Genomic DNA, 57,671 nt, shown 5'->3' with positions numbered 1-57,671 from the left:
CTAGTAAGTTTAGCGAGTTGTAACTCCAAAAAAGAAGAAAAAGAAGTAGCAGAAACATATACTGTTACTAATCCTATCAGAATTGATACTTCCTTTACAAAAGAATATGTTTCCCAAATTCGTTCGGTTAAAAACATCGAAATCAGAGCGCTAGAAAAAGGGTTTCTACAAAAAATTTATGTTGACGAAGGTCAGTTTGTTAAAGAAGGTCAATTGTTATTCAAAATTATGCCTACGATGTATGATGCAGAATATCAAAAATCGAAAGCCGAAGTAAAGGCAGCAGAAATTGAATTGCAAAATACAAAATCACTTTCTGATAAAAATGTAGTCTCTAAAAATGAATATGCAGTTGCTCAAGCAAGATTAGAACAAGCAAGAGCCGAAATGGCGATGGCAAAATTCCACCTTTCTGCTACTGAGATCAGAGCACCATTTTCAGGAACTATTGATAGGATTCCTAAAAAATTAGGAAGTCTTATTGACGAAGGCGATTTATTAACTAGCCTTTCAGATAACAGTCAAATGTTTGCTTATTTCAATGTATCGGAACCTGAATATTTAGACTATCAAACGGATATTAAAAACCGTGCTGATAACAAAGTAGGTCTATTACTAGCAAATGGTGTTCCTTTAAAATACAAAGGTAATGTAGAGGTTGTAGAAAGTGAATTTGATAGTGAAACAGGAAACATTGCTTTTAGATCCAGATTCCCTAATCCTGATAAATTACTGAAAAATGGAGAAACGGGTAAAGTTTTAATGACTGTTCCGCTAAAAAATGCCATAGTAATTCCACAAAAAGCGACTTATGAAATACAAGACAAAAAATATGTTTTTGTAGTAGATAAAAATAGTGTAGTGCACTCTCAGGAAATTAAAATTAAAGGAGAAATACCAGATTTATACGTAATAGAAAGTGGTATAACTGCTAATGATAAGGTTTTATTGGAAGGTGTTCAAAAAGTAAAAGAGAATGATAAAATTCAATATAAAGCAATCAATGCTAATGATGTGATTACACATTTGAGATTAAAAGCGGAATAAGTTAATCATATAAAAAACTACGAAAATGTTTAATAAATTTATTCAAAGACCCGTTTTGTCGATAGTAATATCGCTAATAATTGTCTTTTTAGGGGTGTTATCGGTGATGAATTTACCTATTACCCAATTCCCTTCTATTTCGCCGCCAATGGTGAATGTTACAGCAGATTATCCAGGTTCTAATGGAGAATTGATGATCAAATCAGTTGTTATTCCTTTAGAAAGAGCGTTAAATGGTGTTCCTGGAATGAAATACATGACTTCTGATGCTGGAAATGATGGTGAAGCAAGTATTCAAGTCGTATTCAATTTAGGTACTGATCCTAACCAAGCGGCTATTAACGTTCAAAACCGTGTGGCCTCGGTGGTTAATAAACTACCTCCATTAGTGGTGAGAGAGGGTGTGAAAATTACTCGTGAGGTTCCAAGTATGTTGATGTATGTAAACCTTTTTAGTACCGACAAAGGGACTGATCAAAAGTTTTTGTACAATTATGCTGACATCAATGTTTTATCTGAATTAAAAAGGGTAAACGGTGTTGGATCTGGAGATATTTTAGGAACTCGTGAATATGCGATGCGTATTTGGTTGAAACCCGATCGTATGCTAGCTTATAAAATTTCTGCCGATGAGGTAATGGAAGCTTTGTCTAGTCAAAGTTTAGAAGCGTCACCAGGTAAAACAGGAGAAGCCTCAGGAAAACGTTCGCAAGCATTTGAATATGTATTGAAATATTCAGGTCGATTTACAGACGAAAAACAATATGGAAATATAATATTACGATCTAATGCTAATGGCGAAATATTAAGATTGAAAGATGTTGCAAATATTGAGTTTGGAAGTTCGATGTATGATATTTATTCGAATCTAAATGGAAAACCATCTGCAGCAATTGTATTAAAACAATCCTTTGGTAGTAATGCAAATCAGGTTATCGAAGATGTAAAAGCCAAATTAGAAACCATCAAGAAAAAATTTCCAAAAGGAATGGATTATGAAATTTCGTATGATGTTTCTAAATTCTTAGATGCCTCGATCGATAAAGTAATTCATACCTTAATCGAAGCTTTCATTTTAGTAGGATTAGTAGTGTTTCTATTCTTGGGAGATTGGCGTTCTACAATAATTCCGGCAATTGCGGTGCCAGTATCGCTGGTGGGAACTTTTATGTTCATGCAATTATTCGATATTTCACTTAATTTAATTACGTTGTTTGCTTTGGTCTTAGCTATTGGAGTCGTCGTCGATGATGCCATTGTGGTTATTGAAGCCGTTCACGCTAAGATGGAAGAAGAACATCTGGGGCCATTAAAAGCGACTAAAAAAGCAATGCATGAGATCGCTGGAGCTATTGTGGCTATTACTTTCTTGATGGCAGCAGTATTTATTCCAGTTGCATTTATGTCTGGTCCCGTAGGTGTGTTTTATAGACAATTTTCTATTACGATGGCGACAGCAATTATTCTTTCGGGAATCGTAGCCTTGACATTGACACCTGCACTTTGTGCGATGATGTTAAAAAACAATCACGGTAAACCTAAAAAGAAAACGCCTATAAACAGATTTATAGATGGTTTTAATAACCTATTTAACCTTACTCAAGGTAAATATCAAAATTTACTTGGGAAAATTATAAATAGAAGAGCGATTACTTTTATTGCACTTGTAGGATTTTGTGCAGGAACTTGGTTTATTAGTAGTACGGTTCCTTCTGGGTTTATTCCAAATGAGGATCAGGGGATGTTTTACGCCATTATTCAAACACCTCCGGGATCTTCATTGGAACGAACCAATGATATTTCAGTAAAACTGCAAAAAATTGCAGAAGGCGTTGAAGGAGTAAAATCGGTTTCTTCCTTAGCAGGGTATGAAATTTTGACTGAAGGTACTGGATCTAATGCAGGAACTTGTTTGATTAATCTTAAGGACTGGGACGATAGAAAGCATTCTGTTGTGGAGATTATGGCAGAGTTAGAAGAAAAATCTAAGGACATTCCAGGAGCAAATATCGAGTTTTTCCAACCACCTGCCGTACCAGGATATGGAGCTGCCGGAGGATTTGAGCTTCGTTTATTAGATAAAACGGGTTCAGGTGATTACAAAAAAATGGAGGCAATTAATAATGACTTTGTAAAAGAATTAAACAAACGTCCTGAATTATCTAATGTTTTTAGTTTCTATAGTGCTAGTTTTCCTCAGTATATGATGAAAGTGGATAATGACTTAGCACAACAAAAAGGAATATCTATTGAGAATGCCATGAATACCTTATCTACTTTAGTGGGAAGTAATTACGAGATTAGTTTTATTAAATATGGAATTAATTACAAAGTAATCGTTCAAGCATCTCCAGAATACCGTGCATTGCCAGAGGATATTTTGAAACTCTATGTTAAAAATAACCGAGATGAAATGGTACCTTATTCTGCTTTTATGAAGTTAGAAAAAGTATATGGATTATCGGAGATTACAAGACATAATATGTACACTTCTACAGAGATTAGTGGCTCTGCTGCTGCAGGATATAGTAGTGGTACTGCGATTAAAGTCATTCAAGAAGTTGCCGCTGCAAAATTACCAAGAGGATATGATATTGATTGGGCCGGTATTTCTGCTGATGAGGTGTCACAAGGAAATCAGGCCATTTGGGTATTCCTTATCTGTTTAGGATTTGTGTATTTGGTTTTAGCAGCACAATACGAAAGTTTTATTCTGCCTTTATCTGTAATTCTATCGTTACCAGCGGGTATATTTGGAGCTTTTCTTTTATTAAAATTAACTGGACTTGAAAACAATATCTACGCTCAAGTAGCGATGGTAATGTTGATCGGGTTGCTGGGTAAAAATGCCGTTTTGATTGTGGAATTTGCCATTCAGCGACATGCCGCAGGGAAATCAGTGTTAGAAGCTGCAATGGAAGGTGCAAAAGCAAGGTTTCGCCCTATTTTGATGACTTCATTTGCTTTTATCGCAGGTTTACTACCATTAGTTTTTGCTAGTGGACCAGGTAAAATTGGAAATAGAACTATTGGAACGGCCGCAGCAGGCGGGATGCTTATTGGTACTATTTGCGGAGTATTTGTAATTCCGGGATTGTATTACATCTTTGGTCGAATAGCCGAAAAATACAAGTTGGTTAAAAATGAAGAAGAAAATCCATTAACTGAAGAAATTGATAACAATGAAGTTCATAAATAAAAATAGTATTGCAATAGCTATCTGTATAACTATAGTTGGCTGTAAGGCACCATCAGTTGTAGAAAGCGCTTCTAAAGTAGCTGTTCCAAATGCGTTTGTAACTAGTACAGATACCACTACTATTGCAAGTATGCAGTGGAGAAATTTCTTTACTAATAAGAACCTACAAAGCTTGATAGATACCGCTCTTCAAAACAATCAAGAGTTGCAGATTACGTTGCAGGAAATTGAAATAGCTAAAAATGAAGCTCGAATTAGAAAAGGATTTTTATTACCAACAGTAGGTCTTAAAGCAGGTGCAGGAGTAGAAAAAGTGGGTCGTTACACGAGTCAGGGTGCTGGGGATGCTTCTACGGAAATTGCACCAGGAAAAGAATTTCCAGATCCACTGACGGATTTTACTATAGGGGCTTACGCCAATTGGGAAGTAGATATCTGGCATAAACTGCATACTGCAAAAAAAGCTGCAGTTACGCGCTATTTAGCAACGGTAGAAGGTAAAAACTTTGTACTGACTAACCTTGTTGCTGAAGTGGCTAATTCGTACTATGAATTACAGGCCTTGGATAACCAACTCCTAATTGTAAAACAAAATATTGCGCTTCAAAAGAATGCGTTAGAGATTGTGAAATTGCAAAAAGAAGCGGCAAGAGGAACTGAATTAGCAGTACAGAAATTTCAAGCAGAGGTACTGAAGTCGCAAAGTATGGAATTTGATATTAATCAAAATATCAAGGAGACAGAGAATAAAATCAATTTTCTCCTGGGTCGTTTTCCTCAGGAAATTCCAAGAGACAGAACCGCTATTTTAAGTGTCGTTCCTGAATCTATTCAAGCAGGGATTCCTTCACAGTTGCTAACGAATCGTCCAGACATTAAACAGGCCGAATTAGAGTTGGCTGCAGCCAAATTAGATGTGAAAGTTGCGAGAGCAGAGTTTTTTCCTTCTTTTGGGATTTCAGCAGGAGTAGGGTATAATGCCTTCAAAACCTCTTTCTTGTTTAAATCACCTGCTTCATTATTGTACTCTTTGGCGGGTGAATTAGCAGCTCCATTAATTAATAGAAATGCTTTAAAAGCCGAGTTTAGTAGTGCTAATGCCAGACAGATTCAGGCGATGTATAACTATGAGCGTGTTATTTTGAATGCTTATTTAGAAGTGTCAAACCAACTTTCGAAAATTGATAACCTAGAAAAAAGTTATGATCTAAAATCTAAACAAGTGGCTGCTTTAGACAAATCTATTGATGTTTCAAATGACTTGTTTAAGTCGGCTAGAGTAGATTATTTAGAAGTTTTACTGACACAACGTGATGCATTAGAAACAAAATTGGAATTAATAGAAACTAAAAAAGACCAATTGAATGCCGTTGTTAATGTATATAAAGATCTTGGAGGCGGTTGGAGATAACCAATAATTTAATTTAGAATCAGAGTCGGGAATTTTTTCCGGCTCTTTTTTTTTGCCCAAAAACCTTATTCAACGATAATATCGTACTTGGTTAATAAGCCTTTTAAGCCTTCTATAGAAAATTGAGCTTTTTTAAGTTTTGTCTTGGTGGGATCGATTGAATAGTTGTAGCTTGTTCTAAAGTCGGCTTTGTCGGCAATTGCTTTATCAAATTCAGAACGGTATAAATCACAGTTGCTAAATAGGACTTCGGTTAAGTTAGTACTCATAAAGTCAACTGCAACAAGGCTAGTATTTGTGAATGTTGTCCCTTTCATTTTTAAGGTGTAAAATTTGGAGAAATCCAAAATACAATCCTTAAAATGAACTTCAAAAATGAATTTATCACACATTGCAAAGTTTACATCGGTCATTTTACATGTATTAAAAAAGACCGTTCTAAAGGCAACATGATTTATCTTTGAACTATTGAAATTGCAAGAATTAAAGTGACAGTCGATAAAAGTGACAGCAATAAAATTACATTGGGAGAAATCACAATTGGTAAATGTGCAAGATTCAAATTCCTTGAAATTGACTTGTTCTTCACCATAAGTGATGTCTTTGTATTGTAAGTCAAGGCTGTATTCAGACATTTTTTAAGGTATAAAGGAAATAAAATGAAAATAAAATTATCTTTTTGTGGATTAACTACATTTTTAATCTAATGCCTGCAAACTTACTATATCCATTGCTAATTCTCTAATTTAGTTTGGAAGGATTGGAGTTGTTTTGCGTAAGGGGGGATGATACTGATAAAATCAATATTGAATTATAAAAAAAATACTCTCACGAATTATGTAAATGATTAGTTAACCAAATGTAAATATTTTTTAAGAGCTATAGTGGAAAAGGAATAATTTAGATGGATAAAAAAACCGCCTCAAAAATGGTATGGAGACGGTTTCTTGGAATTATTCAGAGAAGTTTAATTAGAATTAAAAGTAAGTCACAGCTCAAATTTCATCTAATTAGTTTCACTATTTTTCGTGTGATATTTTAGGGTTATCTTTAATCCATTCGTTCATTCCAGCGGCGTAGTTTGCTATTTTTGTATATCCTTCTTTTGCTAAAATAGAATATGCAATTGCAGATCGGTCTCCACCTTGACAATGAATGACTACTTGTTTATCTTTAGGAATTAAATTTAGATGGTCATAAATAGTTCCTACAAATACATTTTGCGCTTCTTTTATGTGAGCAGTATTAAATTCTGAAGCACCTCTCACATCAATTATAACGCTATCGTCCATAACTTCTTTAAATTTGTGAAGGTCAATATTTTTTGCTGTTTCTAATTTTCCACCATAATCAGTCCATGATTTTGTTCCTACGACATACCCCATAACATTGTCTAAACCAATTCTCATTAGTTTACGAGTAAGATCATCTACTTGGCTTTCATTTTCAACTACTAAAATAAATTTTTCATCATAATCTACGAACCAACCTGCCCAGGTTGCAAATGAGTTATTTCCTTGAATATTTAAAGTTTGAGGAATAAATCCTGCTGCAAAGGCGAGTTTATTTCTAGCGTCAATTACTTTTACTCCTTTTTCGATAGCTGTTTTCAATTCTGATGCAGCTAGTAATTTTTGTGTTGGAACTTCAGTTAATAGCGGTCTGTCAACTTTGTTCAACTTTTTCATCATGGCAAAATACTTAGGAGGCTCGGGTTGGTCTTCTAATAAATATTTTACAAATCCATCCCTATCATTAGCATATTGTAGCGCCCAGTTTCTTATTTTTTCGTAACCCACAGTAGTACTTGGCACAGAACCTAATGCTTTACCGCAAGCGGAACCAGCGCCGTGGCCTGGCCAAACTTGGATATAATCCCCTAGCTCTGAAAATAACTGAATGGACTTATACATTTGTAAGGCACCAGCATTAGCAGTACCATCTATATTAGCGGCTTTTTCTAATAGATCTGGGCGACCAACATCACCAACAAAGACAAAGTCACCTGTAAACAGCATTACTGGCTTTGTTGTTGCTGGAATGTCTGTAAGTAGGAAACTGATGCTTTCAGGAGTGTGTCCTGGAGTATGTATAACTTCTAATGTTAAATTACCTAATTTTAGTATATCACCCTGTTTTAAACCATTATGGGGAAACTCATATTGCCAGTCTTCACCTCCTTCTGCAGAAAGAAATAGTTCAGCGCCTGTTACTTTTGCTAACTCTCTTGAACCTGCAAGAAAATCAGCGTGTATGTGAGTTTCCAGTACATGCGTTATTTGCATGTTATTTTCTTTTGCTATTTCTATATAAGTATCTACATCTCTTTTTGCATCAATAACTGCTGCTACGCCTGATTTTTGACATCCAATGAAGTAACTTCCTTGAGATAAACTCTTGTCGTATATGTGTTTAAAATACATTTTTTTATTTTTAAGTTATTAATTGAGTGTAATTTACAAAAAAACCACCCTATTAAAGAATGGTTTTTAAGTTTTTTAAAATAGGAGATTTAAATAGATTTTTTGGCTAAGTACCAATCCACCATTTCTAAATTACTCTTTTTTCTTTCGGCTAATTCTTCTACTGTTTTTGGAGCAGAAACAATCACTTTTTCACCAGGTTGCCAGTCAAGAGGCATAGCTACACTATACTCGTCTGATGTTTGTAGAGCGAGTAGAGAACGTTTAGTCTCTGCCCTATTTCTACCTACATTTAAAGGGTAATACATGATTAAACGTACTTTTCCTTTAGGATCCATTATGAAAACGGCTCTTACTGCAGCTGTTTCACTTTCTCCTGGTTGAAGCATTCCGTATTCTTTTGAAACCTTCATACTAATATCTGCAACTATTGGAAATTCAAATAAAACACCTGTTTTTTCATTTACGGCATTTACCCAAGCGATGTGAGAGTGAATGCTGTCAATACTTAGACCCATTAATTTTGTATTGTGTTTTGCAAAGAAATCTTTTTCTAAAGCAAACCCACTCATTTCTGTAGTACAAACTGGAGTAAAATCAGCTGGATGTGAAAAAAAACATAACCCAACTTCCTTTATTATATTCTGAAAATTTTATTTTTCCTGTAGTGGTTACCGCTTCAAAATCTGGAGCCATATCACCAATTCTTGGCATTCAAATTATTTGTTCGTCCATTGTTTTATATGTTTAGATGATTATTTTATAGCTCGAAGTTAGTATAGATTCAATAAATTTTATGTGACAAGAGTTATGTCGTATTAATTAAATTCATCGTAATTTTATAATTAATAGTTTTTAGCTATAAATATCTTAATGTAAGCTATTAATATAAAAAGCCTCTTGTGATAAATGTTACACTTCTTTTGGCTATTAATAAATAGTTTTACAAAAACTTAAAAACGCATCATGAAAAAAATCGTTATACTTTTTTCGGTAGTGCTACTTTTTTCTTGTAATAAAAAGAAGCATTCGTATCAAGATATTGATAAAACACCAAGTTTTGCTTACCAACCGCAGCAAGCCAAAGATTTAATGGAAAAACATTGTTATACCTGTCATAGTCCCACTGCAGATGAGGTAGAAGGTAGGGTCGCGCCGCCATTTGTTGCTATTAAAGCACGATATATTGATAAGGAAGGATACAACAAAGCCGAATTTATAAAAGCAGTTTCTGAATTTGTAGCAAATCCTACAGATGATAATGCGTTACTATATGGAGCGGTCAGAAAATTTGGCGTAATGCCAAAACAAGCTTTCCCTGATAGCGCTACCGTAAAAATTGCCGCATTTATGTATGATTATAAAGTGGAAGCGCCAGTATGGTTCAAGGAGCATTGGCAAGGTCACGGAAATAACGATTGGGAACAATCAGGTAAAGAGTTTTTTGCTGTTGCAAAAGAAAAGACTTTTGCAGATATAGGTTTAGAATACGCATTCGGAACCCAAAAGGTTTTAGGTAAAAATCTAATGGGAACCATCCAAAAGAAAGGAACGATTGAAGCAATGGCTTTTTGTAATATTCAGGCCATTCCATTAACAGACAGTATGTCCGTTAAATACAATGCAACAATCAAACGTGTTTCTGATAAAAATAGAAATCCAAATAATAAAGCAAATGCCGAAGAATTGATTTATATCGCGCAATTCAAGAAAGATTTAGCGGCTAATAAAGAGCCTAAACCAGTTATAGTAGAGAAAGGCGATAAAGTACATTTTTACTACCCAATACCAACTAATGCCATGTGTTTGCAATGTCATGGTACGTCTGAAAATATAAAACCAGAGGTACAAATGAAAATAAAAGGATTGTATCCACATGATTTGGCAACGGGTTATAGTGAGAATGAAGTAAGAGGAATGTGGAGTATTGTATTCGATAAAAAATAAGTCATGGAAGAGTTAAGAATAAAAGAGGTTTGCCCAACAAGCACATTAGAATTAATAAAACGCAATTATCTATTGCTCGATGTTCGTGAAGAAAAGGAGTTTAATCAGTTCTCATTTGATGTTCCACGCGTATTGCACATACCAATGAGTCAAATGGCTTTAAGGATGAACGAAATCCCAAAATCCGAGAAAGTAATTGTAGCGTCTTTAAATGGAGAGCGAAGTTTGCAGGTGGTACATTTGTTGCGTGATTATGGTTTTGACAATTTGTTGAACATGAAAAAAGGACTTTCAAAATGGGTTCAGAAAGGATATCCAATTAAAGGTGAAACCACGATTGAAGAAAAATCGTGTTGTGGAGGTGAATCAAAATGTAAATAAAATGACGAAAAAACAATATATTTTTACGGGAGTTGGAGTAGTAGTGGGCTTAATTGCTGGTTACGCCTATTATCATTTTGTAGGCTGTGCATCAGGTACCTGTGCCATTACCTCAAAGCCGATAAATAGTACTTTATATGGTGGTTTAATGGGTGGTTTGTTATTTAATATGTTTGTAACTTCACCAAAAAAGAAAGATACATTATGAGTAATTTTTGGAATGAACGATATGCTGAAAACGAGTATGCTTACGGAATTCAGCCCAATCAATTTTTTGTAGAATCGATTTCTAAATTGCCTGAAAACGGAAAAATATTATTTCCTGCCGAAGGAGAAGGTCGAAATGCCGCTTTTGCAGCAAAAAACGGATTTGAAGTTTTTGCTTTTGATACAAGTATCGAGGGTAAAAAGAAGGCGGATAAGTTAGCTAATGATAACGGTGTAAAAATTGATTATCGCGTTGGAATACTAGAAGAATTAGATTTTGAACCAGCTTCTTTTGATGGAGTTGTCTTTATTTATTCTCATTTTCCAAAGGCTATTAGAGCAACAATTCACCATCAAATTGAACGATTACTAAAACCGAATGGGGTTGTAATTTTTGAGGCATTTAGTAAGGAACAATTAGAATATCCTTCTGGCGGACCAAAGGATATTGAAATGTTGTTTTCGGAAGAGGAGATAAAAGAGGAATTTAAAAACATAGCATTTGATTTCTTAAAAACAGAAATTATCGAATTAAGTGAAGGCCCTTTTCACCAAGGGAAGGGATCCGTTATTCGATTTATAGGTAAGAAAAAATGATAAAATCGTGGAAAGATTATTTATTTGTAAGCATACAATTCCTATTATTTGGATTGTATGCTTTTGATTTTTTACCACATTTTGAACTTCCCCAACCAGTAAAATATATTGGATTAGTGGTGGCCATCATAGGTTTTCTTATTTCAGCACTTTCGGTTTTGCAACTCAACAAAAATCTAACTGTTTTTCCAACACCCAAAACAGATTCTGAGTTGATCACTTTTGGAATGTACAAACTCAGTCGACATCCTATTTATACAGGACTCATCTTGTTTACGTTTGGATATGCCTTTTATAAAGTTTCATTTTTAAAATTAGTTATTGCTCTAATTTTATTGCTTTTATTTTACTTTAAAACAAATTATGAAGAACAACAATTACTTAAAAAATTTTCTGATTACAAGGAGTATAAGAAAAAAGTAAACCGATTTTTCCCTAAAATCAAAAAGCCTCAAGAATAACTTGAGGCTTTTTTGAGTTTTAAAATTTATAGTTTACAAATAGCGTAAAGTTTCGACCAGGTTCCGTAATAGGAACTCTTCCAAAACCGGCTACATTGTTGAAAGCAAAGGTTAAATGGTTGTTGTAATATTGATCAAACACATTTAAAAGCCCCATTCCAATGGATACTGATTTTATAGGTTTGTAACCAATGTTTAAATCCATCACTTCATATCCTGCGGTAGCAATTTCATCATAGCTGGTTGAAATTTTGTTTTGTTTTGCTGTCAAAGTGTACAATGCTTTGGCCCAGAACTTCTTGTATTCATAACTCAATTTTAATCGCGTTACTAATGGCGGAGTTAGAGGTAAACTTTCATTAAAATCTTTGTTTTCTGTATAGGTGTACGAAACCTCTGTTCCAAAATTAAAATTCTCATGGAATGTAATGTTTCCGTAAGCTTCAAAACCAGTTTTTAATGCTTTGTCAATATTTCTAAAAACTTTTGGGTGAATTGGTGGTGAAGTCGAGTTGTATTTTCGAGTTAAAGAGGCATCTACAACGCCTAAAATATAGTTTTCATAAATAGAATAAAATACTGAAGTTCCATATTGAACTGAATTAAAGAAACCTTTTAAGTTTGTTTTTCCATCAAAGCTTAATTCAAACTGATTGTTTACTTCCGGTTTTAAATTTGGATTTCCTACATATTCATAAGCATCTCTTCCAATGTTAAAGAAGGCGATAAAACGTTCTTCAATATTAGCTGCTCTAGTGCCTCGACCAAAAGAAGCTTCTATTTTATAATTGGGATTAAAAAGGTATTGATACGAAACCGTACCACTATACAATGTTTCGTTTCTTTTTTCAAAATCTGGATACAAAGCAGCATAAGTAGCATCTAAATCATTCGCATCAGAAGTAATAAAATCCAAACGGGAACCAATAGTCAACCATGATTTCTCTGAAGCTTTAATTTTAGTTTCTGCAAAATAACCAAAATCATTGGAGTAACTGTCTTGCCAAACTTTATCATAATAAGCTAAAGGTGTTGCAAGCGTAGTTCCCATCATATTAACTTTGACTAAACGATCTCTGCCACCTTCTCTAGATAAATTGACCATATCGATTCCAGTAAACAAATTGACTTTCGAGCCTAAACTCCATTCTGTTTCAATTTTCCCACCATATGTTAAAGCATTTACTTTTGACACGGCTTCTGAATTTGCAAAAGAAGCTCTTCGTGAATTGGTCATAATATGATCTACATACGAGTAGTAAACCTTAGAAGTTAATCCTTTAAAATAGGTGTTGTTTGTCTCTAATTTGTAATCTAAATTAGCCATGGTACTATTATCTTCATCCGTATCCATAGGCAAACCTGCATGAAGTACATCACGACCAAAATTTTGACGTAAAGTAGCTTGCAAACGTTGGTTATCTGAAATTTGATAACCCGTTTTTAATCCATAACTAATACTTCTAAACGAGGACGGAATTTCGTTTTGATTTCCATCTTCATAGTTCCCATAATCGCGATAACTGAAGTTTCCAGAAAAGTCAAACTTTTTAATTTTACTGTCTAAAGTAAACATGTTAACCATAGAATTTCCATTGCTTTCATAACCAGAAGAAAGACTTCCGCTAAGGAGCTTAGTGTTGTTAGCTGGAGATTTTGAAACTAAATTAATAAGTCCTGCAAAAGTGTTTCCATAACGAACCGAAAATGGGCCTTTTATGATTTCGATTTTAGTAATTTCTTCTGGATTAACCAAGGTAGTTACAGGATCCATTCGGTTGGGGCAGGCATGAAACGCTTTAGTTCCACCATCTATTTGAACATTTAACTGTTCGTATTGAGAAGCTCTAAAAGCGGGGTCGACAGCATAATTTCCTCTTTTGATGAGATGAAAACCATTGATATCTTCAAATAATTCACCAGAATTTTTAGGCTGCACTACTTTTTCTGAGAAATCCTGTTTAACAATAACCTGGGCAGGGTTTTTTATGGACGAACCCGTAACAAGTACTTCATTTAAAAGGGTCACTTTGGTCGTGTCTATTTTTTTTGTTGCTTCTTGAGCATAACCGTTTAGCGTGCCTAATATAGTTAAGGCACAAATAATTTTTTTCATTTTGATAATTTTGATTAAACATTCTAGCTATTAAGCTGTTGCGATGTTAAACCAAATTTTGAGGAGGATGTTCTGAAGGATAATTTATTTTAACCTGAAAGAAGTCTTTTTTAGAATAGATCTTTTTCTTTTGTGAAGGAATTAGATAAGAAATAGGGTGTTGAACGAAGTCGTTAAAAAATAAAACGTCACGATCTGCAAATGATTTTTTTGAAGAATCCTGATTGTCCTGTTCTTTATTTATCTTTTTCAAATGACATTTACCGTTGCATTTTAATTCTGGTTTTGCTTTGTTTTGGCAAAACTGCTCCGTAAAACTTTCATTAAAAAAAGAATATTCAAATTGTAAAATAGTCGTTTTCAAATTAAAACATACAATGCTAATTATGATTAAAAAGATAAAACTATTTTGAATTGATTTATTCATTCCTATTGAAAGTTATGCGATTTTCAAGTTTGTTTTGCTCCCTAATAAGAGCAGTATGAAAAGAGTAGTTATTTTTAAAATTGGATCTTTTTTTATTGAAACAATACGCTGTTTTGCTAACAAAATCCAAATATTTAATATACTACAAAGGTATTTATTAAGGAGCAGTTGTACAGTGACATATGTTACATTGTAGTTCTATAATTTCGTTTTTTCGACGAATTGGAGACTAATTTTTTAGATATTTTTTCTTAAAACCGTCTGGTGTATAATTTTCATATTTTTTAAAAAAGCGTCCAAAATAAGAGTTGTCTACAAAACCTAATTCGTATGCTATTTCAGATGCTGTCTTTTTTTCGTGAATGAGCAATCGTTTGGCTTCAATAAGAATGCGATTTCGTATTAAATCACCGGCAGAACTGTTGGTTACCTCGTTGCAAACAGCATTGAGATAATTAGGCCGAACATGCATAAGCGAAGCATAGTCTTTTACAAAATGCTTCTCTTTGTAATATTTGTCAATTAACTCTTCGAAGTGGTGGATAAGCTGTAGTGATTGACTAAATTCTGCATTTTTGGTATTAGGTTCAAATAATCGATTAAGATCTATCAACATGATATTGAGTAAAGAACGTAAGCATTTTTCTAAATTGTTTTGTTTTCCATTAAACTCTTTTAGCATCCAAAGTGCAATGGACTTAATATGATTAAAATTTTCTTCTGAAACTTTTATATAAGGTTGCTTGTGGCGATACGTTAAGAATGAAAATTCACTCAGTTGATAATTTTGATACCTCAAGGCAAAAAAATCACTTTCGAATACCAAAACAAAGCCTTCAATTTTGCTATAGTCTAGCCATTGATGAATTTGACCCGTATGCAAACATGTTATTGATAAGGGCTCAATGTCACATTCGACGAAATCGATTAATTGTGAACCCTGATTTTTTTCATTTAGCAAAATCATATAATAATTATGCCGATGTGGAACATTTAGTTTTTGCATGAATTTTAAAAAATCAGCAGTAGTATAAATAGCAAATCTCGACTCATTTTGAGCAACTTCATTACAACTGATGTTTTTTATTTCGCACATATTATTTTTACCCTAAAGAAGTTATTGTAAAATAGATTGCCCAAGCTACAAAAGCAATGATACCAGAGATTAACCAGGAAGGAACACTTTTAGGCGTTTCACTACCATCAATTAAAAATTGTTTTTGATTTCCTTTTCCATACGCATTAATCATTAATGGTAAAACGCCATCAACCTCGTCATTGTCTTTTAATCCTTCGACAGCAATAGCAGGACCATTCCTAACTTTAAAGGGAATAATTCTTACGCCTTCTTTTCCTGCTGGGTCTTTACTAACTATTTTTAATTGGTGAAATCCATCTTTTAATTTACGAGTATCTAATTCAAAATTTACAGGTGCATCAAATTCTCCTATTGGTTGAAGATCATCATCAACAAATATAATCACTTTACTTTTATGGTCCATATTATTCAAAGTTTATAATGGTTCTTTTTATATGATCATCATTGTTTTCTTTTGGTTTTATTAGGTATTTCAACGCATAAAACAGTGTTATTACAACAAATGCAACCATGCCCCAAACAATTACATAATCTAAATTACTTTCTGGACCAGCTCCATGCGCAATTCCTCTCAAAATTTTAGGCTGTTGTTTCTCGCACATGGGACAGGCGTATGTTGCCACCGAAAATGCGGCAAGTAGTACTGTGTATATTGACTTTTTCATCTTCTTTTTATTTATTGTTGAGGTGCACTTAACTTAGCGAGATCCATTAATTTCTTAACTTGTTCTGGTGTTACTTTTTTGGCAGTATTTCCCCAACTGGTTTTTTCATGGTTCATGATTGCGGCAATTTCTTCGGCAGATAGGTTCGCGTTTGTTCCTACGGCAGGCATTTCACCGTATTGTTCTTGTGCATTGTAGCCATTCATAATAATTCCAACCATAATTTCGGGGTTGTCATCCAAAACAATTTTACTGCCTTTCAAAGGAGGAAATGCACCCGGAAGTCCTTCACCATTTTGTTGATGGCATGCCATACAATTTGCACCATATAAATCGGTTCCGTTTAATTCTGCTGGGGCACCACCGGCTGCAGCAGTTGCTTCTGCTTTTTCTATTTTGTATAAAAAGGCAGGGTCTGGAGTTCCGTCAGGTAATTTAACTTGTCTTAAACTTTTTAAATAAGCTACTAGATTTAAAGCGTCTTGTGTAGCCACGACAACTCCTTTTTGACCGTGAAGGAACTCTTGAGGAACATTGACTTTGATGTCCCCTTTTTCTACTTTATCTTTAATTTCAAATAACCACGGATAAGGCGCCATTATTGATTGAGGCATTACTGTTCTGGGATTGTATAAATGGACTAGATGCCAATCTTGGCTGGGTTGTCTGTCTCCAATATTTGTTAAGTCGGGTCCTGTTCTTTCGGTTCCCATTAAAGTACCTGAATTTTGCCAAATGCTTTTTCTGGTGCTATAAGCATAATCTGAGGCGATTCCTGGGCGACTTCCCCAAGTTTTATCCATGTCTACATTACGTACTTGTTGCGTGTGACAACCTACACAGCCGTTACTTATATAAATCTGTCTTCCTGCTTCTTCCTGCTCCGTAAGTGGTACACTACCATATAGAGGAGCGCTATTTTCTTCATTATACAATGATGGAAATACGGCTACAAAAAGAGTTAATGTGCCAAATAGGGCAGTAGCTAACGTAAAAAGTTTTTTATGATCGTGAAATATACTCATCGTATTTATATTTTAGGTTCAACTGAATTAGCTTCCAAATTTTGATTGATTATTTCGAATGCTTTTTCTTTAACATCTACATCAGTAGAAGGGCGCATCATTTTGTACATATTGTAAGCTAAAACGATATGAGACAACCACATTAAAGTTCCTCCAATTGCTCTCCATAACCAATACGGTCCCATTAATACTACACTATCAATAAACGGTTTTCCTTCGGCCCACATAATTCCTTTTAAAGTACCTCCAATCATTAACGGAATAGTATAAAATTGTAATCCTATTAATGCCAACCAAAAATGAGCACCAACTCCCAATTGTGGTGGTTCTTTTCCTGTAAGGCGAGGTACAATGGCATAAATACTACCAAAAAGTAAAAAAGTAATAATTCCGTACATCGTAATATGCGAGTGTGCAATAGTAAAATCAGTAAAGTGCCAGATTAAATTAGTAGAACGAAAAGCTTCGGCAGTTCCTTGAAAAGAGCCAGTGAAATAGTAAATGATTCCAACAAAGAAGAAAGGCAATGAATAACTATTACTAATCTTACTCCATGAACCTCTCATAGTCATCAGATAATTAATTGTTCCAGAAGTAACTGGAATTAACATCCCTACACTTCCTACAATGGCAACGGTTTGTAACCACCATGGTAAGGCGCTAAAAACAAAGTGATGTGTCCCAATAACGGTGTAAAATAAAATTTGTGACCAAAACGCTAATACTCCTAAACTATAGGAATAAATAGGTTTGTTCAATTGTTGCGGCAATAAATAGTAAAGTACTCCTAACATGGAGAACATAAACCACATTCCCACCGCTTGGTGCATATAATATCCTTGCACGATTGTTTCACCAATTCCGTCTTGTCCCATTGGGATATAAGCAATTGTTGCAACAATCAAAATGAAAATATAAGACGCTACGATAAACCAGTTAGAAATGTATATTTCGAGTGTGGTACGCTTTGCAATTGTTTTAATGAAGTTGATTACTGTAAGTAATAATCCGTAGGCCCAAACAGCCATGATAGGCCAAATTATTTCACGATATTCACCACCACCATTATTGATTCCGGCCATAATCGAAATAGCTCCTACAAGCATAGCTGCATTTACAGCAATAAGTGCTTTCCATCCATTTTTAATACTATTTAATGGTGCATTACTAACCATAGGAACGATATAATAACCCAATCCCATAATTCCGATTGTGGACCATGCCCAAAAAACTAGATTTGTATGCACGGCACGAAGTCTACCAATACTCAACCAACTGTAATTATCAGCGTCTGGAACGATAAATTTTATACCTACGTACTCTCCAACACTACTACCAACGAAGAGCCAAAAAACCGCAGTTCCTAGAAACCATAAAATTAACCGAGTCAATTCGGGGTCAATTTTAGGGCGTTTTACGGGTGGCCTTTTAGAAGCAAAAAAACGATAGTTCGTTTCAGAACTAATATTTTTTAATAAGCCTTTTGAATCATTTGGAGTCTCGATACCAGAAAGTTCATTTGGCGTAATATTGTATTCTAATTTATGCTTGATTTCATCCAAAATCGCATCGCTTGGAATATTTTCTGTTTCAGAAATATAGGCTGCAAACTCTTTAGCTTCGTTGATTTTTTGATTGTTGACGTAATTTTTGAAACCGGTATTTACTTTTGCAGCCAAATAGACCAAAGCCAAAAACAACGGAATAAAAATCAAGACTAAAGTAATGATTACTCCTGGTTGAGAAAAAAGATCTTCTCTATTTGCAGGAGCAGTTTGAGCAGACATTATTTGTGGTACTAAAGATATAAAACCCACAACTACGATTGAAATGCGGTTGTTGTTCTGACTTCTTTTTTTCTTTAAAACTTCAATTTCTGACGAATTCAAATTATTCATATATTTTTTGAATTTATCTTTCTTAACCTCATTTTTATCTTCCAAAAATTGGTTTGTATTTCCCGCCAGTTTTAATATTAAAAAAAATACTAATGCAACAGCAACAATTACTAATCCTACTAATAAGCCAATAAAACCTATAGATTTATTAGGAAAAAAACTAACACCCTCGTCTGTTTGTGCAAAGGTTAATAATGGCTGAAAAAAAAGTAGTATGGTGAGAGTAACTAACTTTACTTTGGAATAAAGCTTTTTAGTTTGGAATTTCATAATGATCCTTATTTAAAATGATTATGCAAATTTGTAACTAAAAGGCAATGTAGTAATGGTGATAAAAGAAGTAATGATGGTACTTTTTACTTAATGTAAAAAAACATGAGAAATATCATTTTTCAAAAAAAAAAAATATATGTCACATTTTCAGTTTTATGGACTGTGATGTAAAAGACTTTAATAATAATACGAAGCTTTTTGTTTTAGTATTTTGGGTTTAAGAAACCTTTTATTTGTTCAGTTTGACAAATGGCGGTAGTCATTTTAGTTTTGTGATTTCAAACGAACTTAATTTCTTTTCTTTTCTGTTTTTGGGAATAAGTTGCTATTTACCTTATCTCAAACAAGTTTGATTTGTTTTACGGGTATTGCTTTTTACCGTTTCCAAACTCTGAAATTGGTGTTTTGTATCAGTCAAGAATTTAGAGTAATCCTATTGGGCTGCTGTAAAAGTAAAATGATTCATATTCAATAGATCGTTAGTGATTTCTAATTGTTCAAAAATAAGTAATCCAATTGTTTTTTGTACAACATGGATTCCTAGCTCTTAATCACGAGCAACATACCTCTGATTTTCCTCTAATTTCGATTCCTTCACCCAATGTATTAATTTTTATTTTGGATTTAACTCTAATTTATTCTTCGTGTGGATACCGAATCATAAGCTGCGTTGATTATTTTATTTCCCAATTTACGTCACCCAAATCCAGTTCGCCATTCATGTCAACCGTTAACCAGGACATACCCGGAAAGGCTTCTTTTAAGGTTATCGAAAAACCAGAAAGGGTGGAATGTTCCATATTTTTTTGTCCCTCGTTACTTAGTTTATTCATCAATTTTTCATGCTGATCATCAGTCAACATAATTCGTAGTTCTTTCATAATCTGTCTTTAATCTGTTGGTTATTTATTTAGCATCATTTTTTTTTCGCTGCAAAGCAAGATATTGATAATAGCAAGTAATGCCACCGTGAAAAAAAACAGTTTTATTTCAAAAATTCTAATTGACGGAAGAATTCAGTTACTTCTATTTCTAAAATACGCACTGGAATTGGATGTCCCATTTGGTTGTGGATTGAAATTTTTATATCTGTATTAGAGAGTCTGTTTTCAGCAAGCCATTTTAGATTATCGTTGGCTTTGATGACGTCATCTTGTCCTCCTAATGCAAAATGCAAAAGTGATGAGGTATTTACAGGATCTATTGCCGGAATATTTTGGGGAACGGGTCGATGTGGTAAAGCCGGATTAAAAAGTAGGGCAGGGCGGTTAATTGTATTAGCGAAATAGTAGCCCATAAAACCGCCCATACTGCTACCAAGAACCACATCAAAGGTATGCGTCTCACTCATTTTTATAAGTATATCAAAAACATTTGGGTTGTTATGGTAATCAAGATCAGGTGCAATGACGGCTCCAAAACGTTCTAAAATGGATCGTTTTGCTAGACTAAGTTTGCTTTCGAGTCCGTGTAAATATAAAATAGTCATAGTTTATGTGAATTAGAATTATTGTATGTTTTGATTTTGAAATTATGTTTAATTTATTCAAAAGGGGCAACGTATTATTTATTTTGTAAAAATAAGCGGATACAACGACAAATTACGACGTTATGTTTTTAATTGTTGAAAGTACTGACGAAGTTAGGGATCAGTACCTATCGCTCTTGGGTAAATTCTTGTTGAGCACTAGAAAGATATACTTTTTGTTTCAGGTGATAGTAAAAATAATAAAAATAAAAAAATGAATTATTTTATCTCGTGAAAGTCCCATCGCTTGGAACGGATTATCCGCATTTGCTTCACTGTGTGATATTAAGGTGATTGTTTGTATGATTTTAACGCGTACTGATAGTACTACTTAAATTGAGTTGACAGCCTGACGTTAAAACAGCAACATCCCATTTAAATAGTTAAGGTGTTGATGATTGCATAATACCATTCAAAATCATAAAAATTAAGAAGTGGTTTTTTAGTAAGTTACTATTATTTTGCTACATTCGGGGAATGAAATTTAACAGTTTTTATTCCCCTTTTTATATCCTTGTTTTTTGTGTATTTATGCTATCGTGCACTAAAAACAAAAGTGTACCATCACAGCAAGACGAAGCGACTATAGATACTATAAACAGCTTTTTAGAACTGAGTAAATCAGACTCTATTTCAACAGAAAAAAAAATGGCTTACATAGATAAGTCTTATCAGCTGGCTAAAAAGGTAAATATAGATTCTGTTATCTTTAAGACTATGAATAGAAAAGGGGAGTTGCTGAACCAGTACAACCCAGACATTGCTCTTCCTTTTTTAAAAGAATTTGAGCAAGTAGCGACGCAAAAAAAAGACACTCTTTATATGGGGCATTCTTTTCTTAATCTTGCGGATTACTATTCTGCTAAGCAACAAGATAGTATTGCTTTCAGTTATTTCAATAAGTCCAAAATACAATTCGAATATAAAAAAGACAGCAGTCTCGTTGTTTATTCCTTGTTGATGATGTCTAGTATTTTAAAAAATAAAGACGATTATTACGATATGGAAGCTGTGAATACAGAAGTATTAAGTTTTATTAACCAAACGAACAGAAATTACAATTTTAGCTGTGCATACAATAATCTGGGGATTTCTTTAAAAGAAACTTATGATTATAAAAAATCTTTAGGTTATTATAAAAAAGCAAGACAATATGCTGAGGATGAGTCTACCAGAATAATTATTGATAATAATATCGCATCTGTGTTTATTTTAGATAAAGAATATCAAAAAGCGATTATATTATTATCAAAATTGGAACAGGCAAAAAGCGAAGTAGTTAGTGAAAAAATCAAATCTAAAATATTAAATAATTTAGGTTTGGCTTACTTTAAAGTCAATGATTCCAGAGCAGTTGGTTATTTTCTTAAAGCATTAGCGATTAGAGAAGATCAAAACGATGAATACGGTTTAATTGGAAGTTACATTCAATTAGCAAACTATTACAAGTCAAAAGAGGACAATTTACTGGCTAAACAATACGCGCTAAAAGCGTATAAAAATGCATCAAAAATGAAGAGTATCGATGAACGACTCGATGCGCTTCAAATATTAGTTAATAGCAGTTCCGAAAATGAATCGAGAGCTTTTTCAACGGTTCATTTTAGATTAAATGACAGTATTTCTGAAGTGCGACAAAGAAACAAGAATCAGTTTGCTAATATCAGATACGATTTTAGCAACCAAAAAGAGCAAAACCAAAAACTATCCACTCAAAAGGCAGAAACTACGCTACTATTGGAAAAAGAGAAAAATAGTACACTTTTAATGTATTTTGTAATATTGTTTTTACTAGGGATTACTGCTTTAATCATTAATTTTTTAAATAATAAAAGCAAAAAAGAAAAGGTCAGAGTGTCTTATGATACCGAGACTCGAATTTCCAAAAAACTTCACGATGAGTTGGCAAATGACGTGTATCATGCCATGACTTTTGCAGAAACGCAGGATTTAACGACTAAAAACAACAAAGAAACGCTACTTAAGGGTCTGGATAATATCTATTCTAGAACGCGAAATATTTCTAAAGAAAATAGTGCGATTCATACGGGAACTGATTTTGTACCAAGTCTGAGGGATATGATGTCCAATTACAGTAATGATGAGGTGAATATAATAGTCAACGGTATAGATGTATTGCAGAATACAATTTTAGAAACGAACAAGAAGATTACAGTTTATCGTATCCTTCAGGAATTGCTGGTTAATATGAAGAAGCACAGCCAATGCAGTTTAGTCGTGATTACTTTCAAAAAGATGGAGAAGAATATCATGATAGAATACGCAGATAATGGTATTGGAGTACAAATAGAGCAAATAAACTTAAAGAGTGGACTACTGAACGTAGAAAACCGAATAAATGCCATAGGAGGAACGCTTACTTTTGACAATGCGATTCAAAAAGGATTTAAAGTTAGAATTGAGTTTGCTGTTTAGAAGGTTTTGTGTTGATGATTTTGCGGATTGGTTCCGGTGGTACCGATTATGGAGCTTTCTTTTCGGGGCTAAAAAGCTACTGCTCCCTGTGAAGCAATTCAATTGTTTTTGCGTCTTGTACACCATGGAAGTATTTAACCAAAACCTGATTAAATACATGGTTCGTATTAGCCAATAAACTGAATAATGTCATACAAGACTTCAGTTTTAGGTCATCTGGTTTTCCAAAGATTTCTTCTGGCGTTTTACCCTTAATTTTCAATATTTCCTTAGAAATTCCGATGTGTTTGTCAATATCAAATTGACCAAAATCAAGATATTTATGATACTTGATGAGGTCCTTCTAGACAAATTCAGAGCGTTTTTTTACATTTAAAATTCTGTACAAACGTTTCCAGCTATATTTGATTTTGAAAAATAAAGGATGTATCCATTTCATAGTGCTGTTTTTTAAAAAATTATATATTACAGGAAGAATGGTTATCATTACTGTTCCCTATTTATAAATCCACATAAGAACTGGTTTAGAACTTGATTTTAGTACTGGGTCAATTATCTTGAAGCTATTATTAGAAATTGTCGGACAACCCCAACTTTGAGGTGTTCCATTTGGATAAACTTCTTCATTAGAAACAGCATTCCATGAGTGAAACACTATAAAGCGTTTAAAAGCATTGCTGTTTGTTGGTTCTAATCCATGCAAAACATATTTTATCTTCACACCCCAACTACTGTACCCTCTCTCTCCAATTTTATATTTTCCAAGAGAAGTGCAATGACTACCATTAGTGTTACTAAATTTTGGTTTATCTTTTGAAGCGTCATTACCCCAAGAATTATCGCAACATCCATGACTAACTAAAAAACTATTTTTGATTTTTTTGTTTTTAAAATCCCAAACGAAAAACCTTTTAATTCCAGAGTGTAAGCTCATGTCAATTAATATACAGAAATCTGTATTGAAGTTTTGAGTATTACAAAAGGCAAGAGCCTGTTCTGCTTTGGTTCTTGTTAATTCAATATCTATTTGAGGCTTTTCAGGGCCGCTTGTACATCCAAATAAGAATGTAGAAAATAGAAATATGATAGTCTGCAGATGTATCATTTTAAAACGGTTATATAAATTAATTACTACTATTATTCTTGTAATTCGACTGAATTGTCATTCTTGTTTTTTTGTCTATATGCTACAATAACTTTGAAAATACAAATACGGGGTCTTCACCACTCCAATAACCTGTAAAATGACCATACGCAATCTTTGGTCAAATCATAATGGTCGAAGCAGTCATTTTCAATTTCTCGTGGATAGAGCATGTAAGTTAGTAAATCTTCGGCATAAAGTATTCAAACCTAAATTTATATAAATGAACGATGGTTTAATGGGATTTCACGATACCCATTTTTAGTGATATTGTGGTATTGGATTTAATGAGGTAGTGGTATAGAAAATGACGTGTTGGAAGTATGTGCCATTTTTGATTTTTTTTAGGTATATCTTATTTTAATTTCCTGATAAAAAGAGGAGCTCCTTGAGTAAAATCCATAAAAAAAACACACCAACATCTACTGCGCTTTTGGTACCTTAACTAGAGGACAAGAAATACCAGAATAATTGTGATAGCCCAGTTGACGAGTTATTAATTTTAAAAAAAAAAGAATTACAAGACCCCCTAGTTTCCTTTTATTCGGTTTGCTATTTTTATAAGCAATCGCTTTCCGTCCCTTTTGCTTTTTGGAACTTCAATTGCTTTTAATTCAGATTCTGTTGCAATAAATTTATAGCTAAATGCAAATTGAGGGTTTTCAGGGTTATCATTTAACAGTCCGAAGCGTAAATCATTGAAGTATAAAAATTTATTTTTTTGAGAGATGATATACCATCCTTCACTAGCTTTCTTTAGTTTTTTAAAATCTGAATTCCCATTTAACTTCGATTCTAAAGCTTTGTTCTTGTTGTAAGCAGTAAAAGTAATCGGTTGGCTATCAAATAGGGAATAGTCGGCCAATAAATAACTATCTGGTTTCGCTACGTTAGCATTCCATAAAATGGTATTGAAAGCGGTGGGTTTAACAATAATCTCAGAATATTGGATTCCTTGTCTATTTAATGCTTTTTCAAATTGGCTTAAAGCATACAGTTTTATAAAACAAGATAAAAGCAGATAGAAACTACTAATGAATAGGCCTTTGGTTATGTATTTTTTGCGAAGTACAGTATCTTTTGTTTTCCATACCATTATCAAAGCAATGACAAGCGGAATAGTGTAGAGTGGATCTACTACAAAGATAGTTTTTAGTGCAAACCGATAGTCTAAAGGCCATAAAATTTGTGTTCCCCAAGAGGTAAACATATCTAATAATACATGAGTTAACAAACACCAAAAAGCCATATTTGAGGCTTGGAGGAAATTAATCTTGTTTTTTTCTATTTTTGAAATAATCCACCCTAAAATAGGAGAGAGGAATAAAAAGAGGAAAAGCGAATGACTGATACCTCGGTGAATAAGGACTGCATTTACAGGATCTAAAAATAGACCAACTACAACATCTAAGTCGGGGATTGTACCTAAAATAGAACCGTATAAAAATGTTTTGTTTTTAAGTTTTTTGCCAGCACATATTTCAGCGACGGCAATTCCTAAAGCTATTTGAGTAAAAGAGTCCATAAAACAAAAGTAAATCAAAAATTATCGATGTGATGTGATTGTAGCTTTGCAATTTTCGGTAAAACGCATAAAAAAACCCCAACATCTGTTGGGGTTTTGTGACCTTGACTGGATTCAAACCAGTAACCTCTTGAGCCGTAATCAAGTGCGCTATTCAGTTGCGCCACAAGGCCTTTTTGTTTGCAAACCTTTATTTTCATAAACGTTGTGACAACGTGTTTGCGGGTGCAAATATAAGGATAAATGTGTAAATTGCAAGTGTAATTTAATATAAAAATAAAAAAAAATGCAATTAGTAAATTATATACGTGATATTCAGGGATTTCCAAAAGAAGGAATTTTGTTTAAAGACATTACTCCCTTGTTAATTAATCCAAAAGCGAGAAAAGAATGCCTGGAAATTTTGGTTTCATCGCTAAAAGATAAAAAAATAGACAAAGTCATCGGGGTAGAGAGTCGTGGCTTTTTCTTTGGGATGCTAATCGCCCAAGAATTGAACGTGGGCTTCGTTCCTGTACGAAAACCTAATAAGTTACCTTATAACACTATTTCGGCTTCTTACGAACTAGAATATGGTTCGGATACTTTAGAGATTCATACTGATGCTATCTGTAAAGGCGATAGAGTGCTTATTCATGACGATGTTCTCGCTACAGGAGGTACGGCCAAAGCAGTTTGCGAATTGGTGGAGCAATTAGGCGGTGAAATCGTTCAGTTTAATTTCTTGATGGAGCTTAGTTTCCTCAACGGAAGGGACCAAATTAAAGGATATGATATTTTTGCGGCAATAACGTATTAACCTAAAGCTCGAGTAGTAACATAGTAGCGGTAACCAATGATTGCCATTTGCCATTTTTTGGCTTTGGCTAAATCCATTCGCTGTTTGCTGAAACTCGGTAACAGTATTTTATTGATTTGAGCTAAGATTTTGAACATAAGTTTTTTATTTGGTGTAAAGGTATAAAAAAAGACGGTCTAGCGTCAGACCGTCTTTTTTACATTTATTGAGTTACTATTTTTCTTTTTTAGTGGTTACTTTAATTATTTTTTCACCGGTGCTGGTTTTATCTACATCCATTCTTTCAATTATGCCTGGATCTATTTTGTCTAATTCCGCCTTGTCAGATTTTATGCCATCGATATAAATTTCAGTTTCATAGGGAATTCCGTTTTTTTGCTTGGCAATTATTTTAATAGTTCTAGTTGTTTTATTAGTTTGCAGGTTATTGATGTTTTTGGGATCAATTTTTTCTAAGTTTAATTCGGTCATATTAACTCCGCCTATCATCAATTGTGAGCTATCAGAAATATTATTATAATTTTTAGTAATTATTTTAATTTTTTGTTCCGTTCCATTTTTACTGACGTCCATACTTTCATTTAAATTAGGATCCAATTCATCTAACTCTTTTTTACTCCTTTTTTTGCCATCAATATAAACTTTAGTTTCGTCTGGAATACCCTTAGATTTTTTAGTAGTAGTCTCCTTTTTTTGTCCAGTAGTGATTTCTATGGCGCCATTTTTTCCCTCTGAACCATATTTTTCTATAGCTTCTTTGGATTCTAGAATAACTTGGGATAAAATATCTTCTTTAATAGGGATTTTGATAATTTCACTATCTGTTTGCTTAGTACCATTTATTATTATTAAATAGTTGGAACCATCCTTATTAAAATTGTTAATGCTCCAAAAGTCAGTGTCTTTTTCAACAGCAAGTTTACCTTCTTTTGCTTGCAAAAGATCAAAGTGATTCTTTAAATGAGCATTGTCTTTTACATTAGCCCTAAAACCAAAACTTAATTTATTTTCAGCATCTTTTTCTACAAAAATAGCAAAGGGTTTAATTGGGGTATTTCCTTTTACGGAGTGTACCTTTTTAATACCATCGTTGTTCTCTAAAACAACTTTAATGGCGATGATTTCGTTGTTTTTATCTAATTTTATGTTGGAAAATTTTAAATCAAGATCAAATGTTTTTTTGAAAAAATCTTTTTCTGCATTTAGTTCTTTTTCACTAGATGTAGAAGTGACGTTCAGTGCTAACTTTGTTATACCACTTTTGATTGTAAATTCACTTTCCTTTTCCTGAGCGATAACTTTAATTTGGAATAACATTACAAAGGCAATTAATGCAGGAACTACAATTGCATATTTCCAGGAATTTCTTTTGTTCGATTGGATTTTGTTCAACATAACGATTCGTTTTTTGATTAATGATTGATAAAAATGATTAGTGATGGCAAGGCAATTCTCTTGCGTTGTTATTTTTAAAAGCGTGATTTGATAGGCTTTTTTATCTACTATTTTTTTAGAAGCTGCGCTGTCTGCAATGAATTCTAGATTTTGCAATATTGCTTTTTTGTAAAGCCAAACGATTGGATTAAACCAAAAAACAATACAAAAAACACGCGAAATCAATACGTCTATGGTGTGATGCTGTTCACTGTGTACTTTTTCATGTTCTATAATACTCTCAAGTTCAGTAGGACTGTATAAAGCTGAATTGTAAACAATAGTACTAAAGAAAGAAAAGGGCGCCATATTTTCTTTGACGTCAATAAATTTAAAGTCCCCTTGTTTGTGAACTACTTTCCCTTTTAATACAATTCTTAAACTATAAAAATCAAAACCAAATTTGGCCAATAAACCTATAACTGCCGCGCAATAGATGCCCATTAAAGTCAAAGCTAAATACTCTTCAGTATGATCCTCTTCTACAGTTGTAGATATAGGAATGTTGGACCAGTCTATCGTACTTGGCGTTGTTTCTACCATAATTGTTTGTGTAAAAACCAATAAAGGCAAAAGCACTGCGGTAAGTAGGCCAACTAAAAGAAACCAACGGTTACTAGTGAAAAAAGTTTCTTTTCGCAACATAAAATAATAGGCTAGGAAAAATAACGCAACTAATCCACTGGATTTGATAAGATAAATATAGAGTGTTTCCATAATTTAATTTTTTAATGAAAGTGCTTTGCTACAAATCATTTTCTGCTTTTGGATTTTCAATCATAGCTAAAATTTCGCGTAATTCGGCAGCAGAAATTTTCTCTTCTTTTGCAAAAAAGGACACCATGTTTTTGTAGGAGCTATTAAAATAATTATCAATTGCAGTAGTCATAAAACGTTTTCTATAGTCCTCAATACTTACTATAGGATAGTATTGATGCGTATTTCCAAAGGCATTATGAGCAACATATCCTTTCTCCTCTAAGTTCCGTACGATGGTCGAAAGCGTGTTGTAATGTGGTTGATCTTCAATAATTTCAGCCATTACTTCCTTTACAAAAGCTTTTTCTAACTTCCATAAAATGTGCATGATCTCCTCTTCTTTGTTTGTTAACTTTTGCATAGCTTATTTTTTATTTGGGCGTTTCCCTACGGGTCAGGCTATTCGGCTGTATCTCGTTGTCCCTAAAGGTCAGGACTACGAGGATGTCGCCTACTATCCTTAACGCAATTCAAACTTACAACTATTTTTGTAGTTATTAAACTATAAATGCAGTTGTTTAACTATTTTTTAAGTTAAAGGAGGTTTTGGACGCAAAAAATTACCTTTCTAAGAATAAAAAAAGGGAAAAAAGAAAAGGAAGTGGAGGTAGATATTTAGGCGAGGCTATTTTCGGTTTTCAGTAACTTTTGTAACCAGATACAGCAAAGAGTAGCTGATATACCTAGGGTTCCCATAAACATCCAATTGCTTTGATAACCCAATCGGGCAATTATTTCAAGTCCCGCTTTTGAACTTACAATATGAGCTAAACTAAAACTCATGGTATACAATGCCATATAACGTCCTTCATGGCCTTTTGGTGCTCTGCTTAACGCAAATGCATTTGAAAACGGAAAAGCTAGTATTTCACCAATAGAAATAAAAATCATACTAATGATTAAAATTCCAGCCCAAACATTGATTAATAAGGTATAGAAGCTGAGGGACATTAAAAGCGAACCCCAAAGAATTACTTTTAGTTTTTCCACTTTTTTTCTTTCAAAATAACTGACAATGGGCATTTCCAGCGCAAAAATCAACAGTCCGTTTAACGTCATTAATAACCCAGTTTGAAACTCGCTTAAACCAAACATCTCACTGTGATAAAGGGGTAGAGTGGTAAAAAGCTGGAAGAAAATCATCGCAGTTACAAAACTAACGTAAAGGAATAACCAGAATATTTTATCTTTAAATACTGAGGCTGCCTCTAGTATAGTAGCATGTGGGTCTTGTTGTGATACTTTTTTCCTTTCCTTTACCAGTATAGCAAAAATCAAAATTGCTACAATGCAAGAGCTTCCATCGACCCAAAAAAGTCCTTGATAGCCCATTCCCATAATTATTAATCCCCCTAAAGCTGGTCCGGCGGCAAAACCAAGATTCACGGCTAAACGAACTAAGGTTAAGGAACGGGTTCTGTTTTCGGGTTTTGCATAAGCACCCAGTGATACAAACATCGCAGGTCTGAACATATCAGCCAAAGTCATAATACTAAACATCCCTAAGCAAAGCCCCCAAAAAGTGGTGATATATTGTAGAATGAAAAAGAAAACACCACTACTGAATAAGCTAAAAACCATTACTTTGTAGAAACCTATTTTGTCAGAAAGTTTACCACCTAACCAGGAACCTAACATAGATCCCATTCCAAAAGCGACCATAATCCATCCCACTTCACCATAAGAAAATTGTAAATCTTCCTTTAAATATTTAGACAAGAAAGGAAGTACCATAGTTCCCGCTCTGTTTATAAACGTGATAATGGTAAGAATCCAAATCTCTCTTGAAAATCCTTTGAAGTTGTTAATGTAGCGACTAAAAGCGGTTTTGAACATTTTAATTGGTTGTAGACAGCAAAGATAAAAAACTTTGTAAGTTTAAGTCTTTGTGCCTTTGTAACTTTTAAACTATTTTTGCTAAAATGAAAAAGATGAAAAATAGTTTATTAGTGCTTTTTTTAGTGCAGTTAAGTTTTGGTTTTGCTCAAGAAAAATTTAAAATCAGTTCTGCAGAGAAATTTCAAAAAGAAATTAATGGGGAATATGCAGCAGCTAAGACAAGTCCTTTAACTAAAGGAGATTTAGCAAGTTTCAAGACCTTAGATTTTTATCCAATAAACGAAAAATATTTTGTTGTAGCCAAGTTTACTAGAACAGCTAAGGAGAAACCATTTGAGATGAAAACGTCAACAGACAGAAAACCAGTCTATGTGAAATATGGAGAAGTAGAATTTACCCTTGACGGAAAAGCTTTGAAACTTAATGTGTACCGTAATATTGAACTTTCCAAACAGAAAAAATACAAAGATTATTTGTTTTTGCCTTTTTCAGACCTTACTTCTGGAAACGAAAGCTACATAGGAGGGAAGTATATTGATTTAAAAATACCTAAAGACAACACGATTGCTATTGATTTCAATACGTCGTATAATCCCTATTGTGCTTACAATCATATCTATTCTTGTCCTAAGGTTCCATTAGAAAATGATTTGAATGTCGAAATAAAAGCGGGCGTTAAAAAATTCCATGATTAATGAAATTCTTTAATTTCCATACTCATAAATGCACTAATCAAGCTGATGTACTTGAATTAGTGAATCAATATCCACAGGAGTTCGACGCTTCGATTCCGTTTTATTCTATTGGGATTCACCCTTGGTATATTGTGGAGGATCGTGTAGAAGCAGATTTAGAAATTATAGAAAGTAAACTACAAGAAACGAATTGTCTTGCCATTGGAGAATGCGGATTAGACAAAAGAATAGAAATACCATTGGAGTTGCAACAAATGGTTTTTGAGAAGCAATTGCTTTTGGCACAAAAATACAATAAACCTATTGTTATTCATTGTGTAGCAGCTTTTCAAGAAGTAATTGATACTAAAAAGAGACTTAATATTTCAGTTCCAATGATTATTCATGGCTATTCTAAAAAGCAACAATTGGCTAAACAACTAGTAGATAATGGATTTTATATTTCGTTTGGAAAATATTTATTAAGGAATCCAGAATTGGAATCGGTTTTTACGAGTATTCCAAATAATCGATTTTTTTTAGAAACGGATACTGTTGAAGAAAATATAGATGTCGTATATACTCTTGCGGCTAAGTATAAGGGCGTAAATTTGGAGAAAATCCAAAAACAAATAAGCAGTAATTTTCAAGCCGTTTTTAAAACGGACTTGATTTAAAATAGCAAATATTCAAAAGGAGAAGTTTCTTAGAACTTTTAAACAAAAAAAACAGCAATGGCAGAGTGGACAGAAAGAGCGGAGCTTTTATTTAAAAAAGAAGGATTAGATAAACTACAAAATGCTAATGTATTAGTTGTAGGTCTTGGTGGTGTAGGATCTTTTGCAGCTGAGTTTTTGGCTAGAGCAGGAGTGGGCACCATGACAATCGTAGATGGAGATGTAGTTGATATTACTAATATAAACAGGCAATTACCAGCACTGCATTCTACCGTAGGAGAGGCAAAGATTAAAATTGTAGGAGATCGTTTGATGGATATTAATCCAGAATTGAAATTGACACGTGTACAAGAATTTCTTTCGCCAGAACGCGCATTTGAAATTGTGAGCGAAGAATTTGATTATGTTTTAGATTGTATCGACAGTATAACTCCTAAATTGAATTTAATCATTGCAGCCAAAAGAAAAAGAGTAAAGATTATAAGTAGTATGGGTGCTGGAGGAAAAATGGAAGCTTCCAAAGTGAAAGTGTCTGATATCAGTACAACTGTAAACTGTTTTTTGGCAAAAACAATTCGCAGGCGTTTAAAAGAAGTCAAAATTGATAAATTAAAAGTGGTTTTTTCATCTGAAATTCAAGATGACGCCAGTTTAAAAATGACTGATGGTTCTAATTTTAAAAGATCTTTTTATGGAACTAATAGCTATATGCCTGGATTATTTGGACTATACGCTGCTGAAACCGTGATTCGCTATTTATTAAAAAAAGAGTAATCACTATTTATTCTCATTTTCCAAACCTCTAACTCAAACAAATGATACAAACCGTAATTTTTGATATGGATGGCGTAATTGTAGATACCGAACCGGTACATCGTTATGCTTATTTTCAGCAGTTTAACGAATTAAATATTAATGTCACTGAAGAGCAATTTACTTCATTTACGGGAAATTCGACTCGTAATGTTTTTCAAAAAATAAAAGCCATTTTTAATTTAGAACACGATGTTGAAGATTTGATTCAAAGAAAAAGAGCTATTTTCAATGATGCTTTCGACAATAAAGAAGATTTAGAATTATTGGAAGGAGTAGAAAAGCTAATCATGGATTTTCATGCTAAAGGAATGCAGTTAATTTTAGCTTCATCTGCTTCAAAAGTAACTATTGAGCGTGTTTTTGGGCGCTTTAAGTTGCATAACTACTTCACTCATATTGTGAGCGGCGAGGACTTTCCAAAATCGAAGCCAGATCCAGCAATATTTGTGCATGCCGCTTCTTTATCTATCGCTCCAAAAGACAATTGTATAATTATAGAAGACAGTAATAGCGGTGTAAAAGCGGCTAAAGCGGCCGGAATATATTGCATAGGATACAATAGCATTCATTCTAAAATGCAAGATTTATCTGAAGCAGATGTGATAATAAATCATTTTTCGGAATTAGATTTCGAAAAAGTTGCATCTATTCAATCCAAATTAGGGAATAATTAACATATAACACTATCTGAATTTGTAATTTTGAAAATCACAAACAATCACCATCTTATGAAAAAAATACTAATTGCTTTAGCTATCATTATCACTCAATTTACACTTGAGGCACAAATTAAAACACCACAGGCAAGTCCGAAGACAACTATTGATCAAGTTGTAGGTCTTACTGATGTAGAAATTGTTTATTCGAGACCATCTGCACGAGGTAGAGCGGTTTTTGGTAACTTGGTTCCCTTTGGTGAGCTATGGAGAACAGGAGCTAATGAAAACACTACAATATCGTTTAGTGATGACGTGATCATCGATGGTAAAACATTGAAGAAAGGAAAATATGCTCTATATACTATTCCAAATATTCAAAGTTGGGAAGTTATTTTTTATACTGCGACAGACAATTGGGGGACTCCAAAAGAATTTAACGAAGCTAATGTAGCCTTGCGTACCGTTGTAAAAGAAGAAGCTGTACCAAAAGCAGTGGAGAGTTTTACAATTGGAATAAATGGGTTAGATACAAATTTCGCTTACTTAGAAATGTATTGGGAAAATTCTCGTGTTTCTTTAAAATTTGAAGTACCTAGTCAAAAAAATGCAATTGCTAGTATAGAAAAAGTATTGGCTGGTCCTGCAGCTGGAGATTATTTTTCAGCCGCTCAGTATTTTTATCAATCTAACGGAGATATTAACACTGCGAGAACCTATATTGATAAAGCATTAGAATTAAGTGCCGATAAACCATTTTATTTTTTACGTCAACGATCATTGATTCTGGCAAAACAAGGAGATAAAAAAGGAGCTATTGAAACTGCAAAACTATCTCTTAAAGCAGCGGAAGCAGCTGGTAATAATGATTATGTTAAGATGAATAAAGATAGTATTTCTGAATGGAGTAAATAAAAAAACGTCTTATTTATTATAAAAAATCCCGTCTCGACAAGTACTGTCAGACGGGATTTTTCATTGGTATTAAATTAGAATTCAAACGATACACTTTAATATTTTGCTTTAGATTCTACAAATTAATTAGTGAAATTTATGGCGAAATTTTAATGGTACATAGGTTTAATTTTCTACTAGGAATAACACTTTTAGTTTAAAAAAATAAGTAAAAATATATTTTAACTATTACAGAATTAGTGAAAATTCATAACTAAATAATTATTAGTTCATCTAGGCGATAGTCATAAAATATTATGCTTTTTCTTTTCTGAAAACAGACAGTTGAAGTATGGAAGACAGCACGATCGTAAGCATTGCCCCAATGAAGTTTAGCCATAAATAACCCAGCTTGGCTTCGCCGGCAGGGAAAACAAAAATGGCATAGTAGTATATAAAGAAAATGGTGATTTGGCTGACCAGGGCACTGTAAAAGATGGCTTTGGCTTTGACGAATTTGATGTAAAATCCGACTAAGAAAATTCCCAGTACCGTTCCGTAGAAAATTGAACCGACGATGTTGACCAGTTGGATCAGGTTTTCGAATAGGGTACCGACACTGGCAAAAAGAATGGCTACAACGCCCCAAAACAAGGTAAAAAACTTTGTCGCGTTGAGATAGTGCTTTTCTGATTTCTCCTCCTTCAGGTTACGTTTGTAAATGTCGATGGCTGTCGTGGAGGCTAAAGCGTTAAGACCGGAAGCCGTTGAAGACATCGCTGCCGATATAATCACGGCCAGCAAGAGTCCGATAAGTCCTTTGGGCAGGTAATTTAAAATAAAATGGAAAAAGACGTAATCTTTATCATTCGTTTCGCTGCTGCTATCCGCTTTTAGAATGATTTCTTTAGCACGGTCTCTCAATTCTTTTTCTTTTGCCGACAGCCCAACCAATTCCTTTCGCAGAATCGGATTATCGTAATCTTGGTTGAGCTGATCGATATACAGCAGGTTTATTACTTTTTTATCTTCGGAGAGGGCATCCAACTTCTTTTCTAAAGCATGATATTCATCTTTATATTGCGAATTATCGACAGTAACTTTATTGTTAGGATTAAAGTTTAAAGGTACGGGATTGAATTGAAAAAAAACAAAAACCATAACTCCAGTCAACAAGATAAAAAATTGCATAGGTACTTTTAAAAGCCCATTCATAATTAAACCCATTTGGCTTTCACGAACCGATCTGCCGGACAGATAGCGACCCACTTGTGACTGGTCCGTCCCGAAATAGGCGAGTGCCAGAAAGAAACCGCCCGTTATCCCACTCCAAATGGTGTATTTTTCTTCCGGATCAATGGAAAAATTGACGATATTCATTTTGTCGTTTGCCCCAGCAATATGCAAAGCATTGCTAAATGTCATTTCGTTGGGCAGAAAGTGAAGGATGAGAAAAAAAGTGATCAACATTCCTGACATAATCACGAACATTTGCTGTTTTTGGGTCACGTTTACCGCTTTTGTCCCCCCTGAAAAGGTATAGATGATAACCAGAACTCCTATGGCAATGGTCATATAATTAAGATTCCATCCTAATATGGCCGATAAGATGATTGCGGGGGCATAAATGGTAATGCCGGTACCCAAACCTCTCTGGAACAAGAACAGAATGGCGGCGAGGGAACGCGTTTTCAAATCAAATCTTTTCTCCAGGTATTCATAGGCCGTAAAGACTTTGTATTTATGATAAATGGGGATAAAGGTCAGACAGATGACCACCATGGCAATAGGTAAACCAAAGTAAAACTGCACAAAACCCATTCCGTCATGATAAGCCTGTCCAGGTGTCGACAGAAAGGTTATCGCACTGGCTTGCGTCGCCATAACCGATAGGCCCACAGTATACCAGGGCGTTTCGTTGCCGCCGAGAATATATTCTTCCACATTTTTACTTCCCTTGGTTTTCCAGGCGCCATAAACCACAATAAAAAGTAAGGTGCCTATAAGTACAATCCAATCGAATAATTGCATAGTTTAAGAGTATAATTTCATTATTAGATAAAAAACTAAAATATAAATAGCATTTGCTATAAGTACCATTGTATAATCCTTTTTCCAAGGTTTTGTTTTTTTTGGTTCCATATTTATTTCTTTAGTTTTTTAAGTTTTGTGAAGAAACTGTGATTGGCGCTTTCAACGAAATCATATTCGACAAAAGGCGATAAGCTCCTGATACTCCTTCTGGCAATTCTCTAAAAAAACTTAATCCGGTATAAATATAGTATCCTTTTCCATAAGGCGCAACTAGCAAGGCTCCATTTGTTGGACTTTCTCCTTTGTCATTAGAAGACAAAATAGGAGTGAAGGTGTTGTCAAATTCGTTAGGATAATATAAACCTTGTTCTTGAGTCCAACCTTCAAAATCTTTAGTGGTGATTTTATTGGGATAATTTAAAATAGGATGGTTAGGGGCTAGAAATCGGACTTCGGCATTTTCTTCGGTTACTCTGTCACGGGATATTTTTAATGGGTAAGGTGCAATATCAGCAGGAAGTGACCCGTCAGGTGTATTGTATTGAACAATCATTGTTTTGCCGGATTTTACAAAATCAAGAAGGATTTTTTGTTTGTTTTCTAATGAAGGAAGCACATTATAAGCGCGAATTCCCGTGATAACAACATCAAATGACTCTAGTTTTGCTGGCGTGATTTCATCAGGATTTAATAAGGTCACTTTATACCCCATCTGCATAAGTCCTTCAGGAACCTCGTCGCCGGCACCCATAATGTAACCAATTTTTTGATTGTTTATTTTAAGGTCTAACTTAATAAATTTTGCTTCCGCAGGTTTCAATATCTGCTGCTTGGTTATATGAGGGTAATCTATTATGACCTGATCTTTATCATATCTTTTAGTATCTACTATAACAACACTTTTAGCAATAGCTTCATCAGGCTTTGCTGGCGGAGTTACTTCAAAGTAAAACACTTGTTCCGTTCCTTTTTTATCTAAGGAGAAGGGAATAGATTCTGGCGAAACTGACCAATTTCCTGGTAATTCTAATTGCAAATTTCCTTTTATGTTATCTTTTCCTGCTTTAACACTTACGGCAATTGGTTTTTTATTTCCATTGTTAAAGAACGAAACATGATCCAGGATACTTGTAGTAACTTCGGGTACAATATCAAGATAATTATACATTTCACCTTTTACATTGTCATTGTATTTGTAAACGACAGCGCGTTCAAATGGAATTTTTATTCCATTAATTTGAACATTAAAGATCACCTTTACTTCTCTGATTATATCTGGAATACCTATGTTTTTCTGGTCAGCAACTGTGTACATACCGACAGTTCCTTTTTCTTTTAACCAATAGGGTTGCGTGTATTCTATTGTTGTTGGTAGTTGAAAATCAAGCGTTATGTTTTCATCACTATTGTTTTTTAAAGGTGTATTGAATACCGTATTTTTCTGGTTAGGCAAGGTGGTTACGCTTAGTAATTGCATATCAATGCTGCTTCTGTTTATGGCTTCGAGCTTTAGTTTCACAACACTACCAGGAGTAGCTTCCTGATTCAAGGATACAGCTTCAAGGTATAAACCAGAACAAGCCGCAATTATTTGTTCGATCTCGCCCATTTTTAATGCTTTCCAATGATTGTCATTCAATGACTGAATCATTAAATAAGCTTTGGTCAAATCAGAAATACTTGCTGAGGGATTTGAAAAATCGTATTTTGAAGCTATTTCTCCAAGTAATTCTCCAATGGGTTTTCCACCAGAAACGCGATTCCAGCTAGTATCAACTCCTTCAAAAATATCGGTGCTGTTGTTTAATTTCTCTCCATTGATAAGTTCTAAATATTCTGATTCTTCACCTCGAACTCCTGTACTTCCAAAACCTTGTGATTGATGGCTACTTCTGCTTAAGGCTGCGATTTCTTGGTTTGATTTTCCTAGGTTGGGATAATAAACTCCGGTTTTGATGGTAGTTAAATTACTTTTGTCAGCGGCATCAAACTTTTCTTGGCTACCATAAAACCACCACGAAGCATTGAAAAACTGACGTTTGGGTTTCCAAGTCTGCACTAATTTTAATTGTTCAGGGAAAACGGTCGTGTCATTGGTTAAATTAAAACTTTGGGTGCTTAATATTGCTGAAGCTGTATGATGTCCGTGCGTTGTACCTGCAGTACGATGGTCGAATCGGTTTATGATAACATCAGGCTGAAATTTACGTATGGCCCAAACTACATCAGAAAGAACTTTTTCTTTATCCCAAATTTCAAGTGTTTCATCAGGGTTTTTGGAAAAACCAAAATCATTGGCACGGGAAAAAAACTGCTCACCACCATCTATTTTTCTAGCTTCAAGTAGTTCCTGCGTTCTAATGACTCCTAATAATTCCCTTAATTGAGGCCCTATTAAATTTTGGCCTCCGTCACCACGCGTCAAAGACAAATATCCCGTTCTTGCTTTCACATCATTTGATAAATAAGAAATTAACCGTGTATTTTCATCATCAGGATGTGCTGCAATATAGAGTACAGATCCCAAGAAATTTAATTTCTCAATTTGGTTGAAAATTTCAACTGAATTTGGTTTTTGTGGCTGTTGGGCTGATAGAATTTGGAAACAAAAAAGAAGAATTAAAATATATTGAATTTTATTTTTGAGCATTTTTTTATAATTTAATTTGCAATTAGACCAAATGTAGTAATTATATTTTTTTTTAAAAGATTTCTTATTTTCTTTGTTTGAATAGGTAGCAGTAGATTTGTAAAAAAAAAAGAGAACACTGTTATAGTGTTCCCTTTTTTTAAGCGGTGTTAATCGTTAGGATTAACGTTTTCCATGGCTGTTTTTTTCATGACTTTTCTTATTGCTGTTGCTTCTACGATTATCATACTTTTTATGATTATCAGAATTTTTGTGGCTTCCAGAATACCTGCGGTCATTTGATGATCTACGGTTAACAGCGTATCTATGATTACCTGACCTTGTATGGCTTCTTTTAGCGTCTCTATGATTGTCATATCTTTGCCCAATTGTTCTTTGACGTTGACTTCTATAGTGTGGGCTATATCTTTGTCTGTGATTGTTGTAGTGCGCATAAGGTCTCTGACCGTGATAGCCGTTTAAGACTACTTTATACCCACTGTATAAATCATAGTTTCTATATTGTCTGGGTAAGTATCGTGATCTTACCCATCTTCCGTTTCCAAAATAAACAAATAAGGAAGATCTAACGTCATAATAAGCTTGAACATCTGGCAAATAATAATATTCTGCTGCTGCATATCCTGAAGGTCCCCAGGCAGGAGCTGTACCTATATTTAAATTTACTGAAACTTGTGCTTGAATTGAACTGGATACGAGTAGAATTATTCCAACGGCTAATAGTTTTAATGTTTTCATCTTTTCTGTTTTTTTTTCTATTTATATTTAATATTGTACTGGCTAGCACAGTACTTTTATCGTAAAACCAACAACTGTGCCAAGATGATTTTATTAACATAGGTTTAAATTTTAATGTAGGTGCAAAAAAAAAGAGAAACGCAAACTGCGTTTCTCTTTTTTATAACTATGAAAGTGAAATTAATGTTTTCCCTTTCCATGGCCTTTGTCTCCATGACCATTGTTTCCATGGTCCTTATTTCCTTTACCGCGATTATGTTCATTATCGTTGTAATTTTTATGGTTGTCTTCTCTATGCCCAATTGTTTTTTGGTAACGACCTTTATATCCTTTATAATATTTTGCTTTGTGTTTTTTATAATAGGTATAAGGAGTTCTACCATGGTAATCGTTTAATACCACTTTATATCCACTATATAAATCATAGTTTCTATATTGTGTAGGTAGATATCGTGATCGTACCCAATTACCATTTCCATAATATATAAATTGAGACTGTCTAATGTCGTAATAAGCTTGCACATCTGGTAGGTAGTAATATTCTGTTTCCGCATATCCTGAAGGTCCCCATGAAGGAGGACTACCAATATTTATATTCACAGAAACTTGTGCACTTGCTGATCCTGCTATTAAAAGAACTATTCCCAGAGCAAGTAATTTAAATTTTTTCATTTTGATATATTTATTTTGTGGTATTAGTACTTTAATACACGATAGTTGTAGCCAACTATTGTGCCATACTATTTTTGTTAACATTCATTTATGTCTATTCAAAAAAAAAGAAACGTAGTTTACGTTTCTTTTTTTCTAACCTTAATGGTGATTTTTTATAATAATAAAATCAATAAAAGAATAATAATAATAATTGCTCCTACAGAAAAATAAACACCTTGTCCAGATCTTTTTAATTCTTTTTTGATTTCACGAACTTCTTTTCGTAATTCTTTTTTCTCTGAAGATTTTAAAGAACTTTTATCCATTTCTTTGATTTCGTCTAAACGATTAAGCATGGTTTGTACTTCAGCAGGAACTTCTTTTGCAACAGGGTTTTTTTCAGCCGCTACTAATGTAGAGGGAACAGCGCATAATGATAATACCATTATCATTAAATAGAAACTTAATTTTTTCATCTTGGTTAGGTTTTAATTTGAGTTGATTATTTTTACAAAGGTAATGACAATTTGTTAATTGGAATTGTATAATTAATCACTATTTTTACAAAATTCACAGTTTTATTAAGGAATTCTCAGCTGTAAGGTTGCGTATTTTTCTACTTTTAAATGTGTATTAGATTTTATTATTTGTACTCAACTGTTTTGGGTTTTGCTAATTCAAAATTCTGTAACCCTATATCTGATGTTTGAAAAGCATTAGTTGTAAATACATTATCTCCTTGGAAAGGGATTGTAGGGTAATAGGAAAGTGATAATTGGAAGGAACGAAAGACTAAGTAATCATTATTGATGATTACACCAATACCAATTTTTGAGTATGCTTTACTTGTTGTTGTTCCACCCACTTTATTTCCTAGTAAGGCGATGGAATAATTAAAATAGGGATTCATTCTAAATCCTCCAAAATCTTTTGGTGCATAGGCTTGCGTTTGCAAAGTCATTAACATTTTACGGGTACCATATATTGCGCTATTGAAGCCTTGAATTCCATAATTTTCATTAATCGTCAATCGGTCACCTACTGAATTCTGACGATTATTTCCAATGATTATTTGCGGCTTGATAAATTGCCTTAATTTCCAATATCCCATTGTCAACAGTTTTGTAAAATAGTTGGCTTGAAAAGAAAAAGTAGTCTGCTCTGTTTTTGAATTACTAAAGAAAGTTCCTGCTTCAAAATTAGTGCTTAAAAATCCCCATTTATGGTATTTTCCAAAAGATACCTGAGCTCCTAAATAGGGCCTCCATTTGGAATTTTTATATTGATAGCCGTATGTTAGGCCGTAAATCCTTCCAGTGGGAACGTCTTCAGTTATTCCATTTCTAAAAATATATTGATCTTTAACAAACTGACGGGTGTTAATCCCTATTCCGGATAAAATCAATTGTTCTCCCGAAAAGAAATTAGCAGGATCATATTCGATGCTTGGGCTTTCAAGATAACTGATGTTTAAAAATCGTGCTGATAAAATTAGATTTGTACTTTGATCAATGACTGTAGTTCCTTTAAGAATTTGAAATGCTTTTCCTATCCAAAAATCATGGGAACTAAATTTAAAATTTTGTGTTACATAGCTTAAATCTGCTCCTTGTAAAGTATCTTTTCTAAATTGCTGATCTAAATAAATGCCGCCAGCCCATTTTGCCAAAGGAGAATAGAAAGGGCGTTCCACGTCTATACTTTTAGCATAATAGTTGTCCAGATCATTTTTGTATTTAAATTGTGTTTTAACAAAGGTATTCCTGAGGTTAGGTACGGTGTAAGCTAAATTATTACCGTTTTTTCCATCACTGGTTCGATGCGTGTATATGTAGTCCAACTGATGACCGATACCAAAAAAATTTCTTTCATTAATACCTAATGATGTTTTATTGCCTGAAACTGCAATTTTTGGGACGGTACTCCAAGAATCTAACACCCGAATAGATATATCCACAGAATCAGACTGCACAGTAGCTTCTTCTACAGTGATAGTGACTCTGTTTACAAATTTTTGCAACCTTATGATACGCTCGGATTCTTTTATTAATAAAGCATCATAGGGTGTGTTTTTTTTGAAAAGCAATAGGTTTTTTATGGCTATTTTTTTGCTTTTAAGATGTATTCTGTTTCCTGTTCTTTCGGCCCAATTATGAGGGTTTACAGTGGTGTCAAGGTCAGAATGTCCAAAAGGATCTAAGGTTACGATATTGATTTTTCGGATTATTTTACCTTCAACAGACCGTTTTTTTTGAGGTCGCTTAATCACTTGTTTCTTCTTTTTTGAATTGATGGGTTCAAAAATTACTGAGTGTAAAAATCTAGTAAATTTATTTTTTTTGGAATACGTTTGTAGGCTTTGGTACACGTCAGTACTGTCTTTTTCCGTTTTTTTAATTTGCGAAAAAGAAATTTGACAGCAAAAAAACATCAAAATAAGCAGTACTATTTTTTGTTGTGATTGCATTTAAAAATATTTACAATAAGAATTAAAGCGCAACATGTTTTTTGTTTTACTATAACGCACTTCTACGGTGTTTTATTGTCGAAAAGGAATGGAACTAGTATTCGATTTTTTAATCAGTATTCGATTCCGTTATTGTTTCTGAAATGTCATCATCAGAAATTGTAATTTGTCCGTGATTTTTGTTCGATTCTTTTTCTGAAGTCACTGGTTTTTTATTTCTCCAGATAAATGTTTTGGGTAAATTATCTCCCATCAGGTACCCCCATGGTTCTAAAGATTCTATTCGATCAAATATTATTTTGAGTATGGCTAGTAATGGAATTGCTAAAAACATACCTGCAATACCTGCAATACCGCCACCAATGATAATTCCCACAATGGAAACGAATGCATTTATCTCAACCTTGGTATTGATAATCATCGGAACAAGGATATTATTATCAATGATTTGTACAACTACATTTACAACGATTACACCTACCATAACTGATAATTCAGGTGTTCCTGTTAATGACGATAATATAGTAACTGCACCAGCAATTAAAATACCTATGTAGGGAATTAGGTTTAGAATTCCTGTTATAATTCCCAGTAGAATGAAATATTCTACTCCTATGAAATAAAGACCAATACTAGTTAGAACTGATACTACTACCATTTCGATAATTAAGCCAACAATATAGCTGTTTATAGCTACTTTTATTTGTGACAATATTTCTTGTAACTTTTGATGGTGTTGCTTTTTGACCAATTTTGCAAAAAATAAAATAAAATGTGTTCTGTATAAAAGAATCAAGAAAGTGTATATAGGTATTAAAGTCATATCAACTATAGTATCAGTAACAGATATCAAAGTTGTCCCAATTGTTTCCGTGCCTTTTTTTACAGAATCCTGTGTTACATTAGCAATATATTTTTTTTGCTCCCATACACTTACATGAAAATAGGTACGTATGAAGCTTTGAATGTCTGTAATAAAAAGGTTGATATTCTTTTTTATGCGGGCAAAATCACTGGCAATGTCACTAACTTGGTACGAAATGAATGCAAGGATTGCAATTATGACTAATACAAAAAAGAGGACTGTTAAAGATACGGCAAGTACATGGGGGATTCGGATTTTATCACTCAAGAAATGAACTATAGGCAATAGTAAAACAGCAAACAAAAAAGCCATTAATATGGGGATTATGACTCCTTTTCCAATGAAGAAAATATACGTAATACTTATTAAACTAATTAATGAAAAGGCTAGCCTAATGTAAAAGGGGTATTTGATAGTATTGCTCATATTTCTGGGATTGAAATTCTAATGTAAAGTATTAATTCTTTAAGAAACAAATATGAAAATTTTACTATAATTTTAGGTTATAGTTTTTTTATTATTTGTTATATAATTGCTACTTGTAGCCCTTAACTTTAGAATATATCTACTCAATAAAGTCTTTATCATCAAAATGATGTTTCATTATGGAAATACCTTTTTGGAAAAGTAAGTTATTTGGGTAAATAATCATTTCGCCTTCTTTCGTTTTTAAAGAAACATGGAATGCTTTTATATCTTCAATTTCAGCGACGATGGGGAAATCTTTATCATGGATTCTGATTACATCTCCTATTTTAAAGGGAAAGTTAAAAAACAGAATAATACCTGAAGTAATATTACTCAAAATAGACCATTGAGCAAACATCGCTACACCAACCACCGTGGTGATGGAGGAAATAGCAATGATAATATCTTTAGGTTGAACTCCCCAGATTAGTATCAAAGCAATTATTGCCAGAATATTGACCAGTATATGCAGGTATTTTACAACTAAATTAGTGCGATGCTCTATAATATGGGTCATCTTTGCAAAACGTCTGACTAGTTTTGAAATGATTATTCGCAAGGTAAAAACAAGTAGTATTAGAATCCCACTCGCAACTATTTCTTTGGTAAAATCGTTAAAAAAAGACATGTTTTTCTGTTTTAAGCTAAGTTACTTAAATATTCGTAAACCTTGTCTACAGGCATTCCCATCACATTAGCATAAGAACCTTCAATTTTTGATACACCTATGAAACCAATCCATTCCTGTATTCCGTAAGCTCCGGCTTTATCAAAAGGTTTAAAATTCTCAATGTAATAATTAATTGCATCATCACTGAGTTCGTTGAAAGTAACTTTTGTTACCTCGTATAGTAGCTCTGTCTTTGAATTAGTTTTAAAACAAACAGATGTAATTACTTCGTGAGTAGCGTTAGACAGTGACTTTAAAATAGCAAAAGCATCCTCTTTGTCGGTTGGTTTCCCTAAAGCTTTGTTGTTATGCCAAACAATGGTATCGCTTGTAACAAGTATTTCATTTTCCTGCAATCCACCTTCAAAAGCACTGGCTTTTAAGTTGGCCAAATAATTTGTTATTTCTTCTCTTTTTAGATGTGGTGGATATATTTCTTCGATTTCTTTTAATCGAATTTCAAAATCCAATTCTAGGTCTTTAAAGAATTGCTGTCTCCTGGGAGAACCAGATGCCAGAATCAATTTGTATTGTTTTAATTTATCTTTAAGCATTGTATTTTATATTTAAGGTGATGATCACTATAGATAGAATTCCGAAAAATAAAATCCATTTTAGTAGGGTACTCAAGGTATGAAATTCTTCTTTAGTTTTAGCTGTCCAAATTTTGATAGTAAAGAAAATAAGGGGGGCTAAAACAAATAAAAGGCCATAAAGTGTGGCAATAAATAAATCGTTAGCCACGAGATACGTTTTAGTATAAACGAAGAGCGTGATTATTGATAGCACGGCTAATACAAAAACTACTTTTGTTGTTTTTTCTATTCCTAGAACTATGGCTAGGGTTTTCATTCCTTGGTTGTTGTCTCCTTGTATGTCTTCTAAATCCTTGACTATTTCCCGAATAAAATTAATTATAAATGCAAATAAGGCGTAATCTAAAAGTATAGAAAACAAGTTGGCCATTGCAAGCTGATTCGCTGCGTCAATCGCAGGATATAAGTCAAAAACACCAATAATCACAACGCTAAAGGCTACTAGTAGCGCTACAATAATATTGCCTAATATCATCATTTGCTTTAAACTCGTTGCGTAGATGTAAAGGCTGGCAGCGATCAAAATAAAAATAGTTGCAAAGGAGGGCTTAACAATTACGTTAGACAAATAAAAACCTATTGCAACTCCACTGATATTAAGCGCGGCGTAAATGTTATAGGCTCTAGATTCAGAAATACTTTTACCAATGATGACCTGATGCGGTTTATTATCTAGATCTGTATCCTGATCAAAAATGTTATTGATAACATAACCGGCTGCCGCGATTAAAACGGTACTTAGTACCAATAATCCATATTGCCAATCGCTTAATGCCAGAGGTATATTTTGCAATTTCAAAAAACCGTACCTAAAGAGCAATTGCATAAAAGCAAGCATCAATAAGTTTTGGTATCTAATGATTTTCAGGTATTTCATACTTGATTTACGGTCTTTTAGAAAGTTTTGGAATTTGGAACTTCAATTTTGGTTGTTTCTATTAATCAAGTTTCCCGTCAAAATAAGACATCCATTTTCCTTGTACCTTCATAACCTGCTCGATAACATCACGAGCAGCTCCTTTACCACCATTTATATGTGAAATGTAAGTACAAATTGTTTTTATTTCTGGAGTAGCGTCCTGCGGGCATGTTGGTAAACCTACTAATTTCATCACATGATAATCAGGAATGTCATCTCCCATATATAAAACTTGCTCTGGATTGATATTATACAATTCAGTATATTCTTTAAACGTTTCTACTTTGTCTGGTGTACCCAAATGGATATCTGTAACTCCCAGATTGCGCAATCGTACGCGAACTCCTTCATTACTTCCACCCGAAATAACACAAACATTATAGCCGCTTTCTACAGCCGCTTTCATGGCATAGCCGTCACGGATATTCATTGTTCTAAGAATTTCTCCTTCAGTGGTTACAAATACTGAGCTGTCTGTAAGTACGCCATCAACATCAAAAATAAAAGTGGTGATGTCATTCATTAATTCCTTATAATTTTTTGCCATGATCTTGTATAGATTGTGTTATGATTTTATAAATGGTTGTTTGATTTTCGTCAGATAAAAATAATTGATGTGCTTCAATTGTCTTTAAATCATTTCGTTTTGCCGGCCCAGTCTGAGCATCTTTAGGCGAAATGGTCATTATTTTTTGTGCTGTTTCCAGAATTAAAGGTTTTAAAATATCGAAAGGAACTTGATTCTCCAGACAAATTTCATTTCCAATGGTGTATAAATGATTCGTAAAGTTATTTACGAAAACTGCCGCTACGTGTAATGCCTTGCGTTGTTCAGAGTTGATAGCAAATACTTTATTAGAAATTACTTTTGCTACCTTCTCCAATAATCGAAAATCAGTTGAGTTCTCACTTTCTAAGCAAATAGGGATTGCCTTGAAATCTACTGCCTTGTTTTTGGTAAAAGTTTGGAGCGGGTAGAAGACCCCTCTTCGGTTGTTGTCGTTTATAACATTTAAACCTACGCTACCAGAGGTGTGTACCACCAATCGGTTTTTAAAAGCTAATTGTGCAGCAACAGCTCCAATGGCATCATCTGAGACCGCAATGATGTATAGATCGGCCTCTAATAAATTAGCTATATCTGTTGTGATGAGACTAGCGTCTAATACGTTTGCTAGTGTGTTCGCTTTTCTAGAAAACACTTGAACTAATTCAATTTCATCTCCTGTATTCTTGGAGTTTTGAAAAGCAGCAATTAAATGTTGTGCTACATTTCCCGAGCCTATAATAATAACTTTAACCATGTGACAAAATTAGGAAAAAAAATGAAGTAGTATGGTAAATAAAGGCAGAGAAGATTTTAAGCATAAAGTCTTGTAATGCATTATGAAAGGGCATATAAATGTGCATAGTTTTAAAACGGCAAAGAAAATAGTGGGTGTTTAACTGTAAGTTGTATTGTTCTATGAAGGTTTTTTTACTGAAGAAAATGCTACGCTAGCGTTGGGTGTAAATCAGCGTATTCTTTTAAAAGTGGAGCGGTTCGGGTCAACAAAGGCTTCATTATTTCGTCCGTTCGTAATTGCTCGGGTGTTGACTTTGCAAGCCCAAAGAATCCTTAGCTGTTAGAGACCGTTTATATACAGCCTTTATTAAATTCCTCCCAATCAAATTCAATATTTTTAGGGTATTTTATCTTTAATTCAGATTCTATTTTACTTTGCATTTCCTCAAATTCAAACCCGTATATTTTATTAAAGTTGTTATAGCCTTCTACCCAAAGTTTAGATAATTTTTCAAAACCGTAATTATCAATTAAATATTTGACAAGAAAAGCACTTTGTGTATATGTAATCATATCGTTAGCAGAATAAAAATCATTCGCTATTGTATTCATAGGAATCAGTTTTTTACTCTGAATAAAGTATTTATATATTTCTTCCAAACTATATTTACTACAAGTTCCACCTGCATATGTTGCTAAACCTTCGTTCATCCAATGTGAACTTTCTGCTGTATCGCCCCATTTATCCATACTTATCATATGCATCATTTCATGTTTAATTGGAGAATTTTTATTTTTATGTATCATAAATACGATATCTCTTTCAAAAACAGCTAAACCTTGTGCGCCATATCCTGAGTACTTAAGCATTTCTTTTCTTGACGCCAAAAACTCTATTTCAATAATCTTTTTATACTCTTTTTCATTGATTAATTCCAAGTCTTCTTTTATGGATTTTTGGGATAGTGCTATATCAGATTTTCTCTCTTTAATTGGAACGTTAGAATCGAAAAAATAAGTTATATTTTCAATAGTTTTGTGTTCTCTAATAACCTTTTTCCATTCTCTATTTTGTCCATTTATATTGTAAGAGAGGATTAAAATTAGTGATATCGAAAATATTTTTTTCATTTATTTTAGTATTTGATTTACCGTCCTTTTGTTTATCGTCTTCGGATAAATAGTTGCTTACTTGTATACTATTACCATAAAACTACTTCATTACAACCAAAAAGGTTGGCTTTATACCATAAAGTAACTTTTTGTCATTTTGCTAATCTATAAAAAAAATAGTACAAATATGTTTAATTGTAAAAACAAGATGTCACTTTTAGTCGGTTTTGCGTGAGGGGTAGAAGCTGGCTACCGCAGTAGCGCGGATGACCCGACAGCTTCCCGAAAAAGGGCGTATCTAGACAAAGTGAAATAGCCCTTTTTTTGGGACGGTGGCACGCCCAGATACCCTTGTGTATTTTACTATATCTTAATTTATTTATTTCAACAATTCGGGATTGCTGAGGATCAATTCTATTTTCTTTATGATTACAGTAATTTGATTCATTTGTGTTTCTATATTTCTAAAAAACAGACTAATATCTCTGTTAACCCAGCTTTCAGAAATAACTCTTGCGCCCAAACTAATTCTTAAAACAGCACTTTCAATATCAGTGGTATATTTTACATTAACGGCTTGTCCTATATGGCACTTTTGGGCAGCAAGCCTAATAATTTCTAGTGGAGAATCTTCAAACTGATCAGATATATCTGAATTTAGTAATGTATAGAGCTTTTTTACATTATCAACCGATAAGACTTTATTGTCTTTAAGGATAAAGAAAGGGAAAATGGTACGGATATTTCTTATTCCAAATTCTTGACTATTATAACTATTCGCTTTTGTTTCATCACCATAAATGGGTTCTAAAAAAGTGGCTTCTTTTATTGAATCGTCAATAAAATTACAGAACATCTCAATACCCATATTCCTATATAAAACGGGTGTTTTATAGTATCGGTCCATTTCAACTATGGCAGCGTTCCAGCGCATATAAGAACCATAGTTATATCCATCAGATAACTCATTTGAACAAGACCAAGAAGTTGGCCAATCAGAATGATTATAATACTGGGTTAAACCTTTTGGCAACTTATTTTTTGCAGAATGAATTGACTTGCTAACATTTTCGGGTAGAAGTAATGCCCCTGAGTAAGGAGGCCCAGTAAAGTATTTACTTCCTGTCACAGTAACAATATATCCTTTATTTAAATAATTTTGTATGTCTTTAGGGTCTAATCTAAGTTGAGAACCGTCTACAATGATCTGCATTGATAGGGCATCGATTGTATTCAATTTTTGAATTAATGCGTCAGTAGGCGATTGATATCCTAATTTCGATTGATCCATAGTATGCAGTACTACGTGTCTGCCTAATTCATTGGTTTTAGAAATAGCATTATAGACCTCCTCGTCTAATTGACTGGATGATTTTAATGCGCCATTTTCATCTCTGAAAGTAATTTTAATTAAATCAACATCTCTAAATCCTTCAATTTTATCACCTTTCTTAATAGGGTAATTTAAAGCGGTTGTGTTTTCAAAATGACATCCTTTTAATGCCGCAGGTATACCGCTACCAGTTTCATCAGAAGCTACTAAAATATGCGTAATGTCTTTTTCGGACATAATTTGAGTTATCGCTGCTATTTGAAGTGAAGAATCAGTTCCTGAGGGCGAAAAAATTATTTCACATTCCTCATTTAATTTAAATATTTTTCTAAGGTTATTTTTTAGTAGTTCAGAAAACTCGGTAGTCGTATTTTTAAAACCATTTGTCAGACTGTTTCTAATTAAAATACTTCTAACTTTATCTGTTTTATCAAACGCAAAATTAGAGACACTTGTTCCTGTAGATGAGGCAAAAGTAAAGGCATCTGGTCTAGGAAATGGTCGGCAACCATATTTATTTAATAAATCAATTTCGTCAATATTCAATCTAAGATCACCACCAGACATTAATAAATACTCTGTTGGTTTTGCCAGATTTTCAACAATGGGCTTCCATGATTCTTTAAATACTTTGTTAGTAGTATTCAAGCCATGAAAAGGTTGAAGTTTTTCATATTTTAATAATGATTCTGTATTTAAAACATTATTATTTTTAATCAAATCAATTAACAAATAATCAAGATTTTCTAATTTTTCTTTATCATTTTTAGGTAACAATTGGTAAAATATACGGGTCACTTCAAGCGCTGCGATATCACATAAAACAGTATCCTGTTTTTCATTATTCAAAGCTTTATACCACAGTTGCCATTCAATACCATATCTTAAATAAACTAAAGCTAAAACAGGTTTACTCAATAATATCGAACCAATTATAATCGATTTGTTTGGTACAATTTTAAATATATTAGGCTCAGTAGTAGAGGTAATAATATTTATGTTGTTTATTTTGGGTACTGTATTAAATCTTTTTAAGACGCGAACTAGATAATTCACATTTTCTTTTTCAAATATACTGCTTCTTTTATATTGATTTTCAATAAGTATATTATTTGTCATAGGTGTTTTAATTTATAACGTTCATGAGAATGAAGTTCTTTACTAGGAATGTTTTCGTTATCATTTGAACCTCCAAATATAGTGTTTGTTCTAATATTAAACTTTGCAAAGAACGGCTTTATATTAATTTAGAGAACTTCAACTTAAGATATCCACGGTTTTTATATGAATAGTATTGTTTTTAATTTCTAAAAGTTGAAATGTAAAATACTGATAATCAATAATTGTATTTAGTTTTTTTAGTAAACAGGACATTTTCTTTAAGACTCATTAAAGGTTTTGCCATTAAATGGTAGTTATTTATTTTATGAAAGTAATATCGCATTGTTTTGTGTAAAAATATTACTAAAGCACTTACTTCCTTCTGTAAAGTGCTCAATAACTTTACGATACTTTACAAATGGCAGGTTATTGGATGACTAGAGTAAAATAAAAAAAGTCGTTGTGTAAAACATCGTAATTTTTCTATTGTACGACTTTATAAAAACAGGATTGTAAATAGCCCTAAATCTAAAAACCATACATCATTGTTAGTTGATTTTACGTGAGGGATAGAAGCTGACTACCGCAGTTGTCTCTCCTGAAGCGTCTGGACTGATAGTTTTCCGAAAAAGAGCGTATCTAGACAAAGTGGAGTAGTCCTATTTTAGGGATTTTAAACCCTTAATTTTGGATTAAATTAACAACTGTGGGAAGATAGAAGTCAACAATTTTAAGTACTTTTGTCGCACTTTTATAAAAACGTAATTCCTTACAAATGGATAAAAAAATATTTTCATTTTTGTTTTCTACACGATTAATGGCACTTCTTTTCCTCTCTTTCGCAATAGCAATGGGAGTAGGAACTTTCATCGAAAGTAAATACAACACGGATACAGCTCGCATTTTAATTTATAATTCTTGGTGGTTTGAAGCGATAATGGTTTTTTTTATGATCAATTTCATAGGGAATATTAAGCGTTACCAACTATTAAAAAAGGAAAAATGGGCTACTTTATTACTTCATTTGTCATTTATTTTTATTCTTTTGGGCGCATTTGTAACTCGTTATATTAGTTATGAAGGGATGATGCCAATACGTGAAGGCGCTGCTGAAAATCAGTTTTATTCAGACAAAACATTCCTAACCGTTTTTATCGATGGGGAATACAAAGGGGAAATGAAACGTAGGGTTTTTGAAAAGCCATTATTACTTTCGCCGGTTACTAATAACAATTTTTCAATCTCTGATAAGTTTGCAGACACTTCATTTGAAGTAGAATATGAAAATTTTATCATGGGTGCCAAGGAATATGTAAAAGCCGATCCTAGCGGAGTTTTATATTTCAAGCTTGTGGAAGCAGGGGATGGCGGACGTGAAGAACATTTTCTAAAAGAAGGAGAAGTTCAAAATATTCATAACGTTTTATTTGCTTTAAATAAACCTACTGAGGGTGCGATTAACATCAATACGACTGGGAAAGAATATACAATACAAACACCATTTGAAGGGAACTTCATGAGAATGGCCGATAAATTAGAAGGTGCGGTAACTAAAGATATTGTACAGCCTTTAATGATGCGTTCATTATACAGTATAGGAGAAAAAAGATTTGTTTTTCCAGATTCTGCTGTAAAAGGTGTAATTGCTTATGAATCTAGTAATGATTTTAAGGCAAAAAATCATACCGATGCTTTGGTACTAAAAGTAAAAGCAGAGGGACAGGAAAAAGAAGTGACTGTTGTGGGTTCTAAGGGTAGAGTAGGAGATTTTCAAACGGTAAAAATTGGAAATTTAGATTATACTTTTTTCTACGGTAGTAAAGCTTACGTTTTGCCTTTCAAGATAAAACTGAATGATTTTATCGCTACAAAATACCCAGGAACAGAAAAAAGTTACTCTTCTTTTGAAAGTAAAGTGACAGTTCAGGATTCTACAGAGGTATTTGATGCTAGGATTTTTATGAATAATGTTTTGGATTACAAAGGATATCGTTTCTTTCAATCTTCATTTGATCCAGATGAAAAGGGAACAGTCTTATCTGTAAATCACGATTTTTGGGGAACAGCGATTACGTACGCCGGTTATTTTATGTTATTTTTTGCAATGATGTCTATTATGTTTACAAAACACTCTCGCTTTGCTGATTTGAAACGAAAATTAGATGCGGTTAAAAATAAAAAATCAAAATTGATTACTATTTTAGTTTTAATGATAAGTATGAGCGGTTTTGCTCAGACGCACAATCACGAGCATGATGAGAATGGGGACCATGCTGATCACATTGAAAATGGGAATCACACCAGAGTTGCACCTACTGAAAAACAGTTGGATTCCTTACTGAACAAGTTCAAAGTGAAAGAAGAGCATGCTGCAAAATTTGGAAGACTTATTATTCAGGATGCAGGAGGAAGAATGAAACCAATCAATACCTTCTCATCTGAATTATTGAGGAAAGTGAGTCATGCTAATGAGTACAAAGGGATGAATTCTGATCAGGTATTTTTATCCATGTCTCAATATGCACAATTCTGGATTGAAATTCCATTAATTTATCTAAGAAGCGGAAATGATAGTATTCGAAAATTAATAGGAGTAGACGTAAAAGCGGAAACGGCTCCATTTATTGCGTTTTTTGATGAAAAAGGGAATTATAAATTATCACCTTATTTAGACGACGCTTATAAAGCAGCTAATCCGAATCAGTTTGAAAAAGACTTTATTGAAACAGATAAGAAAGTAAACTTAATGGAATCAGCGTTAAGTGGAAGAATTTTAAAGATTTTTCCAATTCCTAATGACGCTAATAATAAATGGGTTTCATCTTTAGAATTAGGTGAAGCAGGATTAAAAGGAATGGATTCTACCTATACAAAAAGTGTTTTGCCGTTGTATTTTGGATCATTAAATAATGCTTCTCAAACTGGGGATTATAAAAACGCCGATGATTTAGTAGAAAGTATCAATGGTTTCCAAAAGAAATTCGGAGCCAAAGTAAGACCTAGTGAAGACAAAATTTCAATGGAGATTTTGTACAACAAGTATGATTTACTTCAAAAATTACCTTTCGCTTACGTTTTTGCATCTATTTTGATGTTGATTTTTACTATTGTGCAAATTTTTAAAGAAACGAAATTATTGCGTGTTTTAGTAAATTCGATGCATGTATTAATTGCGGTATTGTTTGCGTTACATACATTTACATTAATAGCACGTTGGTATATATCTGGACATGCCCCATGGAGTAATGCGTATGAAGCCATTGTTTATGTGGCTTGGGCAACGATGTTTTTCGGTTTAGCGTTTGATATCAAATCGAAGTTAACTGTAGCTTCGGCTGCGTTTGTAACGGCTATGATTTTATCTGCGGCTTATATGAATTGGATTGACCCTGAGATTGCTAATTTACAACCGGTTCTAAATTCGTATTGGTTAATGATCCACGTTGCTGTAATTGTAGCGAGTTATGGACCGTTTGCATTGGGGATGATCTTAGGTTTTGTTTCTTTATTGTTGATCTTTTTTACCAATGAAAAAAATAAGGCCAAAATGGATTTAAATATTCAAGAGATTACCTATATCAACGAAATGGCGTTGACGATAGGACTTATTATGTTAACCATTGGGAATTTCCTTGGAGGGCAATGGGCTAATGAAAGTTGGGGACGTTACTGGGGATGGGATCCAAAAGAGACTTGGGCATTGATTAGTATTATGGTCTATGCATTTGTGATTCACGCTCGATTTGTTCCTGCTTTAAGAGGAAAGTGGATTTTTAATCTAATGAGTATGTTTGCTTTTGTGTCTATTTTGTTCACTTATTATGGTGTAAATTTCCACTTGGTAGGATTACACTCGTATGCCAGTGGAGAAGCACATTCATTAAGTTGGATATGGTATTCTTTAGGAACAATATCTTTTATAGGTGCTATTACGTATCCAAAATATAAAAAGTATTATAAGAAATAAGAGTAATTAGTTTATTTCAAAAAATAGTAAAGGTTCAACTGAAAAGTTGGGCCTTTTTTTATTCTTTTAAGCTGTCTATATATTCTTTTGGTGATTGTCCACTAACATATTTAAAACTGGTGAAGAATGGATTGTAAGAGGCAAATCCAACTTCTTTTGCCAGCGATTCTAATGTATTTGCTTCTAAGTAACCAGATTGAATAAGATCTATAGAATGACGTATTCTAACCGTTTTTTTATAATCTGAAAAAGGAATTTTAGAATGATATTTAAAGATGTAATTTAGATGACTAGTTGGAATTTTTATTTTTTTTGCAAGATCAGATATTGAAAATTTAAAGTCTCTAAATGATTCAGGGTTTAAGGCTTTTTGTTCTATTTTATTTATATATTCAAGGATGTTTTTGTCAATCTGAGGTTTTAGTATGCTATCCTGAATATTATTTGATTCTTTTTTAGAATCTATATTCCAAATGTTATCTAGCTCTAATTTGTATGTTTGCTCTTTTTTTAGGATATCATTTAGCACATCATAACCATATAGAATTTCAGGAGAAATTAAGGCTTTAAGGAATAGGAACATCCAAAAAAGGCTTGATATCCAAATAAGCTTTTCGTCAGAAACCGTATTTTCATCAAAGAATTTCAAATAAATTGATATTAAAACCCGTATGATACTTAATGTAGATAAAGTTAGTAGATAGAAAGTCCAATTTTTAATTAATCTATTTTGTTTATTTAGAACGCTACGTTTATTTTTTTTTAACCAAAACTCTTTAACCAGCATAATATAGCCTAAGTACCAATACGTAAAAGCGTATATGGAGAAAAGTGCAATTAAATTTAATTTCCAATTTATTGAAAGGAAATTACCAGTAGTATTGATTGTTACAATTATTAAAAAGTATATAATCGGTATAATAAAATGTTTGAAATCTTGGAGTGCAAAATATTTTCTTTCCAAGATTAAGTTTTTAAAATACAAATATATGCATGGAATTAGTATTATAAAAAAACGGTTGTAATTGATAATTAAATCATTTAAATTTTTAAAATGAATTGAACAATTTAGTCCATGTATTATGTAACGGATAGAAACGAGAGTGAAAATGATAATTAAATAGATATTAATCATTTTATTCGTTTTATATTTTGTCAAAACAAGTAAGACGGTTAAAAATCCTAATAAACCAATTATTATTAGAAGAAAGTGTAGAAACATAAAAAAGATGATTTTTGTGCAATATATAGAAAAATATGTAAGGTGATCGTATTTGATTAGATTATACTACATAAATAGATCATTAAAATCAGTAAGTTCTACAACATGAATCTTTCCCTTTTAAGCAGCTTAGTAGAATTGTTAATTTTAATGGTTAGGCTAAAATAGAGATGTTTTTTTATAAAAAAAAAAGAATATAAATTAAAAATATTAAAAGAATGATGAATATGTAAATACTGGTTTAGTTGGTGCTATCAATTTAATTTAACCGGGACTTTTTGAAGTTAGTCTTTCAAAAAACACGGTTTATTGTTTTAGTATCGCATTTTGATTCGATGAAATAGTTACTAAAAACCTAAAAACAGTTACTTATTTATTACATAAAGTATGATAAATCAGAAAAGTAAAGATCATATTTTTTAATTTATCGATAAAAGAATACATTTACCCGACGAAGTGCACGAAATGGGTACTTTATTTGTTAAATAAATAATTATATGAAGTATTTACTTTTATTTTTTAGTATCACTTTTCATGGTCAAGTATTACATCACCATATGCTTTCTTCTCAAGGAATGTCAACAAAAACCCCTAATGGTTTAATAATTAGTCAAACTATAGGTCAGCAAAGTTTAACGGGTACTTCCAGTACTAATTTTGTTATGTTGCAGGGTTTTCAACAAAGTGTTTGGGGTAAATATATTGCTTCTAATAAAAAGGAGGAAATTGATGGTCTCAAGACGATAACCTATCCTAATCCATTTACTGAATTTGTCAATTTTCAATTTTCGCAACCGGTTACAGAGACTATATCTATTTATGTCTTTGATATAGTGGGACGTTTGATATTCCAACAAAATAAAAAATCAGTCGACAATATTCTGACTATTGATTTGGCTTTATTACCAAATTCAGAATACTTAGTACAGTTAAAAACGACCAATCTTACTTATTACACTAAAATTATTAAACAATGATGAAAAACTACCTACTATTTTTTATTTTAATTGCATCCTGTCAATTATTTTCACAGGAAATTTATTTGAATACGGGAAAGAATTTTACAAAGTATGATTATAAAAATTCTTTTGGACAATCAAATCCTAATCTTCAAAGTGGATCAGGTAATTTTTATGAGATTGGTTTAATTAAACCGCTGGATTCAAGTTACTAATGCAACTTTTTGGTTAAACATATAATTTGGTGTTTCAAAATTAAATCTTTTTCTCGGA

At 33.1% G+C, this 57,671-nt stretch carries 51 protein-coding genes, 1 tRNA gene and 1 pseudogene (1 of these 53 running past the window's edge); 18 read left to right on the top strand and 35 right to left on the bottom strand.

Annotated features, from left to right (window positions below; genetic code table 11):
- The 3 genes in view from QO182_RS15295 to QO182_RS15285 are tightly spaced (at most 25 nt apart) and all read left to right on the top strand, a layout consistent with a single transcriptional unit that may run on beyond the window.
- Positions 1–1,047: the 3' portion of an efflux RND transporter periplasmic adaptor subunit gene (locus QO182_RS15295; protein ID WP_371562573.1), read on the top strand. 36 nt of this gene lie to the left of the window's left edge; the window shows 1,047 of its 1,083 coding nt (coding positions 37–1,083); its start codon lies off the left edge, out of view; it ends in the stop codon at positions 1,045–1,047.
- 25 nt (positions 1,048–1,072) lie between these two features.
- Positions 1,073–4,246 carry an efflux RND transporter permease subunit gene (locus tag QO182_RS15290; RefSeq protein WP_371562571.1) on the top strand — a complete coding sequence of 1,058 codons (3,174 nt, stop codon included), beginning with the start codon at positions 1,073–1,075 and terminating at the stop codon, positions 4,244–4,246.
- Positions 4,230–5,657 carry a TolC family protein gene (locus QO182_RS15285; RefSeq protein ID WP_371562569.1) on the top strand — a complete coding sequence of 476 codons (1,428 nt, stop codon included), beginning with the start codon at positions 4,230–4,232 and terminating at the stop codon, positions 5,655–5,657. The genes QO182_RS15290 and QO182_RS15285 overlap by 17 nt, the downstream gene beginning before the upstream one ends.
- Positions 5,658–5,722: 65 nt before the next feature.
- Here the strand turns inward: QO182_RS15285 and QO182_RS15280 are convergent, their stop codons facing one another.
- The 3 genes and pseudogenes from QO182_RS15280 to QO182_RS15270 form a co-directional block, all read right to left on the bottom strand.
- Positions 5,723–6,292, bottom strand: coding sequence for a pentapeptide repeat-containing protein (locus tag QO182_RS15280; RefSeq protein WP_371540313.1), 570 nt, complete (start codon positions 6,290–6,292; stop codon positions 5,723–5,725).
- 384 nt (positions 6,293–6,676) lie between these two features.
- On the bottom strand, positions 6,677–8,080 hold the full coding sequence (locus QO182_RS15275; protein ID WP_371562568.1) for a rhodanese-like domain-containing protein: 1,404 nt from the start codon (positions 8,078–8,080) through the stop codon (positions 6,677–6,679).
- A gap of 89 nt (positions 8,081–8,169) precedes the next feature.
- Positions 8,170–8,794, bottom strand: a pseudogene (locus QO182_RS15270) (peroxiredoxin).
- 252 nt (positions 8,795–9,046) lie between these two features.
- Between QO182_RS15270 and QO182_RS15265 the strand changes: the two are divergent.
- From QO182_RS15265 to QO182_RS15245, 5 genes are read left to right on the top strand one after another with little or no spacing between them, the layout of a single operon-like run.
- Positions 9,047–10,027 carry a DUF3365 domain-containing protein gene (locus tag QO182_RS15265; protein WP_371562565.1) on the top strand — a complete coding sequence of 327 codons (981 nt, stop codon included), beginning with the start codon at positions 9,047–9,049 and terminating at the stop codon, positions 10,025–10,027.
- Between the two features lie 3 nt (positions 10,028–10,030).
- On the top strand, positions 10,031–10,408 hold the full coding sequence (locus QO182_RS15260) for a rhodanese-like domain-containing protein (protein WP_371562562.1): 378 nt from the start codon (positions 10,031–10,033) through the stop codon (positions 10,406–10,408).
- 1 nt (position 10,409) lies between these two features.
- On the top strand, positions 10,410–10,616 hold the full coding sequence (locus QO182_RS15255) for a DUF6132 family protein (protein ID WP_091434755.1): 207 nt from the start codon (positions 10,410–10,412) through the stop codon (positions 10,614–10,616).
- Positions 10,613–11,212 carry a class I SAM-dependent methyltransferase gene (locus QO182_RS15250; protein ID WP_371562560.1) on the top strand — a complete coding sequence of 200 codons (600 nt, stop codon included), beginning with the start codon at positions 10,613–10,615 and terminating at the stop codon, positions 11,210–11,212. Before QO182_RS15255 ends, QO182_RS15250 begins: the two co-directional genes overlap by 4 nt.
- Entirely contained in the window at positions 11,209–11,673 is a 465-nt protein-coding gene (locus QO182_RS15245; RefSeq protein WP_371562557.1) for an isoprenylcysteine carboxylmethyltransferase family protein, read from the top strand. The genes QO182_RS15250 and QO182_RS15245 overlap by 4 nt, the downstream gene beginning before the upstream one ends.
- Before the next feature lie 19 nt (positions 11,674–11,692).
- Here QO182_RS15245 and QO182_RS15240 read toward each other — a convergent pair whose 3' ends face one another.
- The 9 genes from QO182_RS15240 to QO182_RS15200 all read right to left on the bottom strand — a co-directional run bounded on the left by QO182_RS15240 (position 11,693) and on the right by QO182_RS15200 (position 20,665).
- Positions 11,693–13,789: a TonB-dependent receptor domain-containing protein gene (locus QO182_RS15240; protein WP_371562554.1), complete on the bottom strand. Its 2,097-nt coding sequence runs from the start codon at positions 13,787–13,789 to the stop codon at positions 11,693–11,695.
- Positions 13,790–13,835: 46 nt separating this feature from the next.
- Entirely contained in the window at positions 13,836–14,216 is a 381-nt protein-coding gene (locus tag QO182_RS15235) for a hypothetical protein (RefSeq protein ID WP_371540337.1), read from the bottom strand.
- A gap of 229 nt (positions 14,217–14,445) precedes the next feature.
- Entirely contained in the window at positions 14,446–15,312 is an 867-nt protein-coding gene (locus tag QO182_RS15230) for a helix-turn-helix domain-containing protein (protein ID WP_371562551.1), read from the bottom strand.
- Positions 15,313–15,319: 7 nt separating this feature from the next.
- The gene (locus QO182_RS15225; RefSeq protein WP_371562549.1) at positions 15,320–15,718 is read right to left on the bottom strand and encodes a cytochrome C; all 399 of its coding nucleotides are present in this window, start codon (positions 15,716–15,718) and stop codon (positions 15,320–15,322) included.
- A 1-nt stretch (position 15,719) separates the two neighbouring features.
- Positions 15,720–15,980 carry a hypothetical protein gene (locus QO182_RS15220; RefSeq protein WP_371562546.1) on the bottom strand — a complete coding sequence of 87 codons (261 nt, stop codon included), beginning with the start codon at positions 15,978–15,980 and terminating at the stop codon, positions 15,720–15,722.
- Between the two features lie 11 nt (positions 15,981–15,991).
- Entirely contained in the window at positions 15,992–17,005 is a 1,014-nt protein-coding gene (locus tag QO182_RS15215; RefSeq protein WP_371562543.1) for a cytochrome c, read from the bottom strand.
- A gap of 5 nt (positions 17,006–17,010) precedes the next feature.
- Positions 17,011–19,173 (bottom strand): cbb3-type cytochrome c oxidase subunit I, encoded by a 2,163-nt coding sequence (locus QO182_RS15210; protein WP_371562540.1) that lies wholly within the window; start codon positions 19,171–19,173, stop codon positions 17,011–17,013.
- Between the two features lie 677 nt (positions 19,174–19,850).
- A complete protein-coding gene (locus QO182_RS15205; RefSeq protein WP_371540352.1) occupies positions 19,851–20,057 on the bottom strand; it encodes a hypothetical protein in 207 nt (68 codons plus the stop codon).
- Between the two features lie 104 nt (positions 20,058–20,161).
- A complete protein-coding gene (locus QO182_RS15200; protein ID WP_371540355.1) occupies positions 20,162–20,665 on the bottom strand; it encodes a YqiA/YcfP family alpha/beta fold hydrolase in 504 nt (167 codons plus the stop codon).
- Between the two features lie 516 nt (positions 20,666–21,181).
- Here QO182_RS15200 and QO182_RS15195 point away from each other — a divergent pair.
- Positions 21,182–23,140, top strand: coding sequence for an ATP-binding protein (locus tag QO182_RS15195; protein ID WP_371562537.1), 1,959 nt, complete (start codon positions 21,182–21,184; stop codon positions 23,138–23,140).
- A 76-nt stretch (positions 23,141–23,216) separates the two neighbouring features.
- On the opposite strand, the gene QO182_RS15190 is transcribed toward QO182_RS15195, so the two are convergent.
- The 4 genes from QO182_RS15190 to QO182_RS15175 form a co-directional block, all read right to left on the bottom strand.
- Complete coding sequence (locus tag QO182_RS15190; protein ID WP_371562599.1) at positions 23,217–23,417, bottom strand: DUF1810 family protein; 201 nt, start codon at positions 23,415–23,417, stop codon at positions 23,217–23,219.
- 219 nt (positions 23,418–23,636) lie between these two features.
- Positions 23,637–24,245 carry a murein L,D-transpeptidase catalytic domain-containing protein gene (locus QO182_RS15185; RefSeq protein ID WP_371540360.1) on the bottom strand — a complete coding sequence of 203 codons (609 nt, stop codon included), beginning with the start codon at positions 24,243–24,245 and terminating at the stop codon, positions 23,637–23,639.
- A gap of 568 nt (positions 24,246–24,813) precedes the next feature.
- Positions 24,814–25,809 carry a metal-dependent hydrolase gene (locus QO182_RS15180; RefSeq protein WP_371562534.1) on the bottom strand — a complete coding sequence of 332 codons (996 nt, stop codon included), beginning with the start codon at positions 25,807–25,809 and terminating at the stop codon, positions 24,814–24,816.
- 99 nt (positions 25,810–25,908) lie between these two features.
- A tRNA-Arg gene (locus QO182_RS15175) sits at positions 25,909–25,982 on the bottom strand.
- Between the two features lie 113 nt (positions 25,983–26,095).
- Here QO182_RS15175 and QO182_RS15170 point away from each other — a divergent pair.
- Positions 26,096–26,608, top strand: coding sequence for an adenine phosphoribosyltransferase (locus QO182_RS15170; RefSeq protein WP_371562532.1), 513 nt, complete (start codon positions 26,096–26,098; stop codon positions 26,606–26,608).
- Here QO182_RS15170 and QO182_RS15165 read toward each other — a convergent pair.
- From QO182_RS15165 to QO182_RS15150, 4 genes are all read right to left on the bottom strand, one after another.
- The gene (locus QO182_RS15165; RefSeq protein WP_371540371.1) at positions 26,605–26,745 is read right to left on the bottom strand and encodes an SsrA-binding protein; all 141 of its coding nucleotides are present in this window, start codon (positions 26,743–26,745) and stop codon (positions 26,605–26,607) included. The genes QO182_RS15170 and QO182_RS15165 overlap by 4 nt on opposite strands.
- Positions 26,746–26,821: 76 nt before the next feature.
- Positions 26,822–28,759 (bottom strand): M56 family metallopeptidase, encoded by a 1,938-nt coding sequence (locus QO182_RS15160; protein ID WP_371562529.1) that lies wholly within the window; start codon positions 28,757–28,759, stop codon positions 26,822–26,824.
- 28 nt (positions 28,760–28,787) lie between these two features.
- The gene (locus QO182_RS15155; protein ID WP_371562526.1) at positions 28,788–29,162 is read right to left on the bottom strand and encodes a BlaI/MecI/CopY family transcriptional regulator; all 375 of its coding nucleotides are present in this window, start codon (positions 29,160–29,162) and stop codon (positions 28,788–28,790) included.
- Between the two features lie 254 nt (positions 29,163–29,416).
- Positions 29,417–30,637 carry an MDR family MFS transporter gene (locus QO182_RS15150; protein ID WP_371562524.1) on the bottom strand — a complete coding sequence of 407 codons (1,221 nt, stop codon included), beginning with the start codon at positions 30,635–30,637 and terminating at the stop codon, positions 29,417–29,419.
- A gap of 95 nt (positions 30,638–30,732) precedes the next feature.
- Between QO182_RS15150 and QO182_RS15145 the strand changes: the two genes are divergently transcribed.
- The 5 genes from QO182_RS15145 to QO182_RS15125 are packed head-to-tail and all read left to right on the top strand — an operon-like array spanning position 30,733 to position 34,378.
- The gene (locus QO182_RS15145; protein ID WP_371562521.1) at positions 30,733–31,335 is read left to right on the top strand and encodes a DUF1684 domain-containing protein; all 603 of its coding nucleotides are present in this window, start codon (positions 30,733–30,735) and stop codon (positions 31,333–31,335) included.
- Entirely contained in the window at positions 31,335–31,991 is a 657-nt protein-coding gene (locus QO182_RS15140) for a TatD family hydrolase (RefSeq protein ID WP_371540383.1), read from the top strand. The genes QO182_RS15145 and QO182_RS15140 overlap by 1 nt, the downstream gene beginning before the upstream one ends.
- A gap of 57 nt (positions 31,992–32,048) precedes the next feature.
- Positions 32,049–32,765, top strand: a complete 717-nt coding sequence (locus tag QO182_RS15135; protein WP_371540386.1) for a ThiF family adenylyltransferase — start codon at positions 32,049–32,051, stop codon at positions 32,763–32,765.
- A gap of 41 nt (positions 32,766–32,806) precedes the next feature.
- A complete protein-coding gene (locus QO182_RS15130; RefSeq protein WP_371540390.1) occupies positions 32,807–33,481 on the top strand; it encodes an HAD family hydrolase in 675 nt (224 codons plus the stop codon).
- 54 nt (positions 33,482–33,535) lie between these two features.
- Positions 33,536–34,378 carry a DUF2911 domain-containing protein gene (locus tag QO182_RS15125; protein WP_371540393.1) on the top strand — a complete coding sequence of 281 codons (843 nt, stop codon included), beginning with the start codon at positions 33,536–33,538 and terminating at the stop codon, positions 34,376–34,378.
- A gap of 294 nt (positions 34,379–34,672) precedes the next feature.
- On the opposite strand, the gene QO182_RS15120 is transcribed toward QO182_RS15125, so the two are convergent.
- From QO182_RS15120 to QO182_RS15055, 14 genes are all read right to left on the bottom strand, one after another.
- Positions 34,673–36,388, bottom strand: a complete 1,716-nt coding sequence (locus QO182_RS15120) for a sodium:solute symporter (protein WP_371562520.1) — start codon at positions 36,386–36,388, stop codon at positions 34,673–34,675.
- 121 nt (positions 36,389–36,509) lie between these two features.
- Complete coding sequence (locus QO182_RS15115; protein ID WP_371562518.1) at positions 36,510–39,041, bottom strand: PIG-L family deacetylase; 2,532 nt, start codon at positions 39,039–39,041, stop codon at positions 36,510–36,512.
- Positions 39,042–39,203: 162 nt separating this feature from the next.
- Positions 39,204–39,779, bottom strand: coding sequence for a hypothetical protein (locus QO182_RS15110; protein ID WP_371562516.1), 576 nt, complete (start codon positions 39,777–39,779; stop codon positions 39,204–39,206).
- A gap of 180 nt (positions 39,780–39,959) precedes the next feature.
- On the bottom strand, positions 39,960–40,451 hold the full coding sequence (locus QO182_RS15105; protein WP_371540406.1) for a hypothetical protein: 492 nt from the start codon (positions 40,449–40,451) through the stop codon (positions 39,960–39,962).
- A gap of 155 nt (positions 40,452–40,606) precedes the next feature.
- A complete protein-coding gene (locus tag QO182_RS15100; protein ID WP_371540408.1) occupies positions 40,607–40,909 on the bottom strand; it encodes a hypothetical protein in 303 nt (100 codons plus the stop codon).
- A gap of 167 nt (positions 40,910–41,076) precedes the next feature.
- A complete protein-coding gene (locus QO182_RS15095) occupies positions 41,077–42,900 on the bottom strand; it encodes a hypothetical protein (RefSeq protein ID WP_371562514.1) in 1,824 nt (607 codons plus the stop codon).
- Positions 42,901–43,009: 109 nt separating this feature from the next.
- Positions 43,010–44,191, bottom strand: coding sequence for an AI-2E family transporter (locus tag QO182_RS15090; protein WP_371540414.1), 1,182 nt, complete (start codon positions 44,189–44,191; stop codon positions 43,010–43,012).
- Between the two features lie 139 nt (positions 44,192–44,330).
- The gene (locus tag QO182_RS15085; protein ID WP_371540418.1) at positions 44,331–44,861 is read right to left on the bottom strand and encodes a mechanosensitive ion channel domain-containing protein; all 531 of its coding nucleotides are present in this window, start codon (positions 44,859–44,861) and stop codon (positions 44,331–44,333) included.
- A gap of 11 nt (positions 44,862–44,872) precedes the next feature.
- Positions 44,873–45,457 (bottom strand): Maf-like protein, encoded by a 585-nt coding sequence (locus QO182_RS15080; protein ID WP_371540420.1) that lies wholly within the window; start codon positions 45,455–45,457, stop codon positions 44,873–44,875.
- Positions 45,450–46,376: a geranylgeranylglycerol-phosphate geranylgeranyltransferase gene (locus QO182_RS15075; protein ID WP_371540422.1), complete on the bottom strand. Its 927-nt coding sequence runs from the start codon at positions 46,374–46,376 to the stop codon at positions 45,450–45,452. The genes QO182_RS15080 and QO182_RS15075 overlap by 8 nt, the downstream gene beginning before the upstream one ends.
- Positions 46,377–46,437: 61 nt before the next feature.
- Complete coding sequence (locus tag QO182_RS15070) at positions 46,438–46,965, bottom strand: KdsC family phosphatase (RefSeq protein ID WP_371540424.1); 528 nt, start codon at positions 46,963–46,965, stop codon at positions 46,438–46,440.
- Complete coding sequence (locus QO182_RS15065) at positions 46,949–47,722, bottom strand: Rossmann-like and DUF2520 domain-containing protein (RefSeq protein WP_371562511.1); 774 nt, start codon at positions 47,720–47,722, stop codon at positions 46,949–46,951. The genes QO182_RS15070 and QO182_RS15065 overlap by 17 nt, the downstream gene beginning before the upstream one ends.
- Positions 47,723–48,054: 332 nt before the next feature.
- Positions 48,055–48,834, bottom strand: a complete 780-nt coding sequence (locus QO182_RS15060) for a peptidase MA family metallohydrolase (RefSeq protein ID WP_371562508.1) — start codon at positions 48,832–48,834, stop codon at positions 48,055–48,057.
- A 361-nt stretch (positions 48,835–49,195) separates the two neighbouring features.
- On the bottom strand, positions 49,196–51,268 hold the full coding sequence (locus QO182_RS15055) for a hypothetical protein (RefSeq protein WP_371540432.1): 2,073 nt from the start codon (positions 51,266–51,268) through the stop codon (positions 49,196–49,198).
- 757 nt (positions 51,269–52,025) lie between these two features.
- On the opposite strand from QO182_RS15055, the gene ccsA reads away from it, so the two are divergent.
- Positions 52,026–55,217 carry a cytochrome c biogenesis protein CcsA gene (ccsA, locus tag QO182_RS15050; RefSeq protein ID WP_371562506.1) on the top strand — a complete coding sequence of 1,064 codons (3,192 nt, stop codon included), beginning with the start codon at positions 52,026–52,028 and terminating at the stop codon, positions 55,215–55,217.
- Positions 55,218–55,275: 58 nt separating this feature from the next.
- On the opposite strand, the gene QO182_RS15045 is transcribed toward ccsA, so the two are convergent.
- A complete protein-coding gene (locus QO182_RS15045) occupies positions 55,276–56,181 on the bottom strand; it encodes a helix-turn-helix domain-containing protein (protein ID WP_371562503.1) in 906 nt (301 codons plus the stop codon).
- Between the two features lie 755 nt (positions 56,182–56,936).
- Between QO182_RS15045 and QO182_RS15040 the strand changes: the two genes are divergently transcribed.
- Together QO182_RS15040 and QO182_RS15035 are read left to right on the top strand one after the other, a co-directional pair.
- On the top strand, positions 56,937–57,416 hold the full coding sequence (locus tag QO182_RS15040) for a T9SS type A sorting domain-containing protein (protein WP_371540440.1): 480 nt from the start codon (positions 56,937–56,939) through the stop codon (positions 57,414–57,416).
- Entirely contained in the window at positions 57,413–57,613 is a 201-nt protein-coding gene (locus QO182_RS15035; RefSeq protein ID WP_371562500.1) for a hypothetical protein, read from the top strand. The genes QO182_RS15040 and QO182_RS15035 overlap by 4 nt, the downstream gene beginning before the upstream one ends.
- The last annotated feature ends 58 nt before the right edge of the window (positions 57,614–57,671 follow it).

This window comes from Flavobacterium sp. Arc2, from assembly GCF_041431385.1.
Lineage (GTDB): Bacteria > Bacteroidota > Bacteroidia > Flavobacteriales > Flavobacteriaceae > Flavobacterium.
Note: the sequence above shows the minus strand (reverse complement) of the source record. Positions and strands in the feature narration are given on the sequence as shown.

Coding starts and splice junctions, on each gene's coding strand:
- QO182_RS15290 (WP_371562571.1), top strand. CDS start 1,073: ATGTTTAATAAATTTATTCAAAGACCCGTTTTGTCGATAGTAATATCG.
- QO182_RS15285 (WP_371562569.1), top strand. CDS start 4,230: ATGAAGTTCATAAATAAAAATAGTATTGCAATAGCTATCTGTATAACT.
- QO182_RS15280 (WP_371540313.1), bottom strand. CDS start 6,292: ATGTCTGAATACAGCCTTGACTTACAATACAAAGACATCACTTATGGT.
- QO182_RS15275 (WP_371562568.1), bottom strand. CDS start 8,080: ATGTATTTTAAACACATATACGACAAGAGTTTATCTCAAGGAAGTTAC.
- QO182_RS15265 (WP_371562565.1), top strand. CDS start 9,047: ATGAAAAAAATCGTTATACTTTTTTCGGTAGTGCTACTTTTTTCTTGT.
- QO182_RS15260 (WP_371562562.1), top strand. CDS start 10,031: ATGGAAGAGTTAAGAATAAAAGAGGTTTGCCCAACAAGCACATTAGAA.
- QO182_RS15255 (WP_091434755.1), top strand. CDS start 10,410: ATGACGAAAAAACAATATATTTTTACGGGAGTTGGAGTAGTAGTGGGC.
- QO182_RS15250 (WP_371562560.1), top strand. CDS start 10,613: ATGAGTAATTTTTGGAATGAACGATATGCTGAAAACGAGTATGCTTAC.
- QO182_RS15245 (WP_371562557.1), top strand. CDS start 11,209: ATGATAAAATCGTGGAAAGATTATTTATTTGTAAGCATACAATTCCTA.
- QO182_RS15240 (WP_371562554.1), bottom strand. CDS start 13,789: ATGAAAAAAATTATTTGTGCCTTAACTATATTAGGCACGCTAAACGGT.
- QO182_RS15235 (WP_371540337.1), bottom strand. CDS start 14,216: ATGAATAAATCAATTCAAAATAGTTTTATCTTTTTAATCATAATTAGC.
- QO182_RS15230 (WP_371562551.1), bottom strand. CDS start 15,312: ATGTGCGAAATAAAAAACATCAGTTGTAATGAAGTTGCTCAAAATGAG.
- QO182_RS15225 (WP_371562549.1), bottom strand. CDS start 15,718: ATGGACCATAAAAGTAAAGTGATTATATTTGTTGATGATGATCTTCAA.
- QO182_RS15220 (WP_371562546.1), bottom strand. CDS start 15,980: ATGAAAAAGTCAATATACACAGTACTACTTGCCGCATTTTCGGTGGCA.
- QO182_RS15215 (WP_371562543.1), bottom strand. CDS start 17,005: ATGAGTATATTTCACGATCATAAAAAACTTTTTACGTTAGCTACTGCC.
- QO182_RS15210 (WP_371562540.1), bottom strand. CDS start 19,173: ATGAAATTCCAAACTAAAAAGCTTTATTCCAAAGTAAAGTTAGTTACT.
- QO182_RS15205 (WP_371540352.1), bottom strand. CDS start 20,057: ATGAAAGAACTACGAATTATGTTGACTGATGATCAGCATGAAAAATTG.
- QO182_RS15200 (WP_371540355.1), bottom strand. CDS start 20,665: ATGACTATTTTATATTTACACGGACTCGAAAGCAAACTTAGTCTAGCA.
- QO182_RS15195 (WP_371562537.1), top strand. CDS start 21,182: ATGAAATTTAACAGTTTTTATTCCCCTTTTTATATCCTTGTTTTTTGT.
- QO182_RS15185 (WP_371540360.1), bottom strand. CDS start 24,245: ATGATACATCTGCAGACTATCATATTTCTATTTTCTACATTCTTATTT.
- QO182_RS15180 (WP_371562534.1), bottom strand. CDS start 25,809: ATGGACTCTTTTACTCAAATAGCTTTAGGAATTGCCGTCGCTGAAATA.
- QO182_RS15170 (WP_371562532.1), top strand. CDS start 26,096: ATGCAATTAGTAAATTATATACGTGATATTCAGGGATTTCCAAAAGAA.
- QO182_RS15165 (WP_371540371.1), bottom strand. CDS start 26,745: ATGTTCAAAATCTTAGCTCAAATCAATAAAATACTGTTACCGAGTTTC.
- QO182_RS15160 (WP_371562529.1), bottom strand. CDS start 28,759: ATGGAAACACTCTATATTTATCTTATCAAATCCAGTGGATTAGTTGCG.
- QO182_RS15155 (WP_371562526.1), bottom strand. CDS start 29,162: ATGCAAAAGTTAACAAACAAAGAAGAGGAGATCATGCACATTTTATGG.
- QO182_RS15150 (WP_371562524.1), bottom strand. CDS start 30,637: ATGTTCAAAACCGCTTTTAGTCGCTACATTAACAACTTCAAAGGATTT.
- QO182_RS15145 (WP_371562521.1), top strand. CDS start 30,733: ATGAAAAATAGTTTATTAGTGCTTTTTTTAGTGCAGTTAAGTTTTGGT.
- QO182_RS15140 (WP_371540383.1), top strand. CDS start 31,335: ATGAAATTCTTTAATTTCCATACTCATAAATGCACTAATCAAGCTGAT.
- QO182_RS15135 (WP_371540386.1), top strand. CDS start 32,049: ATGGCAGAGTGGACAGAAAGAGCGGAGCTTTTATTTAAAAAAGAAGGA.
- QO182_RS15130 (WP_371540390.1), top strand. CDS start 32,807: ATGATACAAACCGTAATTTTTGATATGGATGGCGTAATTGTAGATACC.
- QO182_RS15125 (WP_371540393.1), top strand. CDS start 33,536: ATGAAAAAAATACTAATTGCTTTAGCTATCATTATCACTCAATTTACA.
- QO182_RS15120 (WP_371562520.1), bottom strand. CDS start 36,388: ATGCAATTATTCGATTGGATTGTACTTATAGGCACCTTACTTTTTATT.
- QO182_RS15115 (WP_371562518.1), bottom strand. CDS start 39,041: ATGCTCAAAAATAAAATTCAATATATTTTAATTCTTCTTTTTTGTTTC.
- QO182_RS15110 (WP_371562516.1), bottom strand. CDS start 39,779: ATGAAAACATTAAAACTATTAGCCGTTGGAATAATTCTACTCGTATCC.
- QO182_RS15105 (WP_371540406.1), bottom strand. CDS start 40,451: ATGAAAAAATTTAAATTACTTGCTCTGGGAATAGTTCTTTTAATAGCA.
- QO182_RS15100 (WP_371540408.1), bottom strand. CDS start 40,909: ATGAAAAAATTAAGTTTCTATTTAATGATAATGGTATTATCATTATGC.
- QO182_RS15095 (WP_371562514.1), bottom strand. CDS start 42,900: ATGCAATCACAACAAAAAATAGTACTGCTTATTTTGATGTTTTTTTGC.
- QO182_RS15090 (WP_371540414.1), bottom strand. CDS start 44,191: ATGAGCAATACTATCAAATACCCCTTTTACATTAGGCTAGCCTTTTCA.
- QO182_RS15085 (WP_371540418.1), bottom strand. CDS start 44,861: ATGTCTTTTTTTAACGATTTTACCAAAGAAATAGTTGCGAGTGGGATT.
- QO182_RS15080 (WP_371540420.1), bottom strand. CDS start 45,457: ATGCTTAAAGATAAATTAAAACAATACAAATTGATTCTGGCATCTGGT.
- QO182_RS15075 (WP_371540422.1), bottom strand. CDS start 46,376: ATGAAATACCTGAAAATCATTAGATACCAAAACTTATTGATGCTTGCT.
- QO182_RS15070 (WP_371540424.1), bottom strand. CDS start 46,965: ATGGCAAAAAATTATAAGGAATTAATGAATGACATCACCACTTTTATT.
- QO182_RS15065 (WP_371562511.1), bottom strand. CDS start 47,722: ATGGTTAAAGTTATTATTATAGGCTCGGGAAATGTAGCACAACATTTA.
- QO182_RS15060 (WP_371562508.1), bottom strand. CDS start 48,834: ATGAAAAAAATATTTTCGATATCACTAATTTTAATCCTCTCTTACAAT.
- QO182_RS15055 (WP_371540432.1), bottom strand. CDS start 51,268: ATGACAAATAATATACTTATTGAAAATCAATATAAAAGAAGCAGTATA.
- ccsA (WP_371562506.1), top strand. CDS start 52,026: ATGGATAAAAAAATATTTTCATTTTTGTTTTCTACACGATTAATGGCA.
- QO182_RS15040 (WP_371540440.1), top strand. CDS start 56,937: ATGAAGTATTTACTTTTATTTTTTAGTATCACTTTTCATGGTCAAGTA.
- QO182_RS15035 (WP_371562500.1), top strand. CDS start 57,413: ATGATGAAAAACTACCTACTATTTTTTATTTTAATTGCATCCTGTCAA.